At 68.8% G+C, this 56,783-nt stretch carries 55 protein-coding genes (2 of these 55 running past the window's edge); 32 read left to right on the forward strand and 23 right to left on the reverse strand.

Annotated elements, in window-relative coordinates; translation table 11 throughout:
- From MYA_RS13605 to MYA_RS13635, 7 genes are all read right to left on the reverse strand, one after another.
- Window positions 1–339: the start of an ABC transporter permease subunit gene (locus tag MYA_RS13605; protein WP_011886281.1), read on the reverse strand. 579 nt of this gene lie to the left of the window's left edge; only the first 339 of its 918 coding nucleotides appear in the window; it begins with the start codon at window positions 337–339; the stop codon falls past the left edge of the window.
- A 4-nt stretch (window positions 340–343) separates the two neighbouring features.
- A complete protein-coding gene (locus MYA_RS13610; protein ID WP_011886282.1) occupies window positions 344–1,354 on the reverse strand; it encodes an ABC transporter permease subunit in 1,011 nt (336 codons plus the stop codon).
- A 119-nt stretch (window positions 1,355–1,473) separates the two neighbouring features.
- On the reverse strand, window positions 1,474–3,102 hold the full coding sequence (locus tag MYA_RS13615) for an ABC transporter substrate-binding protein (RefSeq protein WP_014723826.1): 1,629 nt from the start codon (window positions 3,100–3,102) through the stop codon (window positions 1,474–1,476).
- 343 nt (window positions 3,103–3,445) lie between these two features.
- Window positions 3,446–4,753, reverse strand: coding sequence for an MFS transporter (locus MYA_RS13620; RefSeq protein ID WP_034192482.1), 1,308 nt, complete (start codon window positions 4,751–4,753; stop codon window positions 3,446–3,448).
- 194 nt (window positions 4,754–4,947) lie between these two features.
- On the reverse strand, window positions 4,948–5,259 hold the full coding sequence (locus tag MYA_RS13625; protein ID WP_011886285.1) for a high-potential iron-sulfur protein: 312 nt from the start codon (window positions 5,257–5,259) through the stop codon (window positions 4,948–4,950).
- 194 nt (window positions 5,260–5,453) lie between these two features.
- Window positions 5,454–6,563, reverse strand: a complete 1,110-nt coding sequence (locus MYA_RS13630) for an NAD(P)/FAD-dependent oxidoreductase (RefSeq protein WP_041493914.1) — start codon at window positions 6,561–6,563, stop codon at window positions 5,454–5,456.
- A gap of 109 nt (window positions 6,564–6,672) precedes the next feature.
- Window positions 6,673–7,653, reverse strand: a complete 981-nt coding sequence (locus MYA_RS13635; RefSeq protein WP_011886287.1) for an AAA family ATPase — start codon at window positions 7,651–7,653, stop codon at window positions 6,673–6,675.
- A gap of 236 nt (window positions 7,654–7,889) precedes the next feature.
- Here MYA_RS13635 and MYA_RS13640 point away from each other — a divergent pair, with 236 nt between their 5' ends.
- From MYA_RS13640 to MYA_RS13655, 4 genes are all read left to right on the forward strand, one after another.
- A complete protein-coding gene (locus MYA_RS13640; RefSeq protein ID WP_011886288.1) occupies window positions 7,890–8,618 on the forward strand; it encodes a nitroreductase in 729 nt (242 codons plus the stop codon).
- Window positions 8,619–8,763: 145 nt separating this feature from the next.
- Window positions 8,764–9,252 (forward strand): hypothetical protein, encoded by a 489-nt coding sequence (locus MYA_RS13645; RefSeq protein WP_014723829.1) that lies wholly within the window; start codon window positions 8,764–8,766, stop codon window positions 9,250–9,252.
- 5 nt (window positions 9,253–9,257) lie between these two features.
- Complete coding sequence (locus MYA_RS13650; RefSeq protein ID WP_011886290.1) at window positions 9,258–10,073, forward strand: endonuclease/exonuclease/phosphatase family protein; 816 nt, start codon at window positions 9,258–9,260, stop codon at window positions 10,071–10,073.
- Between the two features lie 289 nt (window positions 10,074–10,362).
- On the forward strand, window positions 10,363–11,133 hold the full coding sequence (locus tag MYA_RS13655; RefSeq protein ID WP_011886291.1) for a ferredoxin--NADP reductase: 771 nt from the start codon (window positions 10,363–10,365) through the stop codon (window positions 11,131–11,133).
- A 168-nt stretch (window positions 11,134–11,301) separates the two neighbouring features.
- Here the strand turns inward: MYA_RS13655 and MYA_RS31085 are convergent, their stop codons facing one another.
- Window positions 11,302–11,565 carry a hypothetical protein gene (locus MYA_RS31085; protein ID WP_131753889.1) on the reverse strand — a complete coding sequence of 88 codons (264 nt, stop codon included), beginning with the start codon at window positions 11,563–11,565 and terminating at the stop codon, window positions 11,302–11,304.
- On the opposite strand from MYA_RS31085, the gene rqpS reads away from it, so the two are divergent.
- The 4 genes from rqpS to MYA_RS13675 all read left to right on the forward strand — a co-directional run bounded on the left by rqpS (window position 11,549) and on the right by MYA_RS13675 (window position 16,081).
- Window positions 11,549–12,364: a quorum system sensor histidine kinase RqpS gene (rqpS, locus tag MYA_RS13660; protein WP_014723830.1), complete on the forward strand. Its 816-nt coding sequence runs from the start codon at window positions 11,549–11,551 to the stop codon at window positions 12,362–12,364. The two genes, MYA_RS31085 and rqpS, sit on opposite strands and share 17 nt — an antisense overlap.
- A gap of 7 nt (window positions 12,365–12,371) precedes the next feature.
- On the forward strand, window positions 12,372–13,028 hold the full coding sequence (gene rqpR / locus MYA_RS13665; RefSeq protein WP_011886293.1) for a response regulator transcription factor RqpR: 657 nt from the start codon (window positions 12,372–12,374) through the stop codon (window positions 13,026–13,028).
- Between the two features lie 301 nt (window positions 13,029–13,329).
- The gene (locus tag MYA_RS13670) at window positions 13,330–14,736 is read left to right on the forward strand and encodes an amino acid permease (protein WP_011886294.1); all 1,407 of its coding nucleotides are present in this window, start codon (window positions 13,330–13,332) and stop codon (window positions 14,734–14,736) included.
- A gap of 319 nt (window positions 14,737–15,055) precedes the next feature.
- On the forward strand, window positions 15,056–16,081 hold the full coding sequence (locus tag MYA_RS13675; protein ID WP_014723832.1) for an XdhC family protein: 1,026 nt from the start codon (window positions 15,056–15,058) through the stop codon (window positions 16,079–16,081).
- A gap of 58 nt (window positions 16,082–16,139) precedes the next feature.
- Here MYA_RS13675 and MYA_RS13680 read toward each other — a convergent pair whose 3' ends face one another.
- The 6 genes from MYA_RS13680 to fliE form a co-directional block, all read right to left on the reverse strand.
- Entirely contained in the window at window positions 16,140–16,874 is a 735-nt protein-coding gene (locus MYA_RS13680; protein WP_011886296.1) for a PepSY-associated TM helix domain-containing protein, read from the reverse strand.
- Between the two features lie 292 nt (window positions 16,875–17,166).
- Window positions 17,167–17,490, reverse strand: a complete 324-nt coding sequence (locus MYA_RS13685; protein ID WP_014723834.1) for an EscU/YscU/HrcU family type III secretion system export apparatus switch protein — start codon at window positions 17,488–17,490, stop codon at window positions 17,167–17,169.
- On the reverse strand, window positions 17,487–18,893 hold the full coding sequence (gene fliK / locus MYA_RS13690) for a flagellar hook-length control protein FliK (RefSeq protein ID WP_014723835.1): 1,407 nt from the start codon (window positions 18,891–18,893) through the stop codon (window positions 17,487–17,489). Before fliK ends, MYA_RS13685 begins: the two co-directional genes overlap by 4 nt.
- An 82-nt stretch (window positions 18,894–18,975) precedes the next feature.
- Window positions 18,976–19,308 (reverse strand): flagellar protein FliT, encoded by a 333-nt coding sequence (locus tag MYA_RS13695; protein ID WP_011886299.1) that lies wholly within the window; start codon window positions 19,306–19,308, stop codon window positions 18,976–18,978.
- On the reverse strand, window positions 19,305–19,739 hold the full coding sequence (fliS, locus tag MYA_RS13700; protein WP_011886300.1) for a flagellar export chaperone FliS: 435 nt from the start codon (window positions 19,737–19,739) through the stop codon (window positions 19,305–19,307). The genes MYA_RS13695 and fliS overlap by 4 nt, the downstream gene beginning before the upstream one ends.
- A 133-nt stretch (window positions 19,740–19,872) precedes the next feature.
- The gene (fliE, locus tag MYA_RS13705; protein WP_011886301.1) at window positions 19,873–20,217 is read right to left on the reverse strand and encodes a flagellar hook-basal body complex protein FliE; all 345 of its coding nucleotides are present in this window, start codon (window positions 20,215–20,217) and stop codon (window positions 19,873–19,875) included.
- 248 nt (window positions 20,218–20,465) lie between these two features.
- Between fliE and fliF the strand changes: the two genes are divergently transcribed.
- From fliF to MYA_RS13735, 6 genes are read left to right on the forward strand one after another with little or no spacing between them, the layout of a single operon-like run.
- Window positions 20,466–22,229, forward strand: a complete 1,764-nt coding sequence (gene fliF, locus MYA_RS13710; protein WP_014723838.1) for a flagellar basal-body MS-ring/collar protein FliF — start codon at window positions 20,466–20,468, stop codon at window positions 22,227–22,229.
- Window positions 22,219–23,214, forward strand: coding sequence for a flagellar motor switch protein FliG (fliG, locus tag MYA_RS13715; protein ID WP_011886303.1), 996 nt, complete (start codon window positions 22,219–22,221; stop codon window positions 23,212–23,214). Before fliF ends, fliG begins: the two co-directional genes overlap by 11 nt.
- Window positions 23,207–23,887 (forward strand): flagellar assembly protein FliH, encoded by a 681-nt coding sequence (fliH, locus tag MYA_RS13720; protein WP_011886304.1) that lies wholly within the window; start codon window positions 23,207–23,209, stop codon window positions 23,885–23,887. Before fliG ends, fliH begins: the two co-directional genes overlap by 8 nt.
- Window positions 23,881–25,410 carry a flagellar protein export ATPase FliI gene (gene fliI, locus MYA_RS13725; RefSeq protein ID WP_014723839.1) on the forward strand — a complete coding sequence of 510 codons (1,530 nt, stop codon included), beginning with the start codon at window positions 23,881–23,883 and terminating at the stop codon, window positions 25,408–25,410. The genes fliH and fliI overlap by 7 nt, the downstream gene beginning before the upstream one ends.
- A 5-nt stretch (window positions 25,411–25,415) precedes the next feature.
- Entirely contained in the window at window positions 25,416–25,874 is a 459-nt protein-coding gene (gene fliJ, locus MYA_RS13730; protein WP_011886306.1) for a flagellar export protein FliJ, read from the forward strand.
- 31 nt (window positions 25,875–25,905) lie between these two features.
- Window positions 25,906–27,318, forward strand: coding sequence for a flagellar hook-length control protein FliK (locus MYA_RS13735; protein ID WP_014723840.1), 1,413 nt, complete (start codon window positions 25,906–25,908; stop codon window positions 27,316–27,318).
- 23 nt (window positions 27,319–27,341) lie between these two features.
- Here MYA_RS13735 and MYA_RS13740 read toward each other — a convergent pair whose 3' ends face one another.
- Complete coding sequence (locus tag MYA_RS13740) at window positions 27,342–28,982, reverse strand: GMC family oxidoreductase (protein WP_014723841.1); 1,641 nt, start codon at window positions 28,980–28,982, stop codon at window positions 27,342–27,344.
- A 720-nt stretch (window positions 28,983–29,702) separates the two neighbouring features.
- Between MYA_RS13740 and MYA_RS13750 the strand changes: the two genes are divergently transcribed.
- Entirely contained in the window at window positions 29,703–31,145 is a 1,443-nt protein-coding gene (locus tag MYA_RS13750) for a coniferyl aldehyde dehydrogenase (RefSeq protein WP_014723843.1), read from the forward strand.
- Between the two features lie 39 nt (window positions 31,146–31,184).
- Here the strand turns inward: MYA_RS13750 and MYA_RS13755 are convergent, their stop codons facing one another.
- Together MYA_RS13755 and MYA_RS13760 are read right to left on the reverse strand one after the other, a co-directional pair.
- On the reverse strand, window positions 31,185–32,216 hold the full coding sequence (locus MYA_RS13755; protein ID WP_011886310.1) for a serine/threonine protein kinase: 1,032 nt from the start codon (window positions 32,214–32,216) through the stop codon (window positions 31,185–31,187).
- 49 nt (window positions 32,217–32,265) lie between these two features.
- Complete coding sequence (locus MYA_RS13760) at window positions 32,266–32,478, reverse strand: hypothetical protein (RefSeq protein WP_011886311.1); 213 nt, start codon at window positions 32,476–32,478, stop codon at window positions 32,266–32,268.
- 739 nt (window positions 32,479–33,217) lie between these two features.
- Between MYA_RS13760 and MYA_RS13765 the strand changes: the two genes are divergently transcribed.
- Both MYA_RS13765 and MYA_RS13770 read left to right on the forward strand, forming a co-directional pair.
- Complete coding sequence (locus tag MYA_RS13765) at window positions 33,218–34,099, forward strand: DMT family transporter (protein ID WP_014723847.1); 882 nt, start codon at window positions 33,218–33,220, stop codon at window positions 34,097–34,099.
- A gap of 291 nt (window positions 34,100–34,390) precedes the next feature.
- A complete protein-coding gene (locus MYA_RS13770) occupies window positions 34,391–34,576 on the forward strand; it encodes a hypothetical protein (RefSeq protein ID WP_011886314.1) in 186 nt (61 codons plus the stop codon).
- A gap of 131 nt (window positions 34,577–34,707) precedes the next feature.
- On the opposite strand, the gene mgrA is transcribed toward MYA_RS13770, so the two are convergent.
- On the reverse strand, window positions 34,708–35,751 hold the full coding sequence (mgrA, locus tag MYA_RS13775; protein WP_014723849.1) for an L-glyceraldehyde 3-phosphate reductase: 1,044 nt from the start codon (window positions 35,749–35,751) through the stop codon (window positions 34,708–34,710).
- A gap of 184 nt (window positions 35,752–35,935) precedes the next feature.
- Between mgrA and MYA_RS13780 the strand changes: the two genes are divergently transcribed.
- On the forward strand, window positions 35,936–36,142 hold the full coding sequence (locus MYA_RS13780) for a DUF3185 family protein (RefSeq protein WP_011886316.1): 207 nt from the start codon (window positions 35,936–35,938) through the stop codon (window positions 36,140–36,142).
- A 153-nt stretch (window positions 36,143–36,295) separates the two neighbouring features.
- Here MYA_RS13780 and MYA_RS13785 read toward each other — a convergent pair whose 3' ends face one another.
- A complete protein-coding gene (locus tag MYA_RS13785; protein WP_011886317.1) occupies window positions 36,296–37,069 on the reverse strand; it encodes a phytanoyl-CoA dioxygenase family protein in 774 nt (257 codons plus the stop codon).
- Between the two features lie 352 nt (window positions 37,070–37,421).
- Between MYA_RS13785 and MYA_RS13790 the strand changes: the two genes are divergently transcribed.
- Entirely contained in the window at window positions 37,422–37,763 is a 342-nt protein-coding gene (locus MYA_RS13790; RefSeq protein WP_011886318.1) for a hypothetical protein, read from the forward strand.
- Between the two features lie 120 nt (window positions 37,764–37,883).
- Here the strand turns inward: MYA_RS13790 and metK are convergent, their stop codons facing one another.
- A complete protein-coding gene (gene metK / locus MYA_RS13795) occupies window positions 37,884–39,071 on the reverse strand; it encodes a methionine adenosyltransferase (RefSeq protein ID WP_011886319.1) in 1,188 nt (395 codons plus the stop codon).
- Between the two features lie 226 nt (window positions 39,072–39,297).
- Here metK and lpxL point away from each other — a divergent pair, with 226 nt between their 5' ends.
- The 9 genes from lpxL to hslU all read left to right on the forward strand — a co-directional run bounded on the left by lpxL (window position 39,298) and on the right by hslU (window position 48,590).
- The gene (lpxL, locus tag MYA_RS13800) at window positions 39,298–40,221 is read left to right on the forward strand and encodes a lauroyl acyltransferase LpxL (protein WP_258366898.1); all 924 of its coding nucleotides are present in this window, start codon (window positions 39,298–39,300) and stop codon (window positions 40,219–40,221) included.
- 217 nt (window positions 40,222–40,438) lie between these two features.
- Window positions 40,439–41,308 (forward strand): diaminopimelate epimerase, encoded by an 870-nt coding sequence (gene dapF, locus MYA_RS13805; protein WP_011886321.1) that lies wholly within the window; start codon window positions 40,439–40,441, stop codon window positions 41,306–41,308.
- Window positions 41,309–41,345: 37 nt separating this feature from the next.
- Entirely contained in the window at window positions 41,346–42,080 is a 735-nt protein-coding gene (locus MYA_RS13810) for a DUF484 family protein (RefSeq protein ID WP_011886322.1), read from the forward strand.
- Between the two features lie 10 nt (window positions 42,081–42,090).
- Window positions 42,091–43,011: a tyrosine recombinase XerC gene (gene xerC / locus MYA_RS13815; protein WP_011886323.1), complete on the forward strand. Its 921-nt coding sequence runs from the start codon at window positions 42,091–42,093 to the stop codon at window positions 43,009–43,011.
- 73 nt (window positions 43,012–43,084) lie between these two features.
- Window positions 43,085–44,311, forward strand: coding sequence for a class I SAM-dependent rRNA methyltransferase (locus tag MYA_RS13820; RefSeq protein WP_011886324.1), 1,227 nt, complete (start codon window positions 43,085–43,087; stop codon window positions 44,309–44,311).
- A 201-nt stretch (window positions 44,312–44,512) separates the two neighbouring features.
- Window positions 44,513–45,586 carry a CobW family GTP-binding protein gene (locus MYA_RS13825; RefSeq protein ID WP_011886325.1) on the forward strand — a complete coding sequence of 358 codons (1,074 nt, stop codon included), beginning with the start codon at window positions 44,513–44,515 and terminating at the stop codon, window positions 45,584–45,586.
- Between the two features lie 464 nt (window positions 45,587–46,050).
- Window positions 46,051–46,467 carry an RNA polymerase-binding protein DksA gene (gene dksA / locus MYA_RS13830; RefSeq protein ID WP_006477498.1) on the forward strand — a complete coding sequence of 139 codons (417 nt, stop codon included), beginning with the start codon at window positions 46,051–46,053 and terminating at the stop codon, window positions 46,465–46,467.
- 232 nt (window positions 46,468–46,699) lie between these two features.
- Window positions 46,700–47,236: an ATP-dependent protease subunit HslV gene (hslV, locus tag MYA_RS13835; RefSeq protein WP_011886326.1), complete on the forward strand. Its 537-nt coding sequence runs from the start codon at window positions 46,700–46,702 to the stop codon at window positions 47,234–47,236.
- A 10-nt stretch (window positions 47,237–47,246) separates the two neighbouring features.
- Entirely contained in the window at window positions 47,247–48,590 is a 1,344-nt protein-coding gene (gene hslU / locus MYA_RS13840; RefSeq protein WP_011886327.1) for an ATP-dependent protease ATPase subunit HslU, read from the forward strand.
- A 127-nt stretch (window positions 48,591–48,717) separates the two neighbouring features.
- Here the strand turns inward: hslU and MYA_RS13845 are convergent, their stop codons facing one another.
- From MYA_RS13845 to MYA_RS13855, 3 genes are all read right to left on the reverse strand, one after another.
- Window positions 48,718–49,260: a response regulator transcription factor gene (locus tag MYA_RS13845; RefSeq protein WP_011886328.1), complete on the reverse strand. Its 543-nt coding sequence runs from the start codon at window positions 49,258–49,260 to the stop codon at window positions 48,718–48,720.
- Window positions 49,257–50,660, reverse strand: a complete 1,404-nt coding sequence (locus tag MYA_RS13850) for an ATP-binding protein (RefSeq protein WP_011886329.1) — start codon at window positions 50,658–50,660, stop codon at window positions 49,257–49,259. Before MYA_RS13850 ends, MYA_RS13845 begins: the two co-directional genes overlap by 4 nt.
- Window positions 50,661–50,767: 107 nt before the next feature.
- Window positions 50,768–50,992 (reverse strand): cysteine-rich CWC family protein, encoded by a 225-nt coding sequence (locus tag MYA_RS13855; RefSeq protein WP_014723852.1) that lies wholly within the window; start codon window positions 50,990–50,992, stop codon window positions 50,768–50,770.
- Between the two features lie 282 nt (window positions 50,993–51,274).
- Between MYA_RS13855 and argB the strand changes: the two genes are divergently transcribed.
- From argB to MYA_RS13875, 4 genes are all read left to right on the forward strand, one after another.
- A complete protein-coding gene (argB, locus tag MYA_RS13860) occupies window positions 51,275–52,174 on the forward strand; it encodes an acetylglutamate kinase (RefSeq protein ID WP_011886331.1) in 900 nt (299 codons plus the stop codon).
- Entirely contained in the window at window positions 52,171–52,962 is a 792-nt protein-coding gene (locus MYA_RS13865) for a pyrimidine 5'-nucleotidase (RefSeq protein WP_011886332.1), read from the forward strand. Before argB ends, MYA_RS13865 begins: the two co-directional genes overlap by 4 nt.
- Complete coding sequence (slmA, locus tag MYA_RS13870; protein WP_041493916.1) at window positions 52,929–53,594, forward strand: nucleoid occlusion factor SlmA; 666 nt, start codon at window positions 52,929–52,931, stop codon at window positions 53,592–53,594. Before MYA_RS13865 ends, slmA begins: the two co-directional genes overlap by 34 nt.
- 278 nt (window positions 53,595–53,872) lie before the next feature.
- A protein-coding gene (locus tag MYA_RS13875; protein WP_014723854.1) for an autotransporter family protein crosses the window boundary here: on the forward strand, window positions 53,873–56,783 show its 5' portion. Its footprint extends 80 nt past the window's final position; 2,911 of the gene's 2,991 nt are visible here — the first part of the coding sequence; its start codon is at window positions 53,873–53,875; its stop codon lies off the right edge, out of view.

Consider the following 56,783-nt stretch of genomic DNA (forward strand, 5'->3'; position numbering starts at 1 on the left):
CACGACCGACACGAAGCCGATCCAGAACGACATGCGCGCGCCGAACATCAGGCGCGAAAGGATGTCGCGCCCGGCTTCGTCGGTGCCGAGGATGAACTGCCAGTTGCCGCCGGCGAGCCACGCGGGCGGAATCTTCACGTAGTCGCGGTATTGCTCGACCGGGCTGTGCGGCGCGATCAGCGGCGCGAGGAGCGCGACCAGAATCAGCACGAGCACGACGAGGCCGGCGCCGACCGCACCGCGATTGCGCGAGAAGTTGGCCCAGAACTCGCGCAGCGCGAGCGCGCGGCCGCCGGCCGGCGCAGATTCGGTCGGCAGGGTATTTTGCAGATTGCTCATGGAGTTACCTCGTGTGGCGGATGCGCGGATTCAGCACGCCGTACAGCAGGTCGACGACCAGGTTCACGACGATCACGAGCGTCGCGATCAGCAGAATGCCGCCCTGCACGACCGGATAGTCGCGGCGGCCGATCGCATCGATCAGCCACTTGCCGACGCCGGGCCACGAAAACAGCGTCTCGGTCAGCACGGCGCCAGCAAGCAGCGTGCCGATCTGCAGGCCGATCACGGTGACGACCGGGATCAGCGCGTTGCGCAGCGCGTGCACGACCACCACGCGCGCCGGCGACAGCCCTTTCGCGCGCGCCGTGCGGATGTAATCCTCGCGCAGCACTTCGAGCATCGACGAGCGCGTCATCCGCGCGATCACCGCGAGCGGGATCGTGCCGAGCACGATCGCGGGCAGGATCAGGTGGCTGACCGCCGACTTGAACGAGCCTTCGTCCGGCGCGAGCAGCGCGTCGATCAGCATGAAGCCGGTCGGATGCGGGAAGTCGTATTCGACGGCGATGCGGCCCGATACGGGCGTCCAGCCGAGATACGACGAAAACACCATGATGAGGATCAGCCCCCACCAGAAGATCGGCATCGAGTAGCCGGTGAGCGCGGTGCCCATCACGCCGTGATCGACGACCGAGCCGCGCCGCAGCGCGGCGATCACGCCGGCCGGCAGCCCGACCACGAGCGCGAACACGAGCGCGCACAGCGACAGTTCGACGGTCGCCGGAAAGCGCGCGAAGAATTCGCCCGCGACGCTGGTGTTGGTGATGATCGACGTGCCGAGGTCGCCATGCAGCGCCCGGCCGATGTAGTGCAGATATTGCATGGGCAACGGCTGGTCGAGCCCGAGGCGCTTCATCGCCTCTGCATGCATCGCGGGATCGACGCCGCGCTCGCCCATCATCACTTCGATGGGGTCGCCCGGTATCAGGTGAATCAGCGCAAACGCCAGGATGGTGATGCCGATGAAGGTCGGGATCACCATCCCCACGCGGCGCAACACGAATGTGAACATGATGCGTCTCGTATTTTCTTGTGGGAAATGTGCGACCGGCGACGGGAAGCTTTTGGCTTCCCGCCGCCGGATGAGGTATGAGCCGGTCTCGGTCTTCTGGACAGCTTATACGGGCCGTATTACTTCACGCCGACTCCGTCGAAGCGCGCGTAGCCGAGCGGTTCGATCCGCATGTCGACCACGTTCTTGCGGACCGGCTGGTAGACCGTCGAGTTCGCGATCGGCGAGAACGGCAGCTGTTGCGCGAAGATCTGCTGCGCCTGCATGTAGATCTTCGTGCGCGCGTCCTGGCCCGTCGTCGTGCGGCCCTTCTGCACCAGCTCGTCGAACGGCTTGTAGCACCAGTGCGAGAAGTTGTTGCCCTTGATCGCCTCGCAGCCGAGCAGCGTGCCGAGCCAGTTGTCCGGGTCGCCGTTGTCGCCGGTCCAGCCGATCAGCATCGTGTCCTGCTCACCCGCGTGCGCGCGCTTGATGTACTCGCCCCATTCGTAGGTGACGATCTTCGCCTTCACGCCGATCTTCGCCCAGTCGGCCTGGATCATCTCGGCCATCAGCCGCGCGTTCGGGTTGTACGCGCGCTGCACCGGCATCGCCCACAGCGTGATCTCGAAACCGTTCGGGAAGCCTGCCTTCGCGAGCAGCGCCTTCGCCTTCGCGGTGTCGTAGGCGGCCATCTTCAGGTTCTTGTCATACGACCATTGGGTCGGCGGCACCGGTGCGGACGCGGCCTGGCCGGCGCCCTGGTAGACCGATTCGAGGATCGCCTTCTTGTTGATCGCCATGTCGAGCGCCTGACGCACTTCGAGCTTGTCGACCGGCTTGTGCTCGACGTTGTACGCGAGGTAGCCGAGGTTGAAGCCCGGCTGCGACGGCATGTCGATGCCCGAGTCGGCCTTCAGCGTCGCGATGTCGGCGGGACGCGGATAGCTCATCACCTGGCATTCGTTGCGCTTGATCTTCTGCACGCGCACGCCCGGATCCGGCGTGATCGAGAAGATCAGCTTCGACAGCTTCACCGCGCCCTTCTTCCAATACTCGGGATTGCCATCGAAACGGATCGTCGCGTCCTTCGTGTAGCTGCGGAAGATGAACGGACCGGTGCCGATCGGCTTCTGGTTGATGTCGGCGGCGCGGCCGGCCTTCATCAGCTGATCCGCGTATTCGGCCGACAGGATCGACGCGAACTCCATCGCCATGTTCTGGATGAACGGCGCGTTCGGCTCGGCGAGCGTGAACTTCACGGTGTACGGATCGACCTTCTCGACCTTCGTGACGAGCTTGTCGAGGCCCATGTCGGTGAAGTACGGGAACGACACCGGGTACGCCTTGCGGAACGGCTGGTTCGGATCGAGCATACGCTCGAACGTGAACACGACGTCGTCCGCGTTGAACTCGCGCGTCGGCTTGAAGAAGTCGGTCGTGTGGAACTTCACGCCGTGACGCAGGTGGAACGTGTACACCTTGCCGTCGGACGACACGTCCCACTTCTCCGCGAGGCCCGGCTCGACCTTGGTGCCGCCGCGCTCGAATTCGACGAGGCGGTTGTACACGGTGAACGTGGCGGCGGTGAAATCGACGCCGGTGGTGAATTGCGCGGAATCGAAACCCGCCGGGCTGCCTTCTGAGCAGTAGACGAGCGTCTTGTTCGGAATCTGCGCGAAGGCAGAACCCGCGACGCCGAGCGATGCTGCTGCCACGCCTGCAATGGCGGTAACACGCAGGCTGTGCAACAGACGGTTGTATTCCATGTTTCCTCCAGGTCTCCAGATCGGAACCGGTCCCCATGGGCCGGGTACGCGGATATTACTTGAGCTATGGATTGCGCAACAAGCTGGAGAAAAAACTCTTTTAGTTGCGTGCGCGCGGCTTTTTGCCGGGGTAGCGCGGGCGCGGAACGGTCGCGCCGCATGCGCGAGCGGCGGATGCGCCAATCGTGCGCCTGTTTCCTTCTACAACTAAACAATTCGGCTGCGTGCGCGGACGGGCCGTCACGTCGAAGTCATGCGCATCGTGCTCATCGCGCTCGTTGCGCTCCGCGCGCGCATGGCTGCACGCCCGGAACGGCGCCGGTGCGCGTGTTGCAGCGCATCGTCAGGCGGGTGCGTCGAGGTCGGCGCTGCGCGCGGGGACGAATGCGACCGCGACGATCGACAGCGCGAGCCCGGCCATCACGTAGTAGGTCGGCGCGAGCGGCGAGCCGGTCGTCTTGATGAGCCACGTGACGATGAACTGGCCGAAGCCGCCGAACAGCATCACCGCGATGTTGTATGCGATCGACAGCCCGGTCGAGCGCACGTTGGCGGGAAACAGTTCGGCGATCATCGCGCCGAACGGCCCGTAGTAGCCCGCGAGCGTGACCGCCAGCACCGCGTGCACGACGATCAGCCGGCCGATGCTCGGCGCCCCGTCGAGCCACACGAACAGCGGATACATCAACGCGAGCGTCAGCACGAGCGACCACAGCGACAGCCCTTTGCGACCGATGCGATCGGACCATGCGCCGGCGATCGGCGACAGCACCATCAGCAGCAGGTTGCCGATGATCACTGCGTAGAACGACTGAGCATAGGGCAGCTTCAGCTGCTTCACCGCGAAGGTCGGCAGATAGATGATCAGCACGTAGATGGTCACGGTGAGCGCGATCACCGAGCCGAGCCCGCACAGCACCTCGCGCGGATGACGCGTGAAGACTTCGCCGAGCGTCGCGCGGCGCGCGCTCTGCTGGGCATGCAGGAATGCTTCGGAATCGTCGAGATGACGGCGGATATAGAAACCGATCGGCCCGATCACGAGCCCGAGGACGAACGGCACGCGCCAGCCCCAGCTGTGCAGCGCGTCGTGCGACAGCCCGCGCGTGACGGCCGCGCCCACCAGCGCGCCGATCAGCAGCGCGGCCGCCTGGCTCGCCATCTGCCAGCTGCCGTAGAAGCCGCGTTTCGAGAACGGCGCGGCTTCGATCAGCAGCGCGGTCGCGCTGCCGAATTCGCCGCCGGCCGAGAAGCCCTGCAACAGACGGCCGAGCACGATCAGCAGCGGGCCGCCGATGCCGATCGCCGCATACGGCGGCGCGGCGGCGAGCAGGAAGATGCCGGCCGTCATCAGCAGCATCACCAGCGACAGCGCGGCCTTGCGGCCCGCGCGGTCGGCGTACAGCCCGAGCACGATGCCGCCGACCGGGCGCATGAAGAACGCGACGCCGAACGTCGCGGTCGTCAGCAGCAGCGACGCGTATTCACTGGAAGTCGGGAAGAACAGCTCGGCAATCACGACCGTCATCAGGCCGAACACGGTGAAGTCGTACCACTCGAGCGCGTTGCCGATCACGGCCGCCGCGACCGCACGCCGGTTCAGCGCACGCTCGGGCCGGACCGTCTTGGTTGAATTCGCAATCGTCGCCATGCGTGCCTCGTCCTCGTGAATTCGCCGTGTCGGGCGGTCGCGGATCGCACGGGAGCGTTCGCGGCGCGCTGGTGTGCAGCGAGTGTAGAAAGCGAAGAAACCGATTTCAAGCATAAAAACGCCCGCCATCGGATGATGGCGGGCGTTTTGCGGTTTTCGCCACATTGCGGCATCGCACGATGCCGCCACCGACGTCAGCCCATCTTCGAGAATGCGCTGCACCAGCCCTTCGCCGACACCTGCTTGCCGGGGAACGCACCGCACGGGCCCGACGCGGAGCCCTTCTTGCCCTGATACAGCATGCAGGCCGCGCAATCCTGGCCCGCCGCGTATTTCGGATACTTCGCCTTGTCGACCTTGGTGGCATCGGACTTGTAGCCGAGCGCCACCGCGGTCGGATCGGTTTCCGACAGCATCGGCGCATCGGCCAGCGCTTCGCGCGACAGCGCAAGCGCGGACACGGCGCCGATGCTCGTGATCAGGAAACTCCGACGGGTTGCTTTCATGGGGACTCGCTCCAACGTTATCGGTTTGAAAGCCGTTCTGGCGACGGCCGCTCGACAGAATAACCGCGCGGCGAACAAATGTGCGCGCCGAAATGCCGGAGATAACGGATTTCGCAGGCGCAGCGAAGCCGCGTCGGGCGGCCCGCGCGCGGACGCTACGCGTGAGGTGCGCGTGAGGTGCGCGTGAGGTGGCGTCAGGTGCGCGACGCGATGTCGCCGACGCGCTGCGCGAGCGCGAGCGCCGCGGTCAGCCCCGGCGACTCGATGCCGAACAGATTGACGAGCCCGCGCACGCCATGCTGCGCCGGCCCCTGCACGACGAAGTCGGCCGGCGGCTCGCCGGGCCCGGCGAGCTTCGGCCGGATTCCGGCGTACGCGGGCTGCAGCGCGCCGTCGGGCAGGCCGGGCCAGTATGCGCGGATCGATGCGTAGAACCCTTGCGCACGCGCCGGATCGACGTCGTAGCGCAATGCGTCGACCCATTCGACGTCGGGGCCGAAGCGCGCCTGCCCGGCGAGGTCGAGCGTCAGATGGATGCCGAGCCCGGCGCGATCGGGCATCGGATAGACGAGGTGCGAGAACGGCGCGCGCGCGGCGAGGCTGAAGTAGTGGCCGCGCGCGAGGTAGAGCGGCGGCACCCAGCGCGGGTCGAGCCCGCGCGTGCGGCGCGCGAGCGCCTGCGCGCCGAGCCCCGCGCTGTTGACGACGCACGCGGCCTCGATTTCGGTCGGCGCGGCGCCGCCGGTACGCACGACGAAGCGCCCGCCGCGCAACACGTCGATCGACTCGACCGGCGATTGCAATGCGCACGTCGCGGCGTTGCGCTGCGCGTCGCCGAGCAGCGCGAGCATCAGCTGATGGCTGTCGACGATGCCGGTCTCGGGCGAGAACAGCGCTTGCACGCATTCGAGCGCCGGTTCGAGCGTCTGCGCTTCGGCGCGCGTGAGCGGCAACAGGTCGAGCACGCCGTTTTCCGCCGCGCGGGCCGCGATCGCCTTCAGCTGCTTCACCTGCGCGGCGCTCGTCGCGACCAGCAGCTTGCCCACGCGCCGGTGCGGCACGTGATGCGTCTCGCAGAATCGATACAGGAGATCGCGCCCGTGCACGCACGAGGTCGCCTTCAGCGAGCCGCGCGGATAGTAGAGCCCCGCGTGAATCACCTCGCTGTTGCGCGAACTGATGCCCGTGCCGATCGCATCGGCCGCTTCGAGCACGATCGTCTCGCGATCGCGCGCGGCAAGCTCGCGCGCGATCGCCAGACCGACGACACCCGCGCCGATCACCACACAATCCGTCTGCTCCATGGCGTTTCGCGTCGCTCACGCGTCGAGGGAACACACGGCGATTGTACGTCCCGGTTCGCGCGCGTGCCGGCCACGCACACGTCGTGGCCGGCCGCGCGCCGCCGCCGACTCAGAAGCCGATCGGCCTGCGCTTCGCGGCGCCCTCGTCGGCGCGGATGTCCGCCGGCGCGATCACGTCGCGCCCGTCGAGCCGCGCGGCGCCGAACGCATGCAGCAGCGCGCGGCGCATCGTGCGCGGCGGCGTCGCCGCGAGCACGTCGAGCGCGTCGGCATCGAGCGTCTCGGGAAAGCGCCGTCCCCATCCATGCGACGTGCGGATCTCGTCGTAGATCGTCTGCGCGATGCGGCGCGCGCCGGCCGCGTCGGGCGGCGCGATCTCGTACACGTTCATCCGGTTCAGCAGCGGCTCGGGAATCGCATGCGCGTCGTTCGCGGTCGCGATCCAGATCACGTTGCCCGCATTGATCGGCACCTCGGCGAATTCGTCGACGAACGCGCGCGCGGTGTCGTGCTCGAGCAAGGCGTACAGCGCGCCGAGCGGATCGTACTGCGCGTCGCTGCCGGCCTTGTCGATCTCGTCGACGGCGATCACCGGGTTCGCGTAGCTGCCGTTGACGAGCGCATCGAACACCTTCCCCGGCTTCGCGTTCTTCCATTGCGACGACGCGCCCGACAGAATCCACCCGGCCGTCAGCGAGCTCATCGGCACGTAGTGATACGCGGTGCCGAGCAGCTGCGCGAGCGCCTTCGCGAAATGGGTCTTGCCGATCCCCGGCGGGCCGAGCAGCAGGATCGGCATCAGCTCGAGCCGGTCGTCCGTCTCGAGACACAGCGCGACCTGCTTGCGCATGTCGTCGAGCGGCTCGGTGAAATTGGGCAGCGCTTCGCCGAGCGCGTCGAACGACGGCATCCGGTTCGGCTTAACGCAAAAGCGCAGATTGCCGGTCTTGAGCATCCGCTCGTAGGTCGCGCGCAGCGCATCGCTCGCGCTCTCGTTCAGATCGTTCAGCGCGGTCTCGACCTGCTCGAGGTCGTACACCGTGCTGAAGGACGCCACCGCCAGTTCCTGTTTCACCATCGCCGTCGTCATACCAACCTCGCTCGTGCTGCCGTCGCCCGGCCATCGGACCCCGACGATTTCAGTGTAACGATCCCGCGTCGGCGCGCAAGCAAGCAGCCGCCGCGCTCTGCTGCTAACACGCGCGCACGCTGCAGCGGCGCGCGCCGCGGCGTATGATCGACGGTTCACGGGCCGCCTCGCCGGCCTCGCCGTCCTCGCGCACTGCGCCCGCACGACGCGGCGCGCTTCGTTCCGAAGGGTTGCCGATGTCCTTTCCCGATGCCGCCTCGCGCGTCGACGCCGACGCGCTCCGCACTGTGGACGCGGTCGATGCCGCGCTCAAGTCACGCCGCGCGATACGCGCGTTCCTGCCGACCCCGGTGCCGCGCGACACGCTCGAGGCGATCCTCGAAGCCGCGAGCCGCGCGCCGTCCGGCACCAACATCCAGCCGTGGCGCGTGTACGTCGCTACCGGCGCGACGCGCGACGCGCTCGCGGCGGCGCTCACCGCCGCGTACGACGATCCCGCGCGCGACGAGAAATACGTCGCCGAGTACGACTACTACCCGCGCGAATGGGTGTCGCCGTACGTCGACCGGCGCCGCAAGGTCGGCTGGGACCTGTACGGCCTGTTGAACATCGGCCGCGACGACAAGGCGCGCATGCATGCGCAGCACGCGCGCAATTTCCGCTTCTTCGATGCGCCGGTCGCGCTGTTCTTCACGCTCGATCGCGTGATGGCGCTCGGCGCGTGGCTCGACTGCGGGATGTTCGTGCAGGCCGTGATGACGGCCGCGCGCGCACGCGGTCTCGACACCTGCCCGCAGGCCGCGTTCGTGCCGTTTCACCGGATCGTCGCCGAGCACCTCGGGATACCGGCCAACGAGCAGCTCGTCTGCGGAATGTCGCTCGGCCACGCGGACCCGCACGCGATCGAGAACCGTCTCGTCACCGAGCGTGCGAGCGTCGCCGAGTTCACCCGCTTTTTCGCTTGAAAACACGCGGCCCGCACCTACCTTTCGATCAGGACCGGATCGTGCTGCGCCCCCGGACGGTGCATTCGCTCGCGCGACCGCGCCGATCGATCGGGCGTAAGATGTGCGTCCGTTCCACGCTACCCGCGTTTTCCGGAGAAGTTTCATGCTGAAGCACGGCCTGGCCGTCCTGCTCGCGAGCTGCGCGCTCGCGGCCCATGCGCAAAGCCCCGCACCGGCCGTCGTCGCATGGGAGATCCAGGTGGTGCGCGACGGTCAGACCATCGACACGTTCCAGCAGCGCACCACCGTCGGTCAAACCCGCACCGATACCCATCGCTATCCGTCCGCCGTGCCCGTCGGCTGCGGCAATGCCGCGCGCGTCGTGCCGACCGAGCGCTCGCGCGCGGTCACGGTCGCGCCGCTGTCCGTCGACGACGCCGCGCACACCGTCTCGCTCGCGCTCGACGTGCAGGAGACCCTCGACGACGACGACACGCCGCGCGGCGATCCGTGCGTGCCCGCGTCGCCGCGGCAGATCGCCGCGAGTCATCCGGGGCTCGCGGTCGGCGGCGAGGCATGGACCGACTGGACGCTCGTCGACCAGCATCCGCATCTCGTCTATCGCGTGCGTGCGCACGTCGCCAGGGACTGAACGCCATGTCCGCAGACGCACTATCCCTGCCGTTCGCCGAACCGCACGCGGCGCCCGACGAAATCACCGCGGTCAGCTGGAACCTGCACAAGGGCCGCTCGCCGCTCGGCTTCACCGCGTGGAACGCGATGCGCAACTGGATGCAGTCGACGCACGCCGACGTGTACTTCCTGCAGGAAGCGATGGCCCGCCGCATGCCGCGCCCGATGCTCGCACCGGGCTTCGGCGCGCCGATGGAAGAGGCCGGCGACGACGTCTGGCACTGCCAGGCCACCGAGATCGCGCAGGCGCTCGACTGGCAGATCGCGCTCGGGCCGAACGTGTTCAAACCGTCGTGGCGGCACGGCAACGCGATCCTGTCGCCGCATCCGCTCGATCTCGGCGGCCGCTGGGACATCTCCGCGCACCGCTTCGAGCGCCGCGGGCTGCTGGTGGCGCGCGCGACGCTCGCCGGCGCGCGGCCCGTCACGCTGCTGTGCGCGCACCTCGCGCTCACGCGCGCCGCGCGGCTGCGCCAGATGCACTGGATCGCGCACTGGATCGTGCGCAACGCGGGCGACGATCCGCTCGTGCTGGCCGGCGACTTCAACGACTGGCGCAACGATTCGGTGGCGCTGTTCGGCGAGATCGGGCTGTCCGAGGTCGCGACGCTGCTCGGCGAGTCGGGCCGCACGTTCCCGGCATTCTCGCCGGCGCTCGCGCTCGACAAGATGTTCGTGCGCGGGCTGACGCCGCTCGAATGGCAGGCGCCGTCCGGCGAGACGGCCTGGCTGTCCGACCACCTGCCCTACATCGCGCGGCTGCGGCTCGATCCGCAGTAACGGCGGTAACCGCGGTGACGCGCGCGCCCGCGCGCCGCGCCGCGCGCAGCGCCGCCCGGCGCAAGCCGGATGAAATGATTCGTTGCGCCAAATCCGCGCAGCCGCGCGGGTCAAGCCCGCATCTGCCCCAAGCAGGGTAAAATACCGAGTTACTCAAACGTCTGTCATCGAGAAGGCGCGTGTCCGACGCGCCGGCCGGCCGATCCGCGATCGGGCCGCTGCACTCGGTTTTTTTGCCCGTTTTTGGGCTCGTTACACGCGTTAGCGACGCGCGTCCGCTTTCAAAGCCATGAGCAAATACGACACCGCCACCGTCCAATCCGTCCACCACTGGACCGACACGCTTTTCAGCTTCACCTGCAGCCGCGAACCGAGCCTGCGCTTCAACAACGGCGAATTCACGATGGTCGGCCTCGAGGTCGACGGCAAGCCGCTCGCGCGCGCTTACTCGATCGTCAGCCCGAACTACGAGGATCACCTCGAGTTCTTCAGCATCAAGGTCCAGGACGGCCCGCTGACGTCGCGCCTGCAGCATCTGAAGGTGGGCGACACGGTGCTGATCGGCAAGAAGCCGACCGGCACGCTGGTCGCCGACAACCTGCTGCCGGGCAAGACGCTGTGGATGCTGTCGACGGGCACGGGCCTCGCGCCGTTCATGTCGATCATTCGCGATCCGGACATCTACGAACGCTTCGACAAGGTCATCCTGACGCACACCTGCCGCCTGAAGGGCGAGCTGGCGTACATGGACTACATCAAGCACGACCTGCCGGGCCACGAGTACCTGGGCGACATCATCAAGGAAAAGCTCGTCTACTACCCGACGGTCACCCGCGAAGCGTTCGACAACGAAGGCCGGATCACCGATCTGATCGCGACCGGCAAGCTGTTCACCGATCTCGGCGTGGCGCCGTTCTCGCCGGAACACGACCGCGTGATGCTGTGCGGCAGCACCGCGATGCTGAAGGACACCACCGACCTGCTGAAGCAGGCCGGCCTGGTCGAGGGCAAGAACAGCGCGCCCGGCCACTACGTGATCGAGCGCGCCTTCGTGGACTGATCGGTCCCCGGAAATTGTCCGCGGTCAACAAACCGGAGCTTTGGCTCCGGTTTTTTTTGTCCCCACTTGGCGAATTCGTAACAAACTGAGACTATTCATCCCGAAATAGTTACATTTCGATACGGGTGGAACCGGTATTTTCCCGTCGGTGTTTTTCCTACAACACCTTCAAGCCGATTGTGCACATTTACCCTTAAATGTCCGCCTGTCATGAATTTTTCGAAAATTTTGAGATATGATGCGGCCCGAGCGGTTGCTGTTCGGAGGGTCATGAAAGGGTCGGACAAAAACGTTACGAGTTGTAACTTTTGTTACTTCGGCGATGGGCGATTCTCTGGCGGCGACCGTCATGGAAACGGCAATCGGGCCACTCAGCCAGCCGGTGTCTGAACCGCTTCTGACAGCAGGGAGAATCATGGATACGTTGCTCAATGCGCCCTCCGGCGCTCACGCCCCGTTCCAGTCGCAGCCGTTCGCGCCCCGCGACGCCGCTGCCGATCCGATGATTGACACTCTCCCCGAACGCGACGCATCTGCTGCACGGATCGCGGCGCTGTCCACGCAATTGATGGCCGCCGACGAAGCCGCCCGCCGCTATCTGGCCGGCGAGCTGCACGACGGGCTCGGCGCCGAACTCACCGCCGCGCGTTTCGCGCTCGCCAACGTTCTGACCTGGCTGCCGGCCGATGCGCCGGAAGGCTGCGTGCGCGCGGTCGAACTCGCACAGCGCGCGCTCGACGCCGCGACCGACGCGAATCGCCGGCTGATCGACGAACGCGACACGCCGCCGCTCGATGGCGGCGTGGTCGGCGCGCTGTCGACGTGGGTCGACAGCCATGCGGCCCGCACCGGGCTGCGCACCAGCTTCGTGTGCGCGGCCGACGGCCGCCTCACCCAGCTCGCGGGCGCGAGCGCGCTGGCGATCTTTCGCGTCGCGCAGGAAGCGCTGTCGAACGTCGCCAAGCATGCACGCGCGACGTCCGCCGACGTGCGCATCGACACCGACGCCACCCATCTGGCCCTGATCGTCAGCGACGACGGTCGCGGTTTCGCGCGAGGCCGGCGCGTCGGCTACGGCCTCGCCGGCATGCGCGCGCGCTGCGAAGCGTTCGGCGGCAGCTTCGACGCCGGCAAGCCGGCGTCGGGCCGCGGCACGCGCGTGGTCGCGCGCTTCGCATGGGATTCGCTGTTCGCGGTGCCCGCCGTCGCGCGCCGCGCGTCGCGTTCGTGAGGTCGACATGAGCTTGAACATCCTGCTCGTCGACGATCATGCGATCGTCCGGCAAGGGATCCGCCACCTGCTGATCGATCGCGGCATCGCGCGCGAGGTCACCGAAGCCGAGACCGGCAGCGACGCGATGGCCGCCGTCGACCGCCAGACCTTCGACGTGATCCTGCTCGACATTTCGTTGCCCGATACGAACGGCATCGAGGTGCTCAAGCGCATCAAGCGCAAGCTGCCGAACGCGCCCGTGCTGATGTTCTCGATGTACCGCGAGGATCAGTACGCGGTGCGCGCGCTCAAAGCCGGCGCGGCCGGCTATCTGTCGAAGACGGTGAACGCCGCGCAGATGATCGGCGCGATCCAGCAGGTCGCCGCCGGCCGCAAGTACGTGAGCCCGGCGATGGCCGAGGCGCTCGCCGAATACGTGTCGTTCGAGAACGAGCCGCTGCCGCACGAGAAGCTGTCCGACCGCGAATACCAGACGCTCTGCATGCTCGCGTCGGGCAAGCGCCTCACCGACATCGCGAACACGCTGTCGCTGTCGGTGAAGACGGTGAGCGTGTACCGCTCGCGGCTGCTCGAGAAGATGCGGCTGTCGAACAACGCGGAGCTGACGTTCTACGTGATGAGCAACCGGCTCGTCGACATGGCGCCCGCGTCGGGCGGCTGAGCAGCTGAGCGACTGCCGCTTGGCGGGCGCTTCATCGGGCGCTTCGCTTCGTTCCGCGGGATCTCGGGCACGCCGAACGTTTTACCCGCTTCACCCGCTCGGCGCAGGTTCGACCCGCGCCGCGGCCTTCCCCACACCGGCGACGCCCCGCCCGCGCAGCGCGCAAGCGCTTGTTTTATCGGACGATTTCGCAGCGCGCCGCTGCGCCGCAACGGGTCTTCTGCGCCAAATCGGCTAAAATTCCGGGTTTTTCACTCAGTCGGCGCGGCCGTGTTCGCGCGCGCTGGAGACCTACCCCGCAATGTCCCTCTTCCGCAAGAAAAACGTCGATCGCATGATCGCCGGCGCGCACGCCGCCGGGCTCAAGAAAGCGCTCGGCGCCATCGATCTCACCTTCCTCGGCATCGGCGCGATCATCGGCACCGGCATCTTCGTGCTGACCGGCACCGGCGCCGTGCAGGCCGGCCCCGCGCTGATGCTGTCGTTCGTGATCGCCGCGATCGCGTGCGGCCTCGCAGCGCTGTCGTATGCCGAGTTCGCGTCGACCATTCCGGTCGCCGGCTCGATCTACACCTATTCGTACGCGACGCTCGGCGAGCTGGTCGCGTGGATCATCGGCTGGGACCTGATGCTCGAATACGGCCTCGCGGCATCGGCCGTGTCGGTCGGCTGGTCGGGCTACCTGCAGTCGCTGCTGCAGGGCTTCGGGCTGTCGCTGCCGACCGTGCTGACCGCCGCGCCAGGCGCGATCCCCGGCACCGTCACGTGGTTCAACCTGCCCGCGTTCCTGGTGATGCTGGTGATCACGACGCTGCTGTCGATCGGCATCCGCGAATCGACCCGCATCAACAACGTCATGGTGTTCATCAAGGTGTCGGTGGTGCTGCTCGTGATCGCCGTCGGCCTGTTCCACGTGACGCCCGCGAACTGGAAGCCGTTCATGCCGCACGGCTGGAACGGCGTGTTCGGCGCGGCGGCCGTGATGTTCTTCGCGTTCATCGGCTTCGACGCGGTGTCGTCGGCGGCCGAGGAAGTGAAGAATCCGAAGCGCGACCTGCCGATCGGCATCATCGCGTCGCTGGCCGTGTGCGCGGTGCTGTACGTGACGGTCGCGGCCGTCGCGACCGGCATCGTGCCGTCGGCGCAGTACGCGAACGTGTCGCACCCGATCTCGTATGCGCTGCAGATCGCCGGCGAGAAGTGGGTGGCCGGCTTCATCGACCTCGGCGCGGTGCTCGGCATGCTGACCGTGATCCTCGTGATGAGCTACGGCCAGACACGGATCATCTTCGCGATGTCGCGCGACGGGCTGCTGCCGGCGATGCTGTCGCGCGTGCATCCGCGCTACGCGACGCCGTTCCTGACGACCTGGCTGGTCGGCCTGTTCTTCGGGCTGATCGCGGCGCTCGTGCCGCTGAACGTGCTCGCCGAGCTGATCAACATCGGCACGCTCGCGGCGTTCTCGATGGTGTCGATCGCGGTGCTGGTGCTGCGCCGCACGCACCCCGAGCTGCCGCGCGCGTTCCGCTGCCCCGGCGTGCCGGTGGTGCCGATCCTCGCGGTCGGCGCGTGCCTGTTCCTGATGCTGAACCTGCAGCCCATCACGTGGGCCGCGTTCGGCATCTGGCTCGTGATCGGCCTCGTGATCTACTTCCTGTACTCGCGCCACCACTCGAAGCTGGCGCGCGGCCAGCACGACGCGCACTGACGCCACGCGCACGTGCGTTCGCACGTGAAATGGCAGATGCAGCCGCGCACCCACGCAGCGCGTGCGGCTGCAACGTCGCACCGGGCCGCCCGGCCCCGTGCGGCGCGCAGCGCCTCCGCCTCCGCCTTCCTCCTCCGCCACAACCGCGCCGCGCCATTGCCGCGCGCGGGCGCTGCCTGATCGTCCCGATCTCTTGCCCGATCCTCGCCATTTGCGCCCCACACGCGCACGCTGGCAGCACGCGCGCGCGGTGCGGTTCATAATCCCGCCATCGAACGACGGTCGGGAGCCGCAGACCGTCCGGCAACGGGAAAACATCATGGACAGCGTCGATCTCGATGTACTGAAATCCAGCGCGCGCTGGCTCGCCGACGGGCGCCGCGTGCTGCTCGTGACGGTCGTGAAGACCTGGGGCTCGTCGCCCCGCCCCGAGGGGGCGATGCTCGCGGTGCGCGAAGACGGGCTGGTGGTCGGCTCGGTGTCCGGCGGATGCATCGAGGACGATCTGATCGCGCGCGTTCATGCCGCGGGCATCGCGGCCGACGCGCGGCCGGAGGCGGTGAAGTACGGCGTCACCGCCGAAGAAGCGCATCGCTTCGGCTTGCCGTGCGGCGGCACGATCCAGCTGGTGCTCGAGCCGCTCACGCGCGACAGCGGGATCGCCGAGCTGTGCGCACAGGTCGAGGCCGGCCGCCTCGTCACGCGCACGATGACGCTCGCGACCGGCCACGCGTCGCTGTCGCCGGCACAGGCCGCCGACGCGCTCGCGTTCGACGGCGAACGGCTCGTGACGATCCACGGGCCGCGCTACCGGATCCTCGTGATCGGCGCGGGGCAGTTGTCGCGCTACCTGTGCCAGATCGCGGCGGGGCTCGACTATCAGGTGACGGTCTGCGATCCGCGCGACGAATACACGGATGGATGGGACGTGCCGGGCACGCGGGTCGTGCGGACGATGCCAGACGACACGGTGCTCGACATGAAGCTCGACGCGCGCTCCGCCGTGATCGCGCTCACGCACGACCCGAAGCTCGACGATCTCGCGCTGATGGAGGCGCTGAAGACGCCCGCGTTCTACGTAGGCGCGCTCGGCTCGCGCCGCAACAATGCGGCGCGGCGCGAGCGGCTGCGCGAATTCGATCTGAGCGAGGCCGAGCTGGCGCGGCTGCACGGGCCGGCCGGCATCTACATCGGCAGCCGCACGCCGCCGGAAATTGCGATCTCGATCCTCGCCGAGGTGACGGCCGCGAAGAACAACGTGTCGCTGCCGACGATCCTGCAGGTGGAAGGCGCGAAGGCCGCGCGCGAACTCGCGGCGAGCAGCGGCGCGACCTGCGGGTCGTGACGCTGGCGGGCGCGATGAGCGGTGTGTGCGGGGTCGCCGCAGCGTCGATCCGGTCGCCTTACGCGAATCCCGCGGCAAGCGCCGCGGCAACCGAGCCGGCCACCAGCACGACGCCGACCGTGCGACGCTTGTTCAGCTCGGTCCACAGCAACACGCCCGTCAGCGACAACAGGATCAGCGACCCCGCGATCGTATCCATCAGCAACACCCAGCCGATGCCCATGCCGACGCCGCGATGCAGGCTGCTCAACGTGCCGGCGAACGTATTGGCGGTGCGCTTCACCGACACGTAGCCGTTGCCGACCCAGTAGTCGGCCTGCACGTTCTGGTGCGGTCCGAACACGCCGATCTGCCAGTGCTCCGGCTGCATCACGCGCCGGTCGCCCCACGCGACCGCCTGCGCCGGCTCCTTGCGTACACGGCCCGGCCGGCCTTCGAAGTGCAGTTCCTGCTGCAGCCAGCGGGTCATCGCCGCGGGCGAGCGCGGCGCCGGATCCGGCAGCGCGAGCTGCAGCTGCTCGACCTGCGGCTCGCCGGTGGAAATCTTCAACGGCGCCGCGCGATGGTTGAGCAGCACGCCCGTCACGCCGAACAGCAGGCCGAGCACCGCGCCCCACAGTCCGACCCAGCCGTGCACCTTGCGCAGCCACTTGATGAAGGTCGCGCGGCGCGAACGGCGGCGGCGCGCCGCCAGCTCGGCGTCGCTCGCCGGACGCACGGCCGGTCGCAGCACGGTGACGCCCGCGGCGGGCTGGTCGGCCCGCGGCGGGGCGATCGTTTCAGGCGCGTTCACGCAATAGCTTCCATTCGTTCGACACGACGAGCGGCGCCACGTGGAACGTGCGCCGCCCGGTCAATATGATAATGAGAATGGATATCATTACATAAAGCGGGATGCAGCTCAATCCGTCTGCATCGCACGGCGCGCGCGGAACGAGGAGCGAATAGACGGGAATGCCCACCGATCGGCGGCTGATCGGGCAGATTTACGGCGAGATACGGGAAGAAAGCCCGCGCCAGCCGACACCGACGCAACAGCGCAGGCAAGCAACGAAACGAAACGAACGAGCGAACCCGCGCGACGCTCAGCGTCGCAGCGCCGGCAGCGGAAAGTGCGCGGCGCCGTCCGGCTCACGCTCCGGCTCGGCGCGATCGAGCGCGTACAGCCAGGCAAGCAGATCGGCGACGGCTTGGTAAAGCTGCGGCGGAATCCGGTCGTCGAGGTCGACCTGCATCAGCAGCGACACCATCTCCGGCGCGGTATGCACGTACAGGCCGGCATCGCGCGCGCGCTCGACGATCATGTCGGCGACCAGCCCGTAGCCCTTCGCGACGACGCGCGGCGCGGCGTCCCCGCCCTTCGGATCGTAGACCAGCGCGGCCGCGCGCTTGCGGGAACCCATGCTCATCGCGGCACCGTTTCGTCGACGTCCGGCGTGCCGCCCGCGCCGCCCCGCGCATACGCGGCGGCGGCGGCCTGCGCGACGAACGCGTCGAAGCCGTCCGGCGCGTCGCCGACCGCGCGGATCGACAGGCCGCCGAGCCGCAGCCCCGAGCCTTCGAAGCGCTGCCGCAGCGCGGCCTCGTTACGCGTCAGCCGGCCCGCGCCGGCCGAATTCGCGCGCAGGCGCGCGACGAGTTGCGCGCCGTTCAGCACCAGTTCGGCGTCGACGGTGCCGAGCGACGGCAGCGTCAACGTGAGCCGCGTGCGCCACGCGATGCCGTCGCCCGCGTCGCCGTCGCCGTCGCCGCCGCGCGGCGCACGGCCGCCCGGGTCGTTCGGCTCGATCGTCCAGTCGAGCCGCGCGCCCGGCCATGCTTCGCCGGTCCAGCGGAACTGGTCGGTCGCGAGGGCATCGAGTTGCTGCCTCACGATCGCGACGGCCGCCGGATGCACGGCCGCCGACGACTGCGGCTGCGCCTGCGGATCGGCCGACGCGGCGGCCAGCGCGGCGCGCGCGGGTGTCGCCCAGTGCGCGTCGGGCAGTTCGCCGAGCGGATCGGCCATGCCGGCCGCGCCCGGCGCACCACCGCGCGCGGCCGCCGACGCGTTCGGCATCGATGCATGCGGCGCGGCGCTGCCCGCTGCCGACGCACCGGACGACACGGCGGCGCGCGCAGCCGGCAGCGGCGCGCGCTGCGCGAGCAGTTCGTCGAGCGGGTCGGGTGCGTCGTGCTGCGCGGCGTCGGCGGCCGTCTGCACCGGCACCGTCGCGAGCCGCGCCTGCGGTTCGCGCATCAGCGCGGCGAGCGGACGCTGGCCGGCAAGCCACTGCGCGAGATGCGATTCGTAGAACAGGCCGCTTTCGCTCACGGCCTGCGCGAGCGCCGCGCGCAGCGCCGCCGTGGGCGGCGCGGCGGGCGTATCGCGCACGGCCGCGGCGGCGTTCGCGGCGGTCGCGGCCGATGGCGTTGAAGAAGAAGGAGAAGAAGACGAAGCAGGCGAGGACGAAGCAGGCGCAGACGCCGCCGCAGCGGCCGCACCCGGCTGCGCGCCGTCGGGCGACGCAGTCAGCGCATTCAGCAGCACGGTCGGATCGGCCAGCAGCGGTGCGCGCCCGGCGATCGCGGGCGTCGCGACGCCGCCCGAACGCGAGATCGCATCGAGCACCAGCGCGACGTCGGACAGCGCGGTCTGCGCCGAAGCGGGCGGCGCGGCCGGCTGCGCGAGCGCAGGCGCCGCCGACGCCACGCCGGCGCCCGGCGTGCCGACCTGCGCGGCGCCGCTGCCGGCGGGCGCCGTCACGGTGGTCAGCAGACTGTCGATGCGGCTCGTCAGCAAGGCGGCCGCAACGGGGTCGATACCGGTCATGATCGGAGCCTGCTCACCTCAGCCACTTCGTTGCAAATCCGGAATCGGGGCCCGCGGCAAGCGCCGCCCCGGCAAACGGGCCTTACCCGCGCGCGCGATACAGATCGGTCAATACGCGGCTCGAGCGGCGCGCCTCGAACAGCCCCGACAGCCGGGCCATGTCCGGGCTGGCGAGATCGCGGATCGCGGCGTCGTCGGCCAGGATCCGGCGAATCAATTCGAGCTTGCGGCCCCGCTCGGGCTCGTCGAGCGCAACGCCCGGTGCGGCCTCCTTCAACTCGTCGACGAGGCGCAGGAACTCCACCTGCAGCGCCGGCAACACGCTCCAGTCGGCAGCGCGCGCAGCGCTCAGCATCTGGCCGGACACGGCCGCGAGCGCCTCGTAGCTAGCGAAGTATTGGGCCTTGCCGTTCATCTGGCCGCATCCGCAGCCTGCTGCGCGGCCATCCGGGCGACTTCGGGCGCAATGCCCGTCCACGCTTCCTCGAGCGTGGCGAGCAGCCCGTCGACCTCGACCAGCATCGCGTCGCTGCCCTGCGCGTTGGCCTGCAGCAGCCGGCGGCCCATGTAGGTGTACAGCGCGTCGAGCCGCGCGGCGATCTCGCCGCCGACGTCGCGGTTCAGCGACGCCTGCAGCCCGCTCTCGACGATCGAGATGGCTTTGCCGATCGCTTCGCCGCGAGCGGCCACGTTGCCCTGCTGCAAATGCATGCGCCCCAGTGCGATCGCCTGGCGCGCGCCCTGATACAGCATCGCGATCAGCCGGTGCGGCGACGCGCCCATCACGCCCGTCTCGACGCCGACGCGCGCGTATGCGCTGGCTCCAGCGTGCCCTGGCGAAAACATGCGCTTCTCCTTGTGATGCGTTGGCTATGCGGTAGCCGCCGCCCTGCATCGCACGACGCGGCCCTGTTCCGGAGTTATCGGAAGGGAATTGAAAACCTTTAGGCGCGCACGCGGCCGCCCCGCCCGCGGGACATCACACCGACATCTGCATGACCTCGTTGTAAGCGCTCACCAGCTTGTTGCGGACCTGGAGGCCGAACTGGAAGCCGATGTTGGCCTTCTGCATGTCGACCATCACGTCGTTCAGCGACACGTTCGCCGCGCCGACCTCGAACGCGCGGGCCTCGCCGAGCGCATGTTGCTGGTCGCCGCTGATCTTGTCGAGCGACGCCTTCATCGCGCTCGCGAAGGTCCCCGCCGTGGCCGCGCCCGAGCCGGCGAGCGCCGCCGCCGGGCTGGCCACGCCACCGTTCGCCTGCGCGGCCATCGCCTGCATTTGTTGCAATACCGACCCGATTCCGCTGACGTTGGCAACCATGCTGTCCCCAGACACAAGAGAAGAGACCCGGACGTCCCGGGCGACCCGCCGGCGCCGCACCATGCGCACCATGCCGGATCGCGAAAAAGGATAGCAGCGCGGCCCGCGCCAAAGCCGAGAAAGTACGGGGGAAACCCGGCTCTTTTCGGGCGATCGGAGTCGCGCTCCGGTCCCGATAATCGCATCGTGTCATTGTCCGTCCGCTCGCCTGAGCGGCTCAGTCGTCCCGCTCCGGAGAAACTCCTCGCATGGATTCGCAGGCCAACTCGCTGATCAACCCCGACGCTCGCACGGGCCTCGCCGGCCCGGTGCCAGGCGCAACCGCGGCCGCCGCGTTGCCGGGCGCGGGCGCTGCCGGCGCTGACTTCGGGTTCGGCGGCTTCGCGGAACGGATTCCGGGCATCGCACGGATGAAGGGCAACCCGAAGCTGCCGTTCCTGATCGCCGTCGCGTTTGCGATCGCCGCGATTACCGCCCTCGTGCTGTGGAGCCGCACGCCCGACTATCGCGTGCTCTACAGCAACCTGTCCGACCGTGACGGCGGCGCGATCATCGCCGCGCTCCAGCAGGCAAACGTTCCCTACAAGTTCGCCGACGCCGGCGGCGCGATCCTGGTGCCGTCGAACCAGGTGCACGAAACGCGGCTGAAGCTCGCGGCGATGGGCCTGCCGAAGGGCGGCTCGGTCGGCTTCGAGCTGATGGACAACCAGAAATTCGGCATCAGCCAGTTCGCCGAGCAGGTGAACTACCAGCGCGCGCTCGAAGGCGAGCTGCAGCGCACGATCGAATCGATCAACGCCGTGCGCGGCGCGCGCGTGCATCTCGCGATCCCGAAGCCGTCGGTGTTCGTGCGCGACAAGGAAGCACCGAGCGCGTCGGTGTTCATCGACCTCTACCCCGGCCGCGTGCTCGACGAGGGCCAGGTGCAGGCGATCACGCGAATGGTGTCGTCGGGCGTGCCCGACATGCCGGCGAAGAACGTGACGATCGTCGACCAGGACGGCAACCTGCTGACGCAGCCCGCCTCGGCGTCCGGCCTCGACGCGAGCCAGCTCAAGTACGTGCAGCAGGTCGAGCGCAACACGCAGAAGCGCATCGATTCGATCCTCGCGCCGATCTTCGGCACCGGCAACGCGCGCTCGCAGGTCAGCGCGGACATCGATTTCTCGAAGCTCGAACAGACCTCGGAAAGCTACGGCCCGAACGGCACGCCGCAGCAGGCCGCGATCCGCAGCCAGCAGACCAGCAGCGCGACCGAACTCGCGCAGGGCGGCGCGTCGGGCGTGCCGGGCGCACTGTCGAACACGCCGCCGCAACCGGCGTCCGCGCCGATCGTCGCGGGCAACGGCCAGAGCGGGCCGCAGTCGACGCCGGTGAGCGACCGCAAGGACCAGACGACCAACTACGAGCTCGACAAGACGATCCGCCACGTCGAGCAGCCGATGGGCAACGTGAAGCGGCTGTCGGTCGCGGTGGTGGTCAACTATCAGCCGGTGGCCGACGCGAAGGGCCACGTGACGATGCAGCCGCTGCCGCCCGCGAAGCTCGCGCAGATCGAGCAGCTCGTGAAGGACGCGATGGGCTACGACGAGAAGCGCGGCGACTCGGTGAACGTCGTGAACAGCGCGTTCTCGACCGCGAACGACCCGTACGCCGACCTGCCGTGGTGGCGCCAGCCGGACATGATCGAGATGGCGAAGGAAGCCGCGAAGTGGCTCGGCATCGCGGCGGCCGCGGCGGCGCTCTACTTCATGTTCGTGCGCCCGGCGATGCGCCGCGCGTTCCCGCCGCCCGAGCCGCCCGCGCCGGCGCTCGCGGCGCCGGAGGACACGGTCGTGCTCGACGGCCTGCCCGCGCCGGAGGCGGCCGCCGAGCCCGATCCGATGCTGCTCGGCTTCGAGAACGAGAAGAACCGCTACGAACGCAACCTCGACTACGCGCGCACGATCGCCCGCCAGGATCCGAAGATCGTCGCCACCGTCGTGAAGAACTGGGTGTCCGATGAACGCTGAAGGCCTGAACAAGAGCGCGCTCCTGCTGATGTCGATCGGCGAGGAAGAGGCCGCTGAAGTATTCAAGTTCCTCGCGCCGCGCGAGGTGCAGAAGATCGGCGCCGCGATGGCCGCGCTGAAGAACGTCACGCGCGAGCAGGTCGAGGAAGTGCTGCAGGAGTTCGCGCGCGAAGCGGAGCAGCACACCGCGCTGTCGCTCGATTCCGGCGACTACATCCGCTCGGTGCTGACCAAGGCGCTCGGCGAGGACAAGGCCGGCGTGCTGATCGACCGGATCCTGCAGGGCAGCGACACGAGCGGCATCGAAGGCCTGAAGTGGATGGATTCGGCCGCCGTCGCCGAGCTGATCAAGAACGAGCATCCGCAGATCATCGCGACGATCCTCGTGCACCTCGACCGCGACCAGGCGTCGGAAATCGCGTCGTGCTTCACCGAACGGCTGCGCAACGACGTGCTGCTGCGGATCGCGACGCTCGACGGCATCCAGCCGGCCGCGCTGCGCGAGCTCGACGACGTGCTGACCGGCCTGCTGTCCGGCAGCGACAACCTGAAGCGCAGCCCGATGGGCGGCATCCGCACCGCGGCCGAGATCCTGAACTTCATGACGAGCCATCATGAGGAAGGCGTGCTCGAAAACGTGCGCCAGTACGACGCCGATCTCGCGCAGAAGATCGTCGACCAGATGTTCGTGTTCGAGAACCTGCTCGACCTCGAGGATCGCGCGATCCAGATGGTGCTGAAGGAAGTCGAATCCGAGACGCTGATCATCGCGCTGAAGGGCGCGCCGCCCGCGCTGCGCCAGAAGTTCCTCGCGAACATGTCGCAGCGCGCAGCCGAGCTGCTCGCCGAGGATCTCGACGCGCGCGGCCCGGTGCGCGTGTCCGAAGTCGAGACGCAGCAGCGCCGCATCCTGCAGATCGTGCGCAACCTCGCCGAGAGCGGCCAGATCGTGCTAGGCGGCAAGGCGGAAGACGCATATGTCTGATGCCGCGCGCGATCGCGCCACGCTCACCGCGTACCAGCGGTGGGAGATGGCGTCGTTCGACCCGCCCCCGCCGCCTCCGCCGCCCGACGACGCGGCCGCCGCGGCCGCCGCGCTCGCCGAGGAACTGCAGCGCGTGCGCGACGCCGCCCATGCGGAAGGCCACGCGGCCGGCCACGTCGACGGCCAGGCGCGCGGCTACCAGGCCGGCTTCGAGCAGGGCCGCGAGCAGGGCTATGCGGCCGGCCAGGCCGAAGCCCGCGAGCAGGCCGCGCAGCTTGCCGCGCTGGCCGTATCGTTTCGCGAGGCCGTGTCGCAGGCCGAGCACGATCTCGCGTCCGATCTCGCGCAGCTCGCGCTCGACATCGCGCAGCAGGTCGTGCGTCAGCACGTGAAGCACGATCCCGCCGCGCTGGTCGCGGCCGTGCGCGACGTGCTCGCCGCCGAACCGGCGCTGTCCGGCGCCCCGCATCTCGTCGTGAATCCGGCCGACCTGCCCGTCGTCGAAGCCTATCTGCAGGACGATCTCGACACGCTCGGCTGGAGCGTGCGCACCGACGCGTCGATCGAACGCGGCGGCTGCCGCGCGCACGCCGCCACCGGCGAGGTCGACGCGACGCTGCCCACCCGCTGGCAGCGCGTCGCCGCCGCGATCGGCAAGGTGAGCACGTGGTGACGCGCTCGCCCGAGCAGCTCGCGCACGACGGCTTGACGCCGCTCGAGCGCGAACTCGCGCTCGCGTCGTTCGGGCCCGAGGGCGCGCCGGGCGCAGAGCCCGCCGCCGCGAGCGCGCCGGCCGACACGCAGCACGCGCCACACAATCCGCACCTCGAACATTGGCGCGCGCATCTGCACACGCTCGCGACGCGCAGCCAGCGCGCGCTGCCGCTGCGGCCCTGCGGGCGCCTCACGCGCGCGGCGGGGCTCGTGCTCGAAGCGATCGGCCTGCGGCTGTCGGTCGGCGCCGAATGCACGATCGAGCTGCCGCCCGGCAGCACGCTGCCGTACGCGCAAGCGGAAGTCGTCGGCTTCTCCGGCGAGCGCCTGTTCCTGATGCCGACCACCGACGTGGCCGGCGTGTTGCCCGGCGCGCGCGTGTGGCCGCTCGAAGCCGCCCCCGTCGCCGATCCGCTCGCGGGCGCGAAACGGCTGCCGGTCGGCTGGGAAATGCTCGGGCGCGTCGTCGACGCGTCGGGCCGCCCGCTCGACGGCCTCGGCCCGCTCGCGGCGAAGGTCGACGCGCCGCTGTCCGCGCCGTCGATCAACCCGCTCGATCGCGAACCGATTCATCACGTGCTCGACGTCGGCGTACGCGCGATCAACGGCCTGCTCACCGTCGGCCGCGGGCAGCGCATGGGCCTGTTCGCGGGTTCCGGCGTCGGCAAGTCGGTGCTGCTCGGCACGATGGCGCGCTACACGAGCGCGGAAGTGATCGTGATCGGGCTGATCGGCGAACGCGGCCGCGAAGTGAAGGAATTCATCGAGCAGATCCTCGGCGAGGACGGCCTCGCGCGCTCGGTCGTCGTCGCGGCGCCGGCCGACGTGTCGCCGCTGCTGCGGATGCAGGGCGCCGCCTATGCGACCTCGCTCGCCGAATATTTCCGCGACCAGGGCAAGCACGTGCTGCTGCTGATGGATTCGCTGACGCGCTACGCGATGGCGCAGCGCGAGATCGCGCTGGCGATCGGCGAGCCGCCCGCGACCAAGGGCTATCCGCCGTCGGTGTTCGCGAAGCTGCCCGCGCTCGTCGAGCGCACCGGCAACGGGCCGGAAGGCGGCGGCTCGATCACCGCGTTCTACACGGTGCTGACCGAAGGCGACGACCAGCAGGACCCGATCGCCGACTCCGCGCGCGCGATCCTCGACGGCCATATCGTGCTGTCGCGCTCGCTCGCCGAGGCCGGCCACTATCCGGCGATCGACATCGAGGCGTCGATCAGCCGCGCGATGACCGCGCTGATCGACGAAGGGCATCTCGATCGCGTGCGGCAGTTCAAGCAGATGCTGTCGCGCTACCAGCGCAATCGCGACCTGATCGCGGTGGGCGCCTATGCACCGGGCCGCGACGCGCAGCTCGACCGCGCGATCGCGCTCTACCCGCGCATCGAAGCGTTCCTGCAGCAGGGCTTTCGCGAATGCGCGCCGTTCGCATCGAGCCTCGCCGCGCTCGATGCGCTGTTCGACGAATACGGAGGCTGACGCCGATGGCACATGGATTTCCGTTGCAACTGCTGCTCGACCGCGCGCAGGAAGACCTCGACGCCGCGGCCAAGCAGCTCGGCACCGCGCAGCGCGATCGCAGCGCGGCCGCCGAACAGCTCGACGCGCTGCTGCGCTATCGGGACGAATACCACGCGCGCTTCTCGCAGTCGGCGCAGCACGGCATGCCGGCCGGCAACTGGCGCAATTTCCAGGCGTTCATCGATACGCTCGACGCGGCGATCGCGCAGCAGCGCAGCGTGCTGGCCGCGGCCGAAGTGCGCATCGACGAGGCACGCCCGAACTGGCAGCAGAAGAAGCGCACCGTCGGCTCGTACGAGATCCTGCAGGCGCGCGGCGTCGCGCAGGACGCGCAGCGCGCAGCGAAGCGCGAACAGCGCGACGCCGACGAACACGCCGCGAAGATTCTGCGCATGCGGGCCGACGCGGCCCGTTCGGCCTAACCGCTCAACGCTTTCGAACCAGAGAATCGTCATGCTCCCTCTTCCCCTGCTCGGCGCCCTGATCGACACCGCCGGCGCCGCCATCAAGGCCGTTCGCAACTCGGGCTCGTCGGCCGCATCCGCCACGCCGGCCGCGTCGGCCGGCAACGATTCCGCCAGCGGCCCGGCCGCCGTGCCGTTCGCGCAGACGCTCAAGCAAAGCGTCGCCAGCCGCCACGACGCCGCCAGCGGCGACACGTCGGATGGCGCGACTTCATCGGCCGCGTCGACGTCGGCGCCGAATTCGTCGACCTCGGCCGCCGGCACGAACCCGTCGAAGCCGTCCGGCAACCACGACGACAAGTCCACCGACGACGCGAACGCGACGCCGAACCCGGATGCGGCCGCGCTGGCCGCGGCCGTCGCCATGCAGGCGCAGTTGCAGGCGCGCGTGGACAATCCGGCGGCGGCCGCAGCGGATGCCGCGGCGACGGCTGCCGGCGCCGCCGCGCTCGCCGGCACGGCGGTCGCAGCGGGCCAGCCCGACGCGACGGCCGCGCTCGCACATCAGGCCGGCACCGATGCCGCCGCCACGCCGGTCGCGCCCGCCGCGGCCCGCGATGCGCTGCAGGCCGCGCTCGCGAAGCTGAGCGGCGACGCGGGCGCGATCGCGCTGCCCGCCGGCGCCGCGGGCACGTCGTCGGCGGCTGCGCCGACGGCCGCAGGCGCGCAGTCCACGCCGACCGTCCCGACCTTCGACCGCACGCTCGCGGACGCGAAGGGTGCGCTCGCAACGCAACAGACACCCGCGCAAGCGGCCGCCTCGGCGCTGCAGGCCGGCGCGGGCGGCCAGTCGGCCGCGCAGCATGGATTCGGGTCCGGCGAACAGGCCGCCAGCCCGGCAGCCGATGCGACGGCGGCCGCCGCCACCGCAGCGGCCACGGCCGCGGCTGCGGCACAGGCGAACGTGCAGGCGTCTCCGGTCGCCGGCTCGATCGCCGCGGCCAATGCGCACGTGCTCGCGCCGCACGTCGGCACCGCGGACTGGACCGATGCGCTGAGCCAGAAGGTCGTGTTCCTGTCGAATGCGCATCAGCAGAGCGCCGAGCTCACGCTGAACCCGCCGGATCTCGGGCCGCTGCAGGTCGTGCTGCGCGTGGCAGACAATCATGCGCACGCGCTGTTCGTGTCGCAGCACCCGCAGGTGCGCGATGCCGTCGAGGCGGCGCTGCCGAAGCTGCGCGAAGCGATGGAAGCGGGCGGTCTCGGGCTGGGCAGCGCGACGGTCAGCGACGGCGGCTTCGGCTCGCAGCAGAACGCGCAGCAACAGGCCTTCGCCGGCGGACGACCGTCGTCGCGCGCACGCGCCGGATCGTCAGGCGCCGACGCACCGCTCGACGCCGCGCCATCCGCAGCGGCCGCCGCAACCGTGAGCCGCGCCGGCCTCGTCGATACGTTTGCCTGAGCATCGCGTGCGCTGACCGGCGCTCAGCGGCCGTGCACGGCCGCGACCGCCGCGCTGCGCGACGCGCTGCCGTTGCGCGCCGCGACGATGAAGTCCGCCGCGCGCTCGCCGATCATCACCGACGGCGCATTCGTGTTGCCGCCGATCAGCGTCGGCATCACCGACGCATCCACGACCCGCAACCCGTCGACGCCGCGCACGCGCAGTTGCGGATCGACGACCGCCCGCACATCGGAGCCCATCCGGCAGGTGCCGACCGGATGGTAGATCGTGTCGGCGTGCGCGACGATCGTCGCGCGCAGCTCGGCGTCGCTCTGGTCTGGCCGCGTGTACAGCTCGCGGCCGCCTTGCGACGCGAGCGGCGCCTGCGACAGGATCCGCCGCATCGCGTGCGCGCCGCGCACCAGCAGGTCGAGATCGCGCGTATCGCTGAAGAAGCGCGGATCGATCAGCGGCGCGTCGCGCGCATCGCCGCTCGCGAGCGCGACCGTGCCGCGGCTGAACGGACGCAGCGCGCACACGTGCAGCGAATAACCGAACCCCCAGTGCATCTTGCGGTTGTGATCGTCGACCAGCGCCGCGCAGAAATGCAGCTGCAGGTCGGGACGATCGAGCAACGGATCGCTCTTGATGAAGCCGCCGGCCTCCGCGACGTTGCTCGTCATGATCCCCGTGCGGCTCGACAGGTAGCGCGCGAGCGCGGGCGTCATCTTCGCGATGCCGCGCAGACAGATGCCGACCAGCTCGGACGAATTCACGCGCGTATTGACGATGAAGTCGATGTGGTCGCTCAGGTTCGTGCCGACCTCCGGCGCATCGTGCACGACCGCGATGCCGTGCCGGCGCAGCTGTTCGACCGGACCGATCCCCGAGCACATCAACAGTTGCGGCGAGTTGAACGCGCCGGCCGACAGGATCACCTCAGCCCGCGCGCCGAGCGTCTCGACGCGCCCGTCGCGCGACACCACGACGCCGACCGCGCGCTTGCCGTCGAAGCCGACGCGCAGCACCGTCGCATCGGTGATCACGTGCAGGTTCGGCCGGTTGCGGCCGTAGATGTACGCCCGCGCGACGCTGCAGCGCGAGCCGTCGCGATGCGTGACCTGGTAGAAGCCGACGCCTTCCTGCGTCGCGCCGTTGAAGTCGTCGTTCAGCGGATAGCCGGCCGCATGCGCGGCCTGCACGAATCGTTCGGAGAACGGATTGCGGAAGCGCAGATCGGAAACCGTGAGCGGACCGTCCGCGCCGTGCCATGCGTCGGCGCCGCGCTGGTTGCCTTCCGCGCGGCGGAAATACGGCAGCACCTCCTGCCAGCCCCAGCCCGTCGCGCCGAGCGCCGCCCACTCGTCGTAGTCGCCCGGATGGCCGCGCGTGTAGATCATCGCGTTGATCGCGCTCGAGCCGCCCATCCCGCGGCCGCGCGGCTGATAGCCGCGGCGGCCGCCGAGGCCCGGCTGCGGCACCGTCTCGTAACCGTAGTTGGTGCCGAGCTTGAACGGCACGAGCGCCGCGATGCCGACCGGCATGTTGACGAGCAGATTGCGCTCCGTGTGCGAGCCGGCTTCGATCAGCGCGATCGTCGCATCGGGGCAGGCGTCGGCGAGGCGGCCGGCGAGGCTCGAGCCGCCCGAGCCCGCGCCGACGATGATGTAGTCGTATTGCACGTCACGTCTCCTTCGTGTCATGAACGGCGCCCGGTTCGGCCGGCTCCCGCTTGTAATGTTCGGGCATTGTAGGAACGGCCATCGCGCGCGCGGCAGGTCCATTAAAGAGCGATTCCTCTAAACGCACGCGTGAACTAAATTTAAGATGTGTCGATCGATGCGACGCGATGCAACGGCCGCCAGACGCCGCGCCGTCGCAAAACTGGGGAGACGACGATGCAGCGCGAAGCTCTGCGAGCCGCGTGCCGACCGGATGATCCGATCGCGCCGCGCGCCGCCCGCATTTCAATTCAAACGGACGCCACCACGGCGACGTGCTGCAGCCGATGCAGCAGCAGCCGAAATCGAACGACGTCGCAGATGGCCGACCGTTTGGACGGCCCGTCGAGCGAGCGGCGGGTCGCGCGTGCACACACGCATCTGCCCATGCTGCGCGACTGCGCTTCGCCGCACCGGCGAGCGCCCGACGCGGCCGTCCGCGCTTGCCACGACGATCGGCTCGCGCCGCCTGCGCGCACCGCGTCGCCCCGGTTCCGCATCCGGATACCGTCGCGCGGACGCGACGCTTGCCTGCCGCTTCATGCCGTTTTCGCTCACCCGACGCATCCGGCCCCACGCCGCGTCGCGCATGCGGCCCCGACCCGACCCGCCACGCTCGCCGAGCGCACACGTGCGGCCTGACTGCTGGCCGACCCGCCACGCTCACCTGGAGAACACGCGATGAAGAACGACCTGCCCGAACTGGCCCCGCAAGCGCTGCCGTCGCTCGATGCGCTCACGTCGCTGCTGCGCGATCAGCGCGCGGCTTACCTGCGCGCCCCGTACCCGGAATGGGACACGCGCGCGCAGCACCTGCGCGCGCTGCGCACGATGCTGATCGAGCACGCCGATGCGCTCGCCGATGCGATCAGCGCCGACTTCGGGCATCGCGCGAAACAGGAGGTGCTGCTGTCGGAAATCTGGATGGCGAAGGAAGAGATCGACGATGCGCTGAAGCACGGCAAGCGCTGGATGAAGCCGATGGCGAAGCGGATGAACAAGTGGCTGCGGCCGGCGCGCGCCAAGGTCGTGCCGCAGCCGCTCGGCGTGGTCGGCATCGTCGTGCCGTGGAACTATCCGGTGCTGCTCGCCGCCGGCCCGCTGATCTGCGCGCTGGCCGCCGGCAACCGCGCGATCGTCAAGATGTCCGAGCTGACCCCGCGCACGTCGGCGCTGTTCGAGCAGCTGATCGCGAAGACCTTCTCGCGCGACCACGTTGCGGTCGTGAACGGGGATGCGGAGCTCGGCGCCGCCTTCAGCGCGCTGCCGTTCGACCATCTGCTGTTCACCGGCTCGACGCACGTCGGCCGCCACGTGATGCGCGCCGCCGCCGACAACCTGACGCCCGTGACGCTGGAACTCGGCGGCAAGTCGCCGGCGATCATCGGCCCGAATGCGCGCTTCGATGCGGCGGTCGACGCGATCATCGGCGGCAAGACGCTGAACGCGGGGCAGACCTGCATCGCCCCCGACTACGTGCTGCTGCCGCGCGGGATGGAAGGCGCGTTCATCGAGCGCGCGCGGGCGCGCTTCGCGAAGCTGTATCCGGACCTGTCGAACAACGGCGACTACACGACGATCGTGTCGCCGCGCCACTACGCGCGGCTGCAGCAGCTCGCGAGCGACGCGCAGGCGGCCGGCGCGCAACTGCACCCGCTGTCGGATGCGCCATCCGATCCCGCGTCGCGCCGCTTCGTGCCGTGCGCACTCACGCACGTGCCGGACGCGTCGCAGGTGATGCAGGAGGAAATCTTCGGGCCGCTGCTGCCGCTCGTGCCGTACGAACGGCTCGACGAGGCGATCGGCTACGTGAACGCGCGGCCGCGGCCGCTCGCGCTGTACCTGTTCGACGAGGATCGCGGCACGATCGACCGCGTGCTGCGCGAAACGATTTCAGGCGGCGTGACCGTCAATGAAACGCTGATGCACATCGCGTGCGGCAGCCTGCCGTTCGGCGGTGTCGGTGCGAGCGGGATGGGCGCATATCACGGCTACGACGGCTTCGTGACGTTCTCGAAGATGAAGCCCGTGCTCACGCAGTCGCGGCTGAACACGCGCGGGCTGATCGCGCCGCCGTACGGCAAGCGCTTCGCCGCGGTGATCCGGATGATGCTGAAGTTCTGAGCGGCGGGGGCGGCGCGGCGCGGTTGGCCACCCGCGCGGTCACACGGGCCAGAGCGGCCCTTCCTGCATCGCGCCGATCTGCTCGCGCAGCTCGAGTACGCGCGCTTCCCAGTAGCGATGCGTGTTGAACCACGGAAACGCCGCGGGAAACGCCGGATCGTCCCAGCGACGCGCGAGCCACGCCGCGTAATGGATCAGGCGCAGCGTGCGCAGCGCCTCGATCAGATGCAGCTCGCGCGGCTCGAATTCGCAGAAATCCTCATAGCCGGCGAGCAGGTCCGCGAGCGCGCGCGACGCGCCTTCGCGATCGCCCGGCAGCAGCAGCCAGAGATCCTGTACGGCCGGCGCCATCCGGCTGTCGTCGAAGTCGACGAAATGCGGGCCGGCATCGGTCCACAGCACGTTGCTCGGATGGCAGTCGCCGTGCGTGCGCAGCATGCGCACGTCGCCCGCGCGGTCGAACGCGGCCTCGACGCCTTCGAGTGCGAGCGCGACCGCCGTCTCGTACGCCGGCCGCACATCGTGGGGAATGAAATCGTGCGCGAGGAGGTAGTCGCGCGGCTCGTAGCCGAACGTGCCGATGTCGAGCGCCGGACGCGCGACGTACGGCTGCGTCGCCCCGACCGCATGAATGCGGCCGATGAAGCGGCCGAGCCATTCGAGCGTGTCGCTGCGGTCGAGGTCCGGCGCGCGGCCGCCGCGACGTTCGAAGATCGAGAAGCGAAAGCCGCCGAACGCGTGCAGCGTGCGACCGTCGAAGACGCGGGCAGGCACCGCCGGAATCTCGCGCGCGGCGAGTTCGGCGACGAACGCGTGTTCTTCGAGGATTGCGTCGTCCGACCAGCGCGCGGGCCGGTAGAACTTCGCGACGACGGGCGGGCCGTCCTCGATGCCGACCTGGTAGACGCGGTTCTCGTAGCTGTTGAGCGCGAGCAGGCGCCCGTCGGTGCGCAGCCCGGCCGGCATCAGCACGCTGTCGAGCGCGTCGAGCACGCACTCGGGCGTGAGGCCGGCGAACGGCGGGCCGGCGGGAGCAGCGGAGGCGGAAGTAACGTCTGTCATGCCCCGCATTGTGCCGTCAGCCGCGCCGAAACACGAGCGTTGGCTGCGATGCGTGGACTCAGTGGATCGCGGCGCCGGCCGGCAGCACGGATTCGCCGGTGTCGATCAGGTCCTCGAGAAAGAACGGCTCGGTGTTGAGTTCCTTCGACTCGCCCGGTACGCCCGCGTACCAGGTCACCATGGCCATGTCGCCCAGAACGCGCTGAACGATGCCGCGCGCGCCCTTCGGCACTGCGATATGGGTAGTGCAGACAATCGACCCGACATGCATGATGGTTCCCCACTCTTGAAACTTGAAACCCGGCTCGCGGACGAGCCGGCAAATGCACGATCCGCGCCGCCCTCGCCGGGGATGTTGCGCGTGATCCCATTGTTCACGGTTTATCGAAGCGCGAAAAGAAGAAGAAGCGGGTGAAGTGCCGCGAATTCGTCGAATGTCTCCAATCAACCACTGCGTCGTGCGCGCGCTTGCACGCCCGATCAACCCCATCATACCCTGTCGCACGTGACCGTCCGCGGAAAGCGCCCGGCGCGTGCGTCACGCGTGTCGCGCCGGGGAACCGTGCGATGCGCGACGTGCCTGCGATGGTTGCGCGGCCGCGTGCACGACGATCGCGACCGTCGTCGGATCGCGTACGGCTGGCTCGCGGGTGTGCGGGGTGTTCTCATACCCCGTTGCGCTGGACGGCCGCCTCGCGGTACCTTTCACGTTCATTCGCATTCGAACGCATTTCGACACGATGCATTCGCTCACGTCCACACCTGCAGAATCCTGGCCGCAGCTCGACTCGCGGCCGCAAGCGTGCGCGCATTCGTCGGCTCCCCCTCCGCCTGTCGCAACGCCGCTCGTCGGCGCCGCGCCGCCGCCACCGGCGACGCGCGCCGGCTGACCAGCCGGTATTCCGCTTTCCATCCGCCCGCGTGACACACGCGGTACGCGCTCGCGTATCGCGTATCGCACGTCTGCGCGCGGCATGGAACGTCTCGATCCGTTCGACAGGTGAATTCACATGATTTCGTTCAAACGCGCGCTCGCCGCGCATGGCGCAACGTCGCTGTTCGTCCTGCTGTGGAGCAGCGGCGCGATCTTCGCCGAACTGGGGCTGCGTCACGCGTCCGCGTTCGTTTTCCTCGCCGCGCGCTTCGCGCTCGCATCGCTCGTGCTCGTCGTGCTGGCCTGCGTGCGCGGACGCTGGCTGCCGCCGCGCGGCGAGCGCCGCATGGCCGCGCTCACCGGCTTGCTGATGATGGGCGGCTATTCGATCTTCTATCTGCTCGCGCTCGAGCGCGGGATCGCGCCCGGCGTGCTCGCGACGATCCTCGGCGTGCAGCCGATCGTCACGCTCGCGATCGTCGAGCGGCGCTGGCAGCCGATGCGCGTCGCGGGGCTCGGGCTGTCGCTGGCCGGGCTGGCGCTCGTCGTATGCCGCGGCGTCGGCGACGCGGGCATGCCGCTGACGGGCGTCGCGTGCGCACTCGCCGCGCTCGTCGCGCTGACCGTCGGCGCATTGCTGCAAAAACGCACGCGCGCGGCGCCCGCCGACGTGCTGCCGTTGCAGAACGCGATCGGCCTCGCGCTGTGCGTCGCGATCCTGCCGTTCCAGCGCGTGTCGCTCGAGCCGGGCTGGGCATTCGTCGTACCGTTGCTGTGGCTGGGCATCGTGATTTCGGTGATCGCGCAGCTGCTGTTCTATCGGTTGATGCAGCGCGGCGATCTCGTCGACGTGACGAGCCTGTTCTATCTCGTGCCCGTCGTCACCACGCTGATGGACGCGTTGTGGCTCGGCCACCGCCCCGCGCCGCTCGCGCTCGCCGGCATGGGCGCCATCGTCGCGGGGCTCGTGCTCGTGTTTCGCCCGTCGGCACGTCGGCCGCGCCGCGGCCGCGCATAGCCGACACGGGCCGCTTACCGGGTCGACATCGCCGGTCCCGGACTGCGCTTTCGCGCAAACCGAAAGCAACGGGAAAGACTGGCGCAAGGCATTCGTCCGATTCGCGGCGAAACGGGCGACATTCAGGCGTTTTCCCGCTGCTTTTAATGGTTCGGATAGCGAAAAACGCGGCGCGGTTGCCTATACTCGAATTGTCCGGCCCGCTTGCGAGCGGGTCGGCCCCACATTAGAAATACCGGGCATGGGGCCGGTGCAGGCGCGTGCCTGTGCCGGCCGACTACGGAGACACGCATGACCACCTATTTCACGATCGGCGACTTCATCCTGTTGATTCCGATGGCGCTGGCCGGCGCGCTGTTTCTCGGCGCGGTGCCGTGCGCCACGCAGTTCCGCCACAACCTGCTGCGCGTGCTGGGCGTGATCCTCGGCGTCGGCGTCGCGGTATTGCTCGTCGAAGGGCTGCCTGCGCTGCTGTAGCAACGCGCCCATTGCGTGCGGTTCACGTCGCTGCATCGCAGCGACGCAGCGGCTCGCGCGCAGTTGCCGCGCAGTTATCGCGATACGGCGCCCGATGTTTCGGAGCCGGTATCGCGTGCCGATGCAACCGGTCAGATCGCCTGATCGGTGGACGGCTTTTCCCACAGATTGATCCCGCCTTCGGTCGCGTAGCGATCGATTTCAGCGAGTTCGTCGGCCGAAAATTCGAGGTTCTTCAGCGCGCCGACGTTTTCACGCACCTGCTCCGCCCGGCTCGCACCGATCAACGCCGACGTCACGCGCTCGCCGCGCAGCACCCATGCAAGCGCCATCTGCGCGAGGCTCTGGCCGCGCCGCTGCGCGATCGCATCGAGCTTGCGCACGTGCTCGAGGTTCGCCGCGCTCAGGTGATCCTGCTTCAGCGAACCGCCGCCCGGCTTGTTCACGCGCGCATCGGCCGGCACGCCGTTCAGGTATTTCGACGTCAGCAGCCCCTGCGCGAGCGGCGTGAACGCGATGCTGCCCGTGCCGAGCGCATCGAGCGTGCCGAGCAGTTCGTGCTCGACCCAGCGGTTGAGCAGGTTGTACGACGGCTGATGGATCAGCAGCGGCACCTTGTACCGGGCGAGCAGTTCGGCCATCTCGCGCGTCTTCGCGGCCGAGTACGACGAGATGCCGATATACAGCGCCTTGCCCTGCTGAACCGCCGATGCGAGCGCGCCGGCGGTTTCCTCGAGCGGCGTATGCGCGTCGAAGCGGTGCGAATAGAAGATGTCGACGTAGTCGAGGCCCATGCGCTGCAGGCTCTGGTCGAGGCTCGCGAGCACGTACTTGCGCGAGCCGCCGCCGCTGCCGTACGGCCCCGGCCACATGTCCCAGCCGGCCTTCGTCGAGATCAGCAGCTCGTCGCGGTAGGGCCGGAAATCCTCCTTCAGCAGCCGGCCGAAGTTGATTTCGGCGCTGCCGTACGGCGGCCCGTAGTTGTTTGCGAGGTCGAAGTGATTGATGCCGAGGTCGAACGCGGTGCGCAGAATCTCGCGCTGCGTCGCGATCGGCGTCGTGTCGCCGAAGTTGTGCCACAGGCCGAGCGACAGGGCGGGCAATTTGAGCCCGGATTTGCCGCAGGTGCGGTATTGCATGTCGGCATAACGTTCGGAAGCTGCTTCGTAGGCCATGAGTCGGTTCCGTCTGGACGTCGGGGAAGGGACGCGCGCCGCGCGCAGACATCGCGCGACGGCGGCGAAGGACACGTACGGCGTTCATGGTAGCGAACGTGGCCGAAGCGCGCACGGCCATGGACGCGCCCGCGCGCGTCGCCTACACTGCGGCGTCTCGAATCACCGTTACAGCGAGGTTGGTATGTCCCGGGTCATCTCGGTTGCGCTGCTGGTCGGCGGCGTCGTGCTGCTCTATTTCGGCGGCCAGTCGTTCCATTCGATCAACGACAACGTGTCGCGCTTCTTCACCGGCTCGCCCGCGACGAAGACGATCCTGCTGATCGCCGGCGGCGCCGTCGCGATGCTGATCGGTCTGATCGGCCTCGCGATGCCGGGCAACAAGCGCTGAGCACGCCGGCGCGATTCGCTCGAGCGGGTCGACCAAACGAAACGGGCGGCCAGGCCGCCCGTTCGTCATTGTGCCCGCGCGGCCGAAGCGCCGCGCCGGGGCCGGTAGCCCGACGGCCCGGCACCACGACGGGCGCGCCGGACCGACGCACCGCTAGAACTGCACTTCCGGCTTCGCCGCCGAGCGCGTGCCCGGCAGCGGCCGGTTGCTGATCCCGTGATAGGTGTAAACCAGCGAGAACTTCACGTCGTCGGAGCGGTTCTGGCCGGCCGAATGCAGCGTGTTGCAGTGAAAGAACACGACGTCGCCGGTCTGCAGCGGCGGACAAATCGCCGCGTCGATCATCACGCGGTTGGCGGGCAGGTCGCTGCGGAAGAACTTCGCGTCGTCGAATGCTTCCGGCCCGAATTCGGCCGTGTGCGAACCCGGCACCAGCCACAGCGCGCCGTTCTCGTTCGTTTCCGTGCCGAGCGCGAGCCACACCGACACCATGTCCGCGCGTTCGAACGACCAGTAGCGGAAGTCGCGATGCCAGCCGGTGAGGCTGCCGTACGCCGGATGCTTCGTCATCATGCAGTTGTGATGCGCGCGCGACAGCACCGGCTGCTCGCCGAAGTACTCGCGCATCCATGCGCCGATCTCGGGCGCGATCGCGCGCTGGGCGAACGCCGGGTCGCGCGAGTACGCATCCAGCAACCGCCGCACCGTATGGCCGCCCGGCGCGTGCCGGGAGTCCGGCGCGCCCGGATAGCGCAGATCGGCCTCGAATTCGATCGGCTCGGCCGCTTCCTGCAACTGCCGCTGCGCGATCCGCTTGAGCGTCGCGCACTGCGCTTCGCCGACGAGGCCGCGCGCAACGACGAAGCCGTGTTCGCGCAATTCCGCGACCTGCGCGCGGATCGATTCCGACTGCAATGGTGACGACATGGGATGCCAGACGTTTATTGTGTGAATGTGACGATTGTAAATCGGCGCCGAAGACCGCGAACAGCGCCATTGCCGTGCGCATGGGCATGCCAATCGCTGATTTGATGCGGATCAAGGGAACTGTGTGGCGCGGCGCGAGCCTCAGCGACAGGCTGCACGCGGCAATTCGCTTGCGGCACGAGGGTTTATCGCGACTTTTGCGCGTCACGAAAGCCCGGTAGCCTGTCGCGGCCTGTCAATTCTGGCGGGCGCGGCGCGCAGCGGGTTTGGGTAAGATCCGTTGCGCCATCCGAGGCCGTCGATACCAGTGCGCTCTGCAAGGCGCCACCCATACAAGCGAAGCATCGTTCACATGCCATTCCGTCTGACTTCCCGTTTCAACCGCGCTGCCAAGCGCGTCGTGCCGTCCGCTCCCGCCCGCTCGCTGCGCCATCATCGCGCGCGGGCTCGCGCGCTCGCCGGGCACACGCACGCGCACAGCCGGCTGGACGGCATCCGCGCGTGGTTCCACGCGTTCTTCTCGATGATGAACGCGCAAGCGTTCGCACGCCGCGCCGGGCTGCGCTCGCTGCTGCAAAAGCCGTCGTCGCTGCGCGCGCTCGCGCTGCGCCGCACGCTCGGCCCGCAGCGCCGCGTCAATCGTCCGCGGCGGCTGGCGGCGAGCCACGGCTGGTTCGGCTTCGGCGCACGCTGACGCCGCCGCGCCGGCGCGCCGCGCCGGCCGGCATCGCCACGATGCGGCGTCGGTTCGACTGCGAACGACGCGCATAAAAAAACCCCGGCATGCCGGGGTTTTTCGTTTGCAGCGGAGCGCTTATGCGACGCGTGCGGTCGGCTCGACGCCGGCTGCTTCGGCCAGCGCCAGCGCCTTGTCGGTCGCTTCCCACGAGAATTCCGGCTCTTCGCGGCCGAAGTGGCCGTAAGCGGCCGTCTTCTCGTAGATCGGGCGCAGCAGGTCGAGCATCTTGATGATGCCCTTCGGGCGCAGGTCGAAGTGCTCGCGCACGAGCTTCGTGATCACCGCATCCGACACGCGGCCCGTGCCGAACGTGTTGACCATCACCGAGGTCGGCTCGGCCACGCCGATCGCATACGACACCTGGATCAGCGCGCGCGAAGCGAGGCCCGCGGCGACGATGTTCTTCGCGACATAGCGGCCCGCATAGGCGGCCGAGCGGTCGACCTTCGACGGATCCTTGCCCGAGAACGCGCCGCCGCCGTGCGGTGCGGCACCGCCGTAGGTGTCGACGATGATCTTGCGGCCGGTCAGGCCGCAGTCGCCCTGGGGACCGCCGATCACGAACCGGCCGGTCGGGTTCACGAGGAACTTGATGTCGCCCTTGATCAGGTCGGCCGGCAGCGTCGGCTTGATGATTTCCTCGATCACGGCTTCGCGCAGCGCCGGCAGTTCGATGTCCGGTGCGTGCTGCGTCGACAGCACGACGGTGTCGATCGAATCGGGCTTGCCGTCGACGTAGCGGATCGTGACCTGCGACTTCGCGTCCGGACGCAGCCACGGCAGACGGCCGTCGCGGCGCAGGCTCGCCTGGCGCTCGACCAGACGGTGCGACAGGTAGATCGGCAGCGGCATCAGTTCCGGCGTTTCGTCGCATGCGTAGCCGAACATCAGGCCCTGGTCGCCCGCGCCCTGATCGAGGTTGTCGTCATGCGCGCGGTCGACGCCCTGCGCGATGTCCGGCGACTGCTTGTCGTACGCGACCAGCACCGCGCAACCCTTGTAGTCGATGCCGTAGTCGGTGTTGTCGTAGCCGATGCGCTTGATCGTGTCGCGCGCGATCTGGATGTAATCGATGTTGGCCGTCGTGGTGATTTCACCGGCCAGGACGACGAGACCCGTGTTGCACAGCGTTTCTGCGGCAACGCGGGAATATTTGTCCTGCTCGAGGATGGCGTCGAGAATCGCGTCCGAGATTTGGTCCGCGACTTTGTCCGGATGGCCTTCGGAGACGGATTCGGACGTGAAGAAATAATCGTTTGCCACTTTTTCAGGCTCCTGTGTGGTTACGGTCGGTTTCACGTAGCCAGCTTCGTTGGGCCTGAAGCGGCGACGCTTTAGCGGATTACCAGGACCGGGCAGCGCGCTTCGCGCCAGCCGGCTTCGCCCCGCAAGTTGTCAGTTAACTCGGCGAAGCCCGTATTATAGCGGCTTTCGTGAATTGTCACAGAGCGCCGCCCGTGCCGTATCGTCCGCTGTCCTCCCCCCCTGTCTGCCACGCGCCGGCCAGCCGGCCCAACGGAGATTCCGCATGCTAGGCCGCCTCGGCACGCACCTCGCCATCGGCTTCCTGAAGCTGCTCGCCCTGCTGCCGTACGGTCTGACCGCGCGGTTCGGCGACGGCCTCGGCTGGCTGCTGTACCAGATCCCCAGCCGGCGCAAGCGCATCGTACATATCAATCTGAAACTCTGCTTTCCCGACTGGAGCGACGCGCGGCGCGAGGAAGTGGCCGGCCTGCATTTCCGCCATGCGATCCGCAGCTACGTCGAGCGCAGCGTCCAGTGGTTCGGCTCCGAGCGCAAGCTCGCGAAGCTGATCCAGGTCGACAGCGCGGTCGACCTCACCGATCCCGATCTGCCCCCGACGCTGTTCCTCGGCCTGCATTTCGTCGGCATCGAGGCCGGCTCGATCTGGCTGAACCGGTCGCTGCACCGCCGCTGCGGGTCGCTGTACCAGCCGTTCTCGAACGAAGTGCTCGAAGCGGAAGCAAAGAAGGCGCGCGGGCGTTTCGACGCCGAGATGGTCGGCCGCGCGGACAGCGCGCGCGTCGTGCTGCGCTGGCTGCGCGACCGCAAGCCGGTGATGCTCGGCGCCGACATGGACTACGGGCTGCGCAATTCGACGTTCGTGCCGTTCTTCGGCGTGCCCGCCTGCACGCTGACGGCCGTCGGCCGGCTCGCGAAGACGGGCCGCGCGCAGGTCGTGCCGTTCATCGGCGAAGTGCTGCCGAACTACAAGGGTTACCGGCTGAAGGTGTTCAAGCCGTGGGATCACTACCCGACCGGCGACGACGACCTCGACGCGCGGCGCATGAACGAATTCCTCGAAGAGCAGATCCCGCTGATGCCCGAGCAGTACTACTGGGTCCACAAGCGCTTCAAAACGCGCCCGCCCGGCGAGCCGAGCCTCTACTGAACGCCATCCGCCGGCGCGCCGCCGAACGCACGCCGTCCAACATCCGCTGCGCATGCGTCGCGGGCGCCGCGCGCGGCCGGCCGGCGCGGGACGCCCCTGCCCGCTGCATGTATCATTTACGGCTGAGATCGGCACGACGAACGACGCTGCCCGCGCGGGCGACCGTCGCCACGTCGATCGTGCCGGCCGCCTCGTTCGCCATGGAATTCCGGACCCAGTGAAACTCTCGTTCACCAAGATGCACGGCGCGGGCAACGACTTCGTCGTGCTCGACGGCTATTCGCACACGCTGCCCCCGCTCACCGACGTGCAGGTGCGCGCGCTCGCCGACCGCCACTTCGGCATCGGCGCCGACCAGCTGCTGGTCGTCGAGAAACCGACCGTCGACGGCGCCGATTTCAAATACCGGATCTTCAATTGCGACGGCGGCGAGGTCGAGCACTGCGGCAACGGCGCGCGCTGCTTCGTGAAGTTCGTCACCGATCGCGGCCTGACCGACAAGCGCAGCGTGCGCGTGCAGGTGATGAAGGGCCTGATTACGCTGACGATGCAGGACAACGGCGAAGTGGTCGTCGACATGGGCGCGCCCGTGTTCGAGCCGGCCCAGGTGCCGTTCGACGCCAGCGGCCTCGACGGCCGCACGGACGGCAACGACACGCTGTGGCCGCTCGACGTCGGCGGCGCGACGCGCTGGGTGTCGACGGTCTCGATGGGCAATCCGCATGCGGTGCAGGTCGTCGACGACGCCGAAGCGTATCCGGTGCTCGCCGAAGGCCCGCTGATCGAGCGCCACGCGCGCTTCCCGAAGCGCGTCAACGCCGGCTTCATGCAGATCGTGTCGCGCCACGAGGTGAAGCTGCGCGTCTACGAGCGCGGCGCGGGCGAGACGCTCGCCTGCGGCACCGGCGCGTGCGCGGCGGTCGCGGCCGGCATCCGGCGCGGCCTGCTCGACACGCCGGTCACCGTCCACACGCACGGCGGCACGCTGACGATCAGCTGGGACGGCGCGCACGATGAACGCGCCGCGCTGACGATGGCTGGGCCGGCCACGACCGTGTTCGAAGGCGAGATCGAGCTGAACGTCTGACCCTTCAACGTCCTGAACCACTGAACGCTCCAGCCACATGAACGAACGCGACGTCGCCGACTACCTGCTCGCCAATCCCGAATTCTTCGCGCAACACGCGGAACTGCTCGCGACGATCCGTCTCGCCAACCCGCACGGCAAGGCCGCGATCTCGCTGCAGGAGCGGCAGATGGAAATGCTGCGCGACAAGAACAAGCATCTCGAGCGCCGGCTCGCCGAGCTGGTGCGCTACGGCCACGAGAACGACAGCCTGTCCGCGAAGTTCAGCCGCTGGACCGCCCGCGTGATCGCCGAACGCGACCCGTACGCGCTGCCGCGCACGATCGCCGACGGCATCGCCGACGTGTTCGACGTGCCGCAAACGGCGCTGCGCGTCTGGGACGTCGCCGACACCTACGCGCAAGCCGATTTCGCGCGCCAGGTCGGCGAGGAAGTGCGCCTGTTCACGAACGGGCTGGCGACGCCGTACTGCGGCGCGAACACCGGTTTCGAAGCGGCCCAGTGGCTCGCACCGGCCGTCGCGGCGCCGGCCGCCAACGCCGCGGCCTCGGCCGACACCGCCGAAGCCGCGCCGGCCGGCGACGGTTCGCCCAAGTCGGTCGCGCTGCTCGCGCTGCGTGCGCCGCTCGCCGGCGTCGATGCGCCCGCGTTCGGGCTGCTCGTGCTCGGCTCGCCCGATCCGCGCCGCTTCCACGACGGCATGGCCACCGACTTCCTCGCGCAGATCGCGACGCTCGCGAGCGCCGCGCTCACGCGCCTGCTGCCGCACTGACACCGCGCCCATGCTCGACGATCCGATCGCCGCCTACCTGTCGAACCTGAAACACGTCAGGCAGCTGTCGGAGCACACGCTGCGCGGATACACGCACGAGCTCGACGAACTGAAGAAGCTCGCGGCCGGCCGCCCGCTGGAAACGCTGACGGCCACCGACGTGCGCGGCGCGGTCGCGCGCGCACACGCGGGCGGGCTGTCGGCGCGCTCGATCTCGCACCGGCTTTCCGCATGGCGCGCGTTCTACCGATGGCTCGCGCTGCGCATCGAGATGCCCGCCAACCCGGTGGCCGCGGTGCGCGCGCCGAAGCGCCCGAAGACGCTGCCGAAGGCTCTGTCGGTCGACGACGCATCGGCGCTGATGGACGCGCCGCTGCCCGACACGACCGAAGGCATCCGCGATCACGCGATCCTCGAGCTGTTCTATTCGTCGGGGCTGCGCCTCGCCGAACTGGTCGGGCTCGACGCCATGTACACGCAGGCGGATGGCTACCGCTCGGCCGGCTGGCTCGATCTCGCCGAAGCGGAAGTCACGGTGCGCGGCAAGGGCAACAAGGAGCGCAAGGTGCCGGTCGGCCGCAAGGCGATCGCCGCGCTCAACGCATGGCTCGCGGTGCGCGGCGAATTCGTGAAGCACGATCCGCATCCGCTGTTCCTGTCGGTGCGCGGCAACCGGATGGCGCCGGGCGTCGTGCGCGAGCGCGTGAAGCGCGCGGCGCTCTCCGCCGGCATCCCGGCCAACGTGCATCCGCACGTGCTGCGCCACTCGTTCGCGACGCACGTGCTGCAATCGAGCGGCGACCTGCGCGCGGTGCAGGAGCTGCTGGGCCACGCGAGCGTCGCGGCCACGCAGATCTACACGTCGCTCGACTTCCAGCATCTCGCGAAGATTTACGACAGCGCGCATCCGCGCGCGAAGAAGCGCGACTGACGCGCGTACCGTTCGATGCGCCCCGCGCGCGGCCGCCAACGGCCGCCGCCGCACGACTCATTCAGACTCCATCATGCACACCGTCACCCTCAAACCGTCCAAGGACAAATCGCTGCAGCGCCGGCATCCGTGGATCTACGCGAATGCGATCGACCGCGTCGACGGCCAGCCCGCGCCGGGCGCCACCGTGGTCGTGCGCGCACACGACGGCCGCTTCCTCGCGCGCGGCGCGTACAGCCCGCAGTCGCAGATCCGCGTGCGCGTGTGGAGCTTCGACGAGACCGAGCCGATCGACCACGCGTTCTTCAAGCGCCGCGTGCAGCGCGCGGTCGCGCACCGCAACGCGATGGTGTCGGGCACGGGCGCGGTGCGCCTCGTGTTCGGCGAAGCCGACGGCTTGCCGGGGCTGATCGTCGACTACTACGTCGCCGATACCGCCGAACCGGGCGCCGAACCTGACGCCGCGCCGCGCGGCCAGCTCGTGTGCCAGTTCATGGCCGCGGGCGTCGAAGCGTGGAAGGACGCGATCGTGAAGGCGCTGATCGGCGCGACCGGCTGCCCGAACGTGTACGAGCGCTCCGACGTGTCGATCCGCGACAAGGAAGGGCTCGCGCAGACTACCGGCGTACTCGCGGGCGACGCGCCGCCCGCGACGCTGATCGTCGACGAGAACGGCGTGCGCTATCACGTCGACGTGCCGCACGGCCACAAGACGGGCTTCTACGTCGACCAGCGCGACAACCGCGCGCTCGTCGCGCAATACGCGGCCGGCCGCGACGTGCTCAACTGCTTCTGCTACACCGGCGGCTTCTCGCTGGCGGCGCTCAAGGGTGGCGCGCAACGCGTCGTGTCGATCGATTCGTCGGGCGATGCGCTCGCGCTCGCGCAGCAGAACGTCGCGGCGAACGGCTTCGACGCCGCGCGCGCGAGCTGGCTCGACGCGGACGCATTCAAGACGCTGCGCCGGCTCGTCGACGAAGGCGAGCGGTTCGACCTGATCGTGCTCGATCCGCCGAAGTTCGCGCCGAACCGCGACAGCGTCGAGCGCGCCGCACGCGCGTACAAGGACATCAACCTGAGCGGCTTCAAGCTGCTGCGTCCGGGCGGCCTGCTGTTCACGTATTCGTGCTCGGGCGCGATCGACGCGGAGCTGTTCCAGAAGATCGTCGCGGGCGCTGCGGCCGACGCGAAGGTCGACGCGCGGATCCTGAAGCGCCTCGGCGCGGGCGTCGATCATCCGCTGCTCGCCGCGTTCCCGGAAGGCGAATATCTGAAGGGGCTGCTGTTGCAAATCGTCTGATCGCCCCGATCTATCCGCCCACTCGTCGCCGGCCCGCTCGTCGGGCGCCGGCCGACGCGCGCTGCAACCCGTCGTCCGGACGACGGGCGAAGGCTTGACAGGTATGTTTCAATGGATGGTTGTGCGCCCGGCCCAGCCGGCTCGCGGCGCGACGTACCCATCCTGGTTTTGACCCCGATTCACGAACCACAGGCGATCGACATGGCCACTCCCGTCACCATCCTCACCGGCTTCCTCGGCAGCGGCAAGACGACGCTGCTCAAGCGCATCCTGAACGAACAACACGGCATGAAGATCGCCGTGATCGAGAACGAATTCGGCGAAGAGAACATCGACAACGAGATCCTCGTTCAGGACACCAACGAGCAGATCATCCAGATGAGCAACGGCTGCATCTGCTGCACGATCCGCGGCGACCTCGCGCGCGCGCTCGGCGATCTGGCCGCGAAGAAGCGCGACGGCAAGCTCGACTTCGACCGCATCGTGATCGAGACGACCGGCCTCGCGAACCCGGGCCCGGTCGCGCAGACGTTCTTCATCGACAGCGAGATCGCCGACGACTTCCTGCTCGACGCGATCATCACGCTGGTCGACGCGAAGCATGCGAACGCGCAGCTGGACGAACACGAGGTCGTGCAGCGCCAGGTCGGTTTCGCCGATCGCCTGTTCATCACGAAGTCGGATCTGGTCGACGACGAAACCGTCGCGGCGCTCAAGCACCGCCTGCTGCACATGAACCCGAAGGCGACCGTCAAGGTCGTGAACTTCGGCGAAGCCGACATCAAGGAAATCTTCGACCTGCGCGGCTTCAACCTGAACGCGAAGCTCGAGATCGATCCGGATTTCCTCGCGGAAGACGACCACGCGCACCATCACCACGATCATGACCATGATCACGATCACGCGCATTGCGACCACGATCATGGCGAATGCACGCACGATCACGGCCACGGTCACCACCACCACGCGCACCACGACGACAAGATCAAGTCGTTCGTGTACCGCAACGACCGCCCGTTCGATCCGAACAAGCTCGAGGATTTCCTCGGCGGCATCCTGCAGATCTACGGCGAGCGGATGCTGCGCTACAAGGGCGTGCTGTACATGAAGGGCGTCGATCGCAAGGTCGTGTTCCAGGGCGTGCACCAGATGATGGGCAGCGACCTGGCGGCGAAGTGGCTGCCGGCCGAGAAGAAGACCAACAAGATGGTGTTCATCGGCGTCGACTTGCCGCAGGACCTGATCACCGACGGCCTCGACGCCTGTCTCGCGTGAACTCGCAGGCCGCCCGGCGGGCGGCCGTGACGCTGGCGGCGCGCCTTTGCCGGGCAGGGTTTCGCCGTCATCGCTTTTTCGCGATTTGCGCGTTATATTTTCTAGATATTGGCGCGGCCGACGGGGATCGACCCGATACGGCGGCCGCTTGCGATTCAGTTACAATACGTGCCCGCTGGAGTACGGCAATAACAGGCCCGGTTCTTGCAGAACCATTACCCGGGCATCGCAACCGCGCCGGATCGCCCATCCGCCACCGGCTGCGGCCGATGCGATCTGCCGCGCAGCACACCGGTTCGCCGCGCGCAGATCCGCGCCAGGCCCGTCCTGGTATTTGAGAACCGGTTTTCCAGAGGCTTTCGGCCCCGCGGCGGCTAATCGCAAATGATTGCTAGCGCAGTTGCGGGTAATCCCAAAGTGCAGGCAATATCTCCGGATTTGCCGCACATTGAAGAAGCAAGCAGATGACGAAGAAACTCTTGACCGAAGCCGAAATCCTGAAGATGAGCGACAAGGATTACATGAATGAGGATCAGCTCGCCTTCTTCAAAAATCGGCTCGAACAGTTGCAGGCGGACATCCTCAAGAACGCTGGCCAGACGACCGAGAACCTGCGCGAGACGGTGATCGTGCCCGATCCCGCCGATCGCGCGACGATCGAGGAAGAGCACGCGCTCGAGCTGCGCACGCGCGATCGCGAACGCAAGCTCCTCAAGAAGGTTCAGCAGTCGCTCGCCCGCATCGATTCCGGCGATTACGGCTGGTGCGAGGAAACCGGCGAACCGATCGGCATCCCGCGCCTGCTCGCGCGCCCGACCGCGACGCTGTCGCTCGAGGCGCAAGAGCGCCGCGAGCTGCGCCAGAAGCTGTTCGGCGACTGATCGGCGGCGTTCCGCCCCCACACGCTGCTTCCCGGAAGCGCGCGGCCTGCCGCGCGCTTTTTGTTTTCCGGCACCGGTTCCCGGCTGCCGGCGATTCGCGCCCCTCTTGATATCCCGGCGCCCGCCCTAAAATGAATCGGACGCGCGCCGGGCCGCTCCCGGCGCACTGCGATTCATGCGGCGGCGCGTCCCGCGCCGCCCGACTCTTCCCCGTTTTTCTCAAGGAACGCAGATGGAGCAATTTCACGGCACGACCATCGTTTCGGTCCGGCGCGGCGACAAGGTCGCGCTCGGCGGCGACGGCCAGGTAACCCTCGGCAACATCGTCATGAAGGGTGGCGCGCGGAAAGTGCGGCGGATCTACAACAACCAGGTTCTGGTCGGATTCGCAGGCGGCACCGCCGATGCGTTCTCGCTGCTCGATCGCTTCGAGGCGAAGCTCGAGAAGCACCAGGGCAACCTGACCCGCGCGGCCGTCGAGCTCGCGAAGGACTGGCGCACCGACCGGATGCTGCGCCGTCTCGAGGCGATGCTGATCACGGCCGATGCGACCACCACGCTCGTCATCACCGGCAACGGCGACGTGCTCGACCCGGAAGGCGGCATCTGCGCGATCGGCTCGGGCGGCGCCTACGCGCAGGCCGCGGCCCGCGCGCTGGCCGAGAATACCGACATGTCGCCGCGCGAGATCGTCGAGAAGTCGCTCGAGATCGCCGGCGACATGTGCATCTACACGAACCACAACCGCATCATCGAAACGATCGAGTAAGGACCGCCCCATGAGCACCATGACCCCTGCCGAGATCGTCTCGGAACTCGACAAGCACATCATCGGCCAGTCGAAGGCGAAGAAGGCCGTCGCGGTCGCGCTGCGCAACCGCTGGCGGCGTCAGCAGGTCACCGAGCCGCTGCGCCAGGAAATCACGCCGAAGAACATCCTGATGATCGGGCCGACGGGCGTCGGCAAGACCGAAATCGCGCGCCGCCTCGCGAAGCTCGCCGATGCGCCGTTCATCAAGATCGAAGCGACCAAGTTCACCGAAGTCGGCTACGTCGGCCGCGACGTCGACAGCATCGTGCGCGACCTGATCGAGATCTCGGTCAAGCAGACGCGCGAGTCCGAGATGCGCAAGGTGCGCAGCAAGGCGACCGACCAGGCGGAAGACCGCATCCTCGACATCCTGCTGCCGCAACCGCGCGCGGTGGGCTTCGGCGGCAACGCCGACCACGCGAACGACGACAACAACGCGACGCGCCAGACGTTCCGCAAGCGTCTGCGCGAAGGCCAGCTCGACGACAAGGAAATCGAGCTCGACCTGGAGCAGCCGTCGGCCGGCATGGACATCATGGCGCCGCCGGGCATGGAAGAGATGACCGAGCAGATCCGCTCGATGTTCTCGAACCTCGGCAGCGGCAAGAAGCAGCGCCGCAAGGTGAAGATCCAGGAAGCGCTGAAGCTGCTGACCGACGAGGAAGCGGCGAAGATGCTCAACGACGAGGAAGTGAAGACAAAGGCCGTGCAGAACGTCGAGCAGAACGGCATCGTGTTCCTCGACGAGATCGACAAGATCACGTCGCGCAACAACGAAGGCAGCGGCGGCGAAGTGTCGCGCCAGGGCGTGCAGCGCGACCTGCTGCCGCTCGTCGAAGGCACGACCGTCAACACGAAGTACGGGATGGTGAAGACCGATCACATCCTGTTCATCGCGAGCGGCGCGTTCCACCTCGCGAAGCCGAGCGACCTGATTCCGGAGCTGCAGGGCCGCTTCCCGATCCGCGTCGAGCTCGATTCGCTGTCGGTCGAGGATTTCGAATCGATCCTCGTCGCGACCGACGCGAGCCTAGTCAAGCAATACCAGGCGCTGCTCGCCACCGAGGACGTGCAGCTCGACTTCGCCGCGGACGGCATTCGCCGCCTCGCCGAGATCGCGTACGCGGTCAACGAGAAGACCGAGAACATCGGCGCGCGCCGGCTGTACACGGTGATCGAGAAGCTGCTCGAGGAAGTGTCGTTCTCGGCCGGCAACCACGCCGGCGAGCGCGTGACGATCGACGCGCAGTATGTCGACCGCGCGCTCGGCGAAGTGTCGCAGGACGAGGACCTGTCGCGCTACGTGCTGTAACGCGCGGGGCGGCAGCGACTTGAAAACGGGCGGCCCGATGGGCCGCCCGTTTTCGTTTGGGGCCGGGGGGCCGGTGCCTAGCGGCAGGTGCTTGGCGGCCGATGCCTCGCGACCTGTGCCCCGCGGCTTACTGCCGCACCGGCTTCTTCGCGAGCTTGCGCTGCAGCGTGCGGCGATGCATGTTCAGCGCGCGCGCGGTGGCCGAGATGTTGTTGTTGTTCTCCGCGAGCACGCGCTGGATGTGCTCCCATTCGAGCCGGTCGACCGACAGCACGACCGGATTCTCCAGCGCCTCGTCGGCCTGCACTTCGCTCGCGTTGGTCTGCAGCGCGGCGAGGATCGACTCGACGTTCGCGGGTTTCGCCAGATAGTTGTCGGCGCCCTCCTTCACTGCCTGCACGGCGGTCGCGATGCTCGCGTAGCCGGTCAGCACGAGGATTCGCGCATCGGGTTGCAGGTCGCACAGCGGCGCGATCAGGCTCAGGCCCGAGTCCTCGCCCAGATGCAGATCGACGGTGATGAACTGGAACTTGCCGCCGGCCGCGAGCCGCAGCGCCGTGTCCTTGTCGTGCGCCTGCTGGACCGCATAGCCGCGTCGTTCGAGGCCGCGCGCGAGCGTGCCCGCGAACACCTCGTTGTCGTCGATCACCAGGAAATTGTTCTCGCTCATGTCGTTTCTCCGTCTACGTGTTGGTTTGAGGCGGCCGGCGCCGTGATGCGCGCGACCGGCAGCCGCAGCACGGCACGCGTGCCGCGGCCGGCCGCCGCCATGCGTTCGAGCGCACGCTCGTCGGGGCGCTGGCCCGCCGCGGCAGCGGCCTGCGGATGGGCGCCGCCCGCGCGACCGTTGCCCGCGGCGCGTGGCGTGACGTCGGACAGCTCGATGTCGCCGCCCAGACGCGCCGCCGCGCTGAACGCGAGATACAGGCCGACGCCGTGGCCGCCTTGCGTGCTGTCGACCGGCATCGAGCCGAGCGATTCCCGCAACGCTGCAGGAATGCCGGGGCCATCGTCGCATACTTCGAATTCGATCTGGTCGGCCACGCGGTCGTGATGCGTGAGCTTCGCGGCCAGCGTCACGCGCTGCGGGCTCGCCCGCGCCGCGTTGTCGAGCAGGATCGTCAGGATCTGGCCGGCCGCGACCGTGTCGTCGAGCGCGACGCCCGACGGGCGCGCGCCGAGCAGCTCGAACTGCACGTGCGGATGCCGCAGGCGCCAGTGCTCGACGAACGTGTCGAGCCAGTCGTCGACCGGCTGACGGCTCGCCGGCGCGCTCGCCCGACTGCGCAGCCGCGCGAGCGCCGACGTGCAGAGCGTCATCTGTTCTTCCAGCACCTTCAGGTCGGCCTCGTAGCGCGCGAGCCCCGGGTCGGCACGCGCCGCGTCGCGCAGCTCCTCGGTCAGCATCGCGATGGTCGACAGCGGCGTGCCCATCTCGTGCGCGACGGTGGCGGCCTGCACGCCGAGCGCGACCGCGCGCTCGTCGCGCAGCAGGTGCGTCTGCGCTTCGCCGAGCGCCGCGTCGCGCTGGCGCAGCGCGTTCGACATCCGGGCGACGAACCACGCGATCAGCCCGACGCTCACCATGAAGTTCACCCACATCCCGGTGCGGTAGTAGTCGAACAGGTTCGCCGGGTTGTCCATGTTCAGCGGCACCGAGTCGAAGCCGAGCGCCGCGTAGCACGCGACCGCGAACGCCGCGAGCCAGACCATCAGCGTCCACGGCAGCACGGCCGCCGCGATCGCCAGCGATGGCAGATACAGCGACACGAACGGATTGGTCGTGCCGCCCGACAGGAACAGCAGCGCCGACAGCGCGCCGAGATCGACCCATAGCTGGCCGAGCAGCTCGAAATTGGTCTCGGGCCGCGCGCGCAGCACGCGCAGCCACGTCAGCGCATTGAAGACGATCTCGAGCGCGATGACCATCAGCATCGCAGGCAACGGCAGATGCACGCCGAAATAGGTCTGAACGACGCCGATCGTCACGAGCTGGCCGATGATCGCCAGATTGCGCAGCCAGAACAGGTGACTGAGGTTGACGCGCCCGGTGGTGGTGATTCTTTGCATCCGAGCAGTTTACCCGTTTAGCGGGCGGCGGCTCCACCAGGGGCCGGATCGGCGCCGGCGCCCGCGCTGCCCGCGCTGCCCGACGGGCCGCGACCGCGCTCCCCCGCTCATCCGGCCGCACCGGCGACGCGCTGCGCGATCTCGTCGGCGAGGCACTCGGGGCAGCGGCACTGCGCACCGGCCGCCGGCGGCGCGGCGCCCGGCACGGCCGGCATCGCCGTGCACCAGCACTCGAACGGCTGCGTGCCGGCGCCGCAGTCGAAGCTGCGCCCGCACTGCGGGCAGCGCGCGCGGTGCGGGGTCGAACGGGCGTCGGCGGCAGTATCGGTCATCGGCGGAGCGCAGAAGCGGGCACGAACGTCGCCCTACCGGACAAGCATAGCGCGGCGCCCGGATTTTGCACGTCGGCCATCCGGCCAACGGGCGCGGCGCATCGTGCCGGATGCGTCGCGCGACACCGCGCGCGGATCGCCCCGGCCATGCGCGGCGCCATGGCCGGCGGGCCGCCCGGCGCGTTTCATCGGCCGTCCGGCCGGCCCAAAAACCCGATGCTGCGCTGCGCCACTCCTGTACAATTCGGCCTGTTTCAACCGTTCCCAGCCAGAGCTGCCGCCATGTCCGAGCCCATCGACCTCTCGCAGATCGCCCCCACGCTGAAGGCAGAAATCCTTGCCGAAGCGCTGCCGTACATCCGCCGCTACCACGGCAAGACCGTGGTGATCAAATACGGCGGCAACGCGATGACGGAAGAGCGGCTCAAGCAAGGCTTCGCGCGCGACGTGATCCTGCTGAAACTGGTCGGCATCAATCCGGTGATCGTCCACGGCGGCGGCCCGCAGATCGATCATGCGCTGAAGAAGATCGGCAAGGCCGGCACCTTCATCCAGGGCATGCGCGTGACCGACGAAGAGACGATGGAAGTCGTCGAATGGGTGCTGGGCGGCGAAGTGCAGCAGGACATCGTGATGCTGATCAACCACTTCGGCGGCCATGCGGTGGGCCTGACGGGCAAGGACGGCGGCCTGATCCACGCGCGCAAGCTGCTGATGCCGGACCGCGACAATCCGGGCCAGTACATCGACATCGGCCAGGTCGGCGAAGTCGAGGCGATCAACCCGGCGGTCGTGAAGGCGCTGCAGGACGACGCGTTCATTCCGGTGATCTCGCCGATCGGCTTCGGCGAAGACGGCCTGTCGTACAACATCAACGCCGACCTCGTCGCCGGCAAGCTGGCCACGGTGCTGAACGCCGAGAAGCTGCTGATGATGACCAACATTCCCGGCGTGATGGACAAGGACGGCAACCTGCTGACCGACCTGTCGGCGCGCGAGATCGACGCGCTGTTCGAAGACGGCACGATCTCGGGCGGCATGCTGCCGAAGATTTCGTCGGCGCTCGACGCGGCGAAGAGCGGCGTGAAGTCGGTGCACATCGTCGACGGCCGCATCGAGCACTCGGTGCTGCTCGAAATCCTGACCGACCAGCCGTTCGGCACGATGATCCGCTCGCATTGAGCGCGCGCCGCCCGCCCCCCGCTGTCGAACTGCCGGCGTCGCTGCGACGCCGGCGCGTCTCCCGTAGCCGGCCGCAAGCCGGCGCGCCCGTCTGGCTGTTCGACCTCGACAACACGCTGCACCACGCATCGCATGCGATCTTCCCGGAGATCAACCGCGCGATGACGCAGTACATCATCGACACGCTGAACGTCGAGCGCGCCGAGGCCGACCGCCTGCGCACCGGCTACACGCAGCGCTACGGCGCCGCGCTGCTCGGCCTCACGCGCCATCATCCGATCGACCCGCACGACTTCCTGAAGGTCGTCCACACGTTTGCCGATCTGCCGGCGATGCTGCGCGCCGAGCGCGGCCTCGCACGCCTCGTCGCCGCGCTGCCGGGCCGCAAGTTCGTGCTGACCAACGCGCCGGAAAACTACGCGCGCGCGGTGCTGCGCGCGCTGCGCATCGAGCGGCTGTTCGAGCGCGTGATCGCGATCGAGCACATGCGCGACCGCCGCGCGTGGCGCGCGAAGCCCGACCACACGATGCTGCGCCGGACCATGCGGGCCGCGCATGCGCGGCTGGCCGACGCGATCCTCGTCGAAGACACGCGCAGCCATCTGAAGCGCTACAAGCGCCTCGGCGTCGGTACCGTATGGATCACCGGCCACCTGCCCGGCCATCTGCCGAGCACCGGCCGTCCGCATTATGTCGACCAGCGCATTCGTTCGTTAAAATCGCTGCGACTGGGCACACGATCGGGGCGACAGAAATGCAGCCGACTTATCCGCAGGACCCTGCCGTAACGGAACACCAGGCCACGCCGTCCCGCCCGCGCCCGAAGCCGGGCGAGCGGCGCGTGATGATCCTGCAGACGCTCGCCGCGATGCTCGAGGCGCCGAAGCCGGAGAAAATCACGACGGCCGCGCTGGCCGCCCGCCTCGACGTGTCGGAAGCCGCGCTGTACCGGCATTTCTCCAGCAAGGCGAAGATGTACGAAGGACTGATCGAGTTCATCGAGACGACCTTCTTCGGCCTCGTCAATCAGATCTCCGCTAAAGAGCCCGACGGCGTGCTGCAGGCGCGCGCGATCGCGATGATGCTGCTCAATTTCGCGGTGAAGAACCCCGGAATGACGCGCGTGCTGACCGGCGAAGCGCTGGTCGGCGAAGACGGGCGGCTGGCCGAGCGCGTCGAGCAGATGCTCGAAAGAGTCGAAGCGTCGCTCAGGCAATCGCTGCGGCTGGCACGCGCCGACGCGGGCGCGGACGGTGGATCGACCACGACGACGCCGCTGCCGGGCGATTACGACCCGACGATGCGCGCGAGCCTGATCGTCAGCTACGTGCTCGGCCGCTGGCATCGCTACGCGAAAAGCGGCTTCGGCAAATCGCCGACCGAATATGCGGATGCGCAACTGCGGCTGATTCTGCAGTAGGCGATGCCGGCGCGCGCCGGCGATAGACGGATCGATGCGCCGGGCGCATCCGCTCGAACCTGCGCGATGCGGAGCCGCTCACCGGCATCGTCGCCGGCCATCGACGGCTATCGACGGTTCGACGCACGCAGCACGCGTCGAGCGCCCCGGTCGCTCCATCCACCGAATGGCCAACCTCGCCCCTTTTGCCCGTCAGCGCGGCAAAATTCGAACTCGTCCAATTTCCAATCTCTCCCATACTAACTACTTTTAGCCCGTTACCAAACAGAGGTGAACGGGTGAACCATCGCAGCTTTCCACTTTCTCGAACCCGCACCGGCCGCCGTCTCGCCCATTCGGCGCTGATCGCCGGTGCCGTGATGCCGTGGGCGTCCAGTGCGCAAATCGCCGGCGGCCCGCAGCAGGCCAACGGCGTCGCGCTCGAGGTCGCGCCGGGCGACTATTCGACGACCCAGGTCGGCCGCGCGGTGCTGTCCGCGATCAACGGCGGACATCTGACGACGACGGCCAAAACCCGCGCGTTTTCGACGGGCCCCGTCGCCGCCGGCGCCGCCGCATCGGGAGCGGGCTCGCGCGTGGAACTGCGCGATACGGAAATCCGCACGCGCGGCGGCAACAGCGTCGGCATCGACGTGCGCGGCGGCGCGAGCGCGTCGGCGGAACGCGTGTCGATCGATACCGACGGCGACTACGCGCACGGTGCATACCTCTACGGCGCGAACGGCGAGTTCCGCATCGCGGACAGCGCAATCGTCACGCGCGGCAAGGAAAGCGCCGGCATCAACGTGATCGGGACGCCGGGCGGCACGATCGACGTCGCCGCTACGTCGATCCGGACCAGCGGCCTGTACGCCTCCGGCCTGTCGATCAGCTACGACGGCGCACACGCGACGCTCGATCGCACCGAGATCCGGACGGACGGCAACTACGCGCCGGTGCTGTTCCTGCCGAGCACGTCCACGGTCGCGTTCAGCGACTCGTATCTGCACGCCAGCGGCGTAGGCTCGCTCGGCGTCGATATGCGCGCGGGCGACGTCGCACTCGCACGCACGCGCGTGATCACGGAAGGCACCAGCGCGCACGGGCTGTACGCATCGAAGGAATACGCCGACACGCCCGTCATCGACGCGACCGATACGCGCGTGACGACCACCGGCGAGCGCGCGGCCGGCGCGATTGCGCGGCGCGGCGGCAAGATCGCGATGACGCGCGGCGGCATCGACACGCGCGGCGCAGGCTCGCCCGGTGCGATGTCGTCCGACAGCGGCTCCGTCGTCACCGCCACCGACATGAGCGTCGATACGTACGGCGACGGCGCCGTCGCGCTCCACGCCAGCACCGGCGGCCGAATCGACCTGTTGCGCAGCGACGCACGCACGCGCGGCGACGGCGCTTATGCGGCCAGCGTCTACGGCGGCGCGCTGAACGTCGATGGCGGCTCGCTCGTCAGCGACCGATACGGCGCGCTCGACGCGGCCGGCGGCAGCATCGCGCTGCGCAACGGCGCGCGCGCGACCGGCGGCGACGGCACGCTGCTGGCCGTCCATGCGCAATACGATGCGCCCGTGCGGCTGACGCTCGACACCGGCTCGCATGCGTACGGCGACATCGTGAACCATCCGGCCGACGACGGCAGCCCGACGCCGGCATTGACGGACGTCGCGCTGTCGAACGCGTCCACGTGGACCGGCGCGACCGATGCGGTGCGCACGCTGTCGCTCGACTCGGACAGCCGCTGGACCGTCACCGCGGATTCGTCGGTCGGCTCCGTCGCGCTGAACGACTCGACGATCGCGTTCGCAGAGCCGACCGCCCGCGCATTGGCGACACCGCGTACGCTCGTCGTGACGGGCGACTACGCGGCGCACAACGGCAAGCTGGTGATCCATACGACGCTGCAGGACGACGCATCTCCGACCGACCGCCTCGTGATCGACGGCGGCCATGCAGCGGGCGACACCGGCATCGTCGTCAAGCGCGCGGGCGGCACCGGTGCGCAAACGACCGTCGGCATCCCGATCGTCGAAACGCGCAACGGCGGCACCACCGACGTGTCGGCATTCACGCTCGATGCAGGATCGGACGGCTACCGCGCAGGCTTCGGCACGTTGTCCGCTGGCGGCTACGACTACATGCTCGAGCGCGGCGGCCGCGGTGGCCGGACCGACGACTGGTATCTCGTATCCGCGGCGCAGCCCCAAGCGCAGCCGGAACCCGAGCCGCAGCAACCGCCGCCACCATCGCAACCGCCGGCCCCGGTGCCCCCCGCCGCGCCGATCGAACCCGAAGCCGTACCACCTGCGCACTCGACCGCTCCGGAGCCCGACGCCTATCTCGCGAATGCGGATGCGGCGTCGTGGATGGCGGTCCACACGCTGCATCAGCGCGACGATCGCTCGCTGCGCACCGCAGCCGCCGGCCCGCTCGACGGCGCAGTGTGGCTGCGCGCCGAAGGCCAGATGACCTCGATGTCGGGCGGCGGCCGCAGCGTGTCGGGCAACGGCCGCCTGCTGCACGCGGGCGCCGACCTGCTGCGCTTCGACGACGGTCGCGGCGGCAGCGTCCGCATCGGCGCGATGGGCATGTACGGCAGCGAGACGAACTGGTCGACGCGCCCGCTGTGGAACGCCCTCGAGCGCCGGACGATGGACGCGACCGCGCGCGGCAGCGTGTCCGGCTACAACGTCGGCGTGTACGGCACGTGGTACGGCAGCCGCGACATCCTGTCCGGCCCGTACGCCGATGCGTGGTTCATGTACGGCGCCTATGCGAACAGCGTCGGCGGCAGCCTCGCCGCCGATTCGTACCGGTCGCGCACCGTCACGGGCTCGCTCGAAGCCGGCTATTCGCTGCCGTTCTACGAGCGCGGCGACTCGCGCTTCTTCGTCGAGCCCGAGGTGCAGCTCGTCGTCTCGGACTACGGCGCGGACGCACATGCGACGCCCGGCGGCCGCATCGACGGCCAACGCTCGACCGACCTGCTGACCCGCGTCGGCGTGCGCGTGCACGGCGTCACCGCGATCGCCGCGGGACGCGAGCTGCGGCCGTTCTTCGAGGCGAACTGGTGGCACGGCCCCGGCTCGCGTGCGTTGACGCTCGACGGCAATGCGTTCTCATTCAACGTCCCGCGCGATCGGGCGGCGATCCGGATCGGCGCGACCGGCCAGTTGAGCCGGCGCTTCTCGGTCT

Origin of the sequence: Burkholderia sp. KJ006 (assembly GCF_000262695.1) — a bacterium.
Taxonomy (GTDB): Bacteria; Pseudomonadota; Gammaproteobacteria; order Burkholderiales; family Burkholderiaceae; genus Burkholderia; species Burkholderia vietnamiensis.

Bases quoted from the DNA above. Each gene is read 5' to 3' on its own strand.
- MYA_RS13610 (WP_011886282.1), bottom strand. From the start codon at position 1,354: ATGTTCACATTCGTGTTGCGCCGCGTGGGGATGGTGATCCCGACCTTC.
- MYA_RS13615 (WP_014723826.1), bottom strand. From the start codon at position 3,102: ATGGAATACAACCGTCTGTTGCACAGCCTGCGTGTTACCGCCATTGCA.
- MYA_RS13620 (WP_034192482.1), bottom strand. From the start codon at position 4,753: ATGGCGACGATTGCGAATTCAACCAAGACGGTCCGGCCCGAGCGTGCG.
- MYA_RS13625 (WP_011886285.1), bottom strand. From the start codon at position 5,259: ATGAAAGCAACCCGTCGGAGTTTCCTGATCACGAGCATCGGCGCCGTG.
- MYA_RS13630 (WP_041493914.1), bottom strand. From the start codon at position 6,563: ATGGAGCAGACGGATTGTGTGGTGATCGGCGCGGGTGTCGTCGGTCTG.
- MYA_RS13635 (WP_011886287.1), bottom strand. From the start codon at position 7,653: ATGACGACGGCGATGGTGAAACAGGAACTGGCGGTGGCGTCCTTCAGC.
- MYA_RS13640 (WP_011886288.1), top strand. From the start codon at position 7,890: ATGTCCTTTCCCGATGCCGCCTCGCGCGTCGACGCCGACGCGCTCCGC.
- MYA_RS13645 (WP_014723829.1), top strand. From the start codon at position 8,764: ATGCTGAAGCACGGCCTGGCCGTCCTGCTCGCGAGCTGCGCGCTCGCG.
- MYA_RS13650 (WP_011886290.1), top strand. From the start codon at position 9,258: ATGTCCGCAGACGCACTATCCCTGCCGTTCGCCGAACCGCACGCGGCG.
- MYA_RS13655 (WP_011886291.1), top strand. From the start codon at position 10,363: ATGAGCAAATACGACACCGCCACCGTCCAATCCGTCCACCACTGGACC.
- rqpS (WP_014723830.1), top strand. From the start codon at position 11,549: ATGGATACGTTGCTCAATGCGCCCTCCGGCGCTCACGCCCCGTTCCAG.
- rqpR (WP_011886293.1), top strand. From the start codon at position 12,372: ATGAGCTTGAACATCCTGCTCGTCGACGATCATGCGATCGTCCGGCAA.
- MYA_RS13670 (WP_011886294.1), top strand. From the start codon at position 13,330: ATGTCCCTCTTCCGCAAGAAAAACGTCGATCGCATGATCGCCGGCGCG.
- MYA_RS13675 (WP_014723832.1), top strand. From the start codon at position 15,056: ATGGACAGCGTCGATCTCGATGTACTGAAATCCAGCGCGCGCTGGCTC.
- MYA_RS13685 (WP_014723834.1), bottom strand. From the start codon at position 17,490: ATGAGCATGGGTTCCCGCAAGCGCGCGGCCGCGCTGGTCTACGATCCG.
- fliK (WP_014723835.1), bottom strand. From the start codon at position 18,893: ATGACCGGTATCGACCCCGTTGCGGCCGCCTTGCTGACGAGCCGCATC.
- MYA_RS13695 (WP_011886299.1), bottom strand. From the start codon at position 19,308: ATGAACGGCAAGGCCCAATACTTCGCTAGCTACGAGGCGCTCGCGGCC.
- fliS (WP_011886300.1), bottom strand. From the start codon at position 19,739: ATGTTTTCGCCAGGGCACGCTGGAGCCAGCGCATACGCGCGCGTCGGC.
- fliE (WP_011886301.1), bottom strand. From the start codon at position 20,217: ATGGTTGCCAACGTCAGCGGAATCGGGTCGGTATTGCAACAAATGCAG.
- fliF (WP_014723838.1), top strand. From the start codon at position 20,466: ATGGATTCGCAGGCCAACTCGCTGATCAACCCCGACGCTCGCACGGGC.
- fliG (WP_011886303.1), top strand. From the start codon at position 22,219: ATGAACGCTGAAGGCCTGAACAAGAGCGCGCTCCTGCTGATGTCGATC.
- fliH (WP_011886304.1), top strand. From the start codon at position 23,207: ATGTCTGATGCCGCGCGCGATCGCGCCACGCTCACCGCGTACCAGCGG.
- fliJ (WP_011886306.1), top strand. From the start codon at position 25,416: ATGGCACATGGATTTCCGTTGCAACTGCTGCTCGACCGCGCGCAGGAA.
- MYA_RS13735 (WP_014723840.1), top strand. From the start codon at position 25,906: ATGCTCCCTCTTCCCCTGCTCGGCGCCCTGATCGACACCGCCGGCGCC.
- MYA_RS13750 (WP_014723843.1), top strand. From the start codon at position 29,703: ATGAAGAACGACCTGCCCGAACTGGCCCCGCAAGCGCTGCCGTCGCTC.
- MYA_RS13755 (WP_011886310.1), bottom strand. From the start codon at position 32,216: ATGCGGGGCATGACAGACGTTACTTCCGCCTCCGCTGCTCCCGCCGGC.
- MYA_RS13760 (WP_011886311.1), bottom strand. From the start codon at position 32,478: ATGCATGTCGGGTCGATTGTCTGCACTACCCATATCGCAGTGCCGAAG.
- MYA_RS13765 (WP_014723847.1), top strand. From the start codon at position 33,218: ATGATTTCGTTCAAACGCGCGCTCGCCGCGCATGGCGCAACGTCGCTG.
- MYA_RS13770 (WP_011886314.1), top strand. From the start codon at position 34,391: ATGACCACCTATTTCACGATCGGCGACTTCATCCTGTTGATTCCGATG.
- mgrA (WP_014723849.1), bottom strand. From the start codon at position 35,751: ATGGCCTACGAAGCAGCTTCCGAACGTTATGCCGACATGCAATACCGC.
- MYA_RS13780 (WP_011886316.1), top strand. From the start codon at position 35,936: ATGTCCCGGGTCATCTCGGTTGCGCTGCTGGTCGGCGGCGTCGTGCTG.
- MYA_RS13785 (WP_011886317.1), bottom strand. From the start codon at position 37,069: ATGTCGTCACCATTGCAGTCGGAATCGATCCGCGCGCAGGTCGCGGAA.
- MYA_RS13790 (WP_011886318.1), top strand. From the start codon at position 37,422: ATGCCATTCCGTCTGACTTCCCGTTTCAACCGCGCTGCCAAGCGCGTC.
- MYA_RS13810 (WP_011886322.1), top strand. From the start codon at position 41,346: ATGAACGAACGCGACGTCGCCGACTACCTGCTCGCCAATCCCGAATTC.
- xerC (WP_011886323.1), top strand. From the start codon at position 42,091: ATGCTCGACGATCCGATCGCCGCCTACCTGTCGAACCTGAAACACGTC.
- MYA_RS13820 (WP_011886324.1), top strand. From the start codon at position 43,085: ATGCACACCGTCACCCTCAAACCGTCCAAGGACAAATCGCTGCAGCGC.
- MYA_RS13825 (WP_011886325.1), top strand. From the start codon at position 44,513: ATGGCCACTCCCGTCACCATCCTCACCGGCTTCCTCGGCAGCGGCAAG.
- dksA (WP_006477498.1), top strand. From the start codon at position 46,051: ATGACGAAGAAACTCTTGACCGAAGCCGAAATCCTGAAGATGAGCGAC.
- hslV (WP_011886326.1), top strand. From the start codon at position 46,700: ATGGAGCAATTTCACGGCACGACCATCGTTTCGGTCCGGCGCGGCGAC.
- hslU (WP_011886327.1), top strand. From the start codon at position 47,247: ATGAGCACCATGACCCCTGCCGAGATCGTCTCGGAACTCGACAAGCAC.
- MYA_RS13845 (WP_011886328.1), bottom strand. From the start codon at position 49,260: ATGAGCGAGAACAATTTCCTGGTGATCGACGACAACGAGGTGTTCGCG.
- MYA_RS13850 (WP_011886329.1), bottom strand. From the start codon at position 50,660: ATGCAAAGAATCACCACCACCGGGCGCGTCAACCTCAGTCACCTGTTC.
- MYA_RS13855 (WP_014723852.1), bottom strand. From the start codon at position 50,992: ATGACCGATACTGCCGCCGACGCCCGTTCGACCCCGCACCGCGCGCGC.
- argB (WP_011886331.1), top strand. From the start codon at position 51,275: ATGTCCGAGCCCATCGACCTCTCGCAGATCGCCCCCACGCTGAAGGCA.
- slmA (WP_041493916.1), top strand. From the start codon at position 52,929: ATGCAGCCGACTTATCCGCAGGACCCTGCCGTAACGGAACACCAGGCC.